Raw genomic sequence first — 56,290 nt, forward strand, 5'->3', positions numbered from 1 at the left:
CGGCATCAGCAGCCAGGGCCTTAGAAACCGCGATCGTCCGGCGGTCGAGATCGGTGAGCAGCGGCTCAGCACTCATAACTGAGGACTCCTTGTGCATGAGGGTGCATATCACTCTCGGCCACGGGCACCGTGCCGGTGCATCTGTGGCCGGGTATCAGTGCTGATCCTTCCCGCTTCCGCAGGGACGGGCAAGTACACGGGTGAACGCGTGTTCATTCTGACTCGCCCCGGGCCTCCCCTCAGACGCCCTCCAGGAGGGAGCGGGCGGTGCTCTCGTCGGTGACGAGGGCCGACAGGTAGTCCCCGCGCAGGGTGGCGCGCAGGGCATCGACCTTGTCCCGGGCCGCGGCCACGCCGATGACCAAGGGGATCTCGCTGAGCCGGGAGGGATCCAGGCACAGGGTGCGGTCGCACAGGGCCGTGCGCACGTGGTTGCCCTCGGCGACTCGCGCCTCCTTGAGCCCGAAGGCCCGCGTCAGGCGCTCCTCGAGGGCCATAAGCCGCTCAACGGGATGGGACACCGTGACCGCGACGATGCCGTGCCGGCGGGCCTCGGAGAGCATACGCGAGACCGTGGGACGCTATTTCTCTCAGTAAAGGGAGAGTGGGTGAGTTGAGTGCTGACACTGATGTTGTGTCAGAGCGGCCTTCCTTCAATAAATCTGTCGTCAGCACTTCCTCTGGGTTCACATATGACGTATTTTGTCTTGATCGAGGAGCGTCTAGTGAAGTGCTCAATTGCGGAGGGTTGCAGTTAAAATCTAGTCGTCATGGCCGACGAGGGCCGCGTCGCCCTCTACTTCCTCGAGCCGGGCGAGTTCCCGCTGCCGGGCAAGGTCACCTACGATCGTGAGTACACGCCCTTCCGCAGCATCCTGCCCGAGGAGTTCACTGGAACGCCCTGCTCGACACCCACCTGGTCTTCCTCACCGGGATCACCGAGGCCCTGACCCCTGAGACCGCCCGGGTGGTGCGCTACTTTGCCGACGCCGCCCGCGATCGGGGCGTCGACGTGTGCCGGGCTCTGCGCGAGGAGATCGGAGCCCCCACGGTCGTGTCCACCGATGGGCGCGTCGGCGATCTCCTGGCTCTCCAAGGCTCGGACATCGTGCGCTGAGGCGCCTCTTTGTGACAAGGAGTGGTTCACTCATGAGCACCCACACACATGATGAGCATGATGTGGCGCCGTTAGGGCGCACCGCTCCCGAACAGATCGACAACCACCGTCTCACCGGCCATCAGAAGTCCCTCATCGGAATGGCCATCGTGGGCAACGTGTCGGAGTTCTTCGACATGTTCCTCATCGGCTTCATCGTCAACCTGCTGATCGAGACCCCGGGTTGGAGCCTCACCGGCTTCCACTCCGGCGTCATCCTGGCCGGAGCGGGTCTGGGCACGGTCGTGGGCTCGATCACTTGGGGGCGGCTGGCCGACGTGTGGGGACGCAAGCATGCCTTCATCTGGTGCATCGTCGTCCTCGTCGTCTTCACCGCGGCTTCGGCCTTCACCCCGGTCAGCGGCTGGATCCTGCTGGCGATCCTGCGCACCGGCGTCGGGTTCGGCGTGGGCGGTCTGAACATCACCTCGGTGCCCTTCGTCCAGGAGTTCGTACCCGCCAAGCAGCGCGGCCTCCTGGCGGGCCTCACCAGTGTCTTCATTCCCGCGGGCATCTTCCTGGGCGGACTGGTTACCAGGTACTTCGGCGACACCCTGGGCTGGCGCGGACTCATCGCCGTCGGCTGCATTCCCATCGTCCTGCTGGCCTGGACCCGCATCGTTCCGGAATCGCCGCGCTTCCTGCAGTCCCGGGGACGTGAGGAGGAGGCTAGGGCCGCCTACGCCTGGGCCATGGAGATCCCTGTCGAGCAGGTCGCCGATCTGCCGCCCATCCCCGACAAGAGCTCCGCCTCCTACTCAGTGGTCTTCACCAAGTACCCCAAGCAGCTGCTCGTCGTGGCCCTCGGTTCCTTCTCCTTCATCCTGGGCTCCTTCACCGTCCAGTCCTGGGGGCAGACGCTGCTGGGGCAGTCCTTCAAGTTCGAGGCCGGCACGGTTGCGACCCTGTTCATGCTCGTATCTTTGGGAGACCTGTTGGGACGCCTGGGCTCGGCCTGGATCTCGGACCGGATCGGACGGCGCTGGACGATGTTCGGATGCGGCGTGATCGGCGCCGTCGGGTCCCTGATAGCGGCTTTCTCCACCCGCATGGTCCACGGGGACGAGATCGGCAGCGCCGGTTACGTGTTCTTCGCGGGCATCTTCATCGTCATGATGTTCGGCGACGGCGCCTTCGGCATCCTCAACGCCTTCGGCGGTGAGCAGTTCCCGACCGAGGCCCGGTCCACCGGCCTGGGGCTGGGGTACGGAATCGGATCCGTTGCCAAGGTCGTCGGCCCCTACTTCGTGGGAGCCCTCATCGGAGGCAGCAAGCTGAGCGCCGAGGTGGTCTTCCTCCCCTTTATCGTCTTCGCGGTACTGCTCTTCGCCGGAGGCATCATTTACCTCTTCGCCCGTGAGACGAAGGGCGCCTCCCTGGAGGACATCTGAGGTTTCCGATCGAGTCGTCGCCGATGAGGGCGAAGGGTCGGATCGGGATGCCTCCGCCGATTTCTTCGCCCATCATCGTCAGGGCGCAGGGAATCGGCTCGCGTCGCGCGGCCCAGGCGGTGGCGTAGGGGGAGTGGGTGTGGACCACGCCACCGACGTCGCCGCGGTCGACGACGACCCGCTCGGAGACGTTGCCCGCGGTCCACACCACCAGCCCCCACCGGGGCAGCTCGGCGTGGAGTTCGGCCACCCGCTGTCTGGTGTCCGTCACCGCCTCCTGCATCTGCTCGTCGAGGTCGGTCAGGATGATCCTCTCGCTCATGCGCGTGCTCCTTTGTTCGTTAGTGATATCCGGTTTCACTGGCGATTCTTCGGAGCCGGCGGGCCCGCGTCACCACGCACCGCGCACGAATGTTCACCGTTCCTGGGATACCGGCGCGTGGCCGAGCGCGGGCGGTTGCGGAGCCGGCCTGCGTGCGATGCGCCGCTGGAACTCGACGGGGCATGTCACGCGGCCGGGNNACCCGGCCGCGTGACATGCCCCAGATCGTCTGCGGGCCGTGTGGGCCTCAGCCCTTCCGGTGCTCGACGACGTCGACCGGGGCCTTGCCCTGGTCTCCATCGGAGGAGCCGGAGTCCGGCAGGTGGCTGCCCACCATGTCGGTCAGGCCCGTGCCCACCAGGCTGCGCAGGATGACGTCGAGCTGCTCGACGTTGTTGGCCACGGCCTTGGGCAGTGCCGAAGCGCCCTCGGTGGAGATGATCGACAGGTCGCGCACGCTGGCCAGCGGCTCGCTCAGGGCCCGCGCGATCTCGGGGGCCTTGTCCAGCAGCATCTGGCGGGTGGCGGCGTCGCCGTACTTGGCCAGGGCGTCGGCCTTGTCGCTCATGGCCTTGGCCTCGGCCTCACCGGCGGCGCGGATCGTGTCGGCCTCGGCCTGACCGCGGGCGGCGATGGCGTCGGCCTCCGCGCGGGCCCTGGCCGCGGTCGCCTTGGCCTCGGCCTCGGCGCGGGCCACGGTGGCCTGGGCCTGGGCCTCGGCGTCCAGGCGGGTGCGCTCGGCCTCGGCCTGTGCGCGCAGCAGCGCCTCGGTCTTGGAGGCCTGGGCCTCCTGCTCGCGCTGGTAGCGGGCCGCATCAGCGGGCTTGCGCACCGTGGAGTCGAGCTCGCGCTCGGTCAGGGAGGCCTTGGCCTCGGCGGCCTCCTGGCCGATGATGGCGATCTCGCGCTCCTTGGCGGCGCGGGCGATCGGTCCGGCGGAGTCGGCGTCGGCCTGGGCCTTGTCCGTCTCGGCCTTGAGCTGGGCCTGACGCAGGGACAGATCGCGCTCGCGCTCGGCGATCTGCTGACGCGAGGTGACCTCGGCGTCGCGGGCCTCGCGCTCGGCGTTGGCCCGGGCGATGCGGGCGTCCTTCTCGACGCGCTGCTGCTCGGGCACGCCCAGGGACTCGATGTAGCCGCCGGCGTCGGTGATCTCGGAGACCTGGAGCATGTCGATCTCCAGACCCATGTTGGCCATGATGCTCTTGGCGTCGTCGAAGACGTTGCGCTGGAGAGCGTCACGGTCGGAGATGAGGTCGGTGACCGTCATGTGCCCGATGATCGAGCGCAGGGAGCCGATGAGCGCCTCCCGGGCGGAGTCAGCGATCGCCTGGTCCGTGTTCTGCTTGCCCAGGAACCGCTTGGCCGCGGCGCGCACCTGCTCGTCGGAGTCACCCACCTTGACGGCGGCGACGGCGGCCACGTTGACGTTGATCTTGTTCTCGTCCTCGGCGGTGACCTTGAAGCCGATCGTGGTCTGGGTGAAGGGCAGGTACTGGATGGACTGGATGACCGGCAGGACGAAGTCGCGCCCACCGGGGTGGATGATCTTGACCGCGCCCCGGTTCGATCCGGAGATCAGACCGGTGAGGTTGGAGGGGACGACGACGATCCGGCTGAACAGGTAGGCCAGAATCAGGAGCCCGATGATAACGATGACGACGATCGCACCGATGAGTGTTGGATCCACGCTGTGTTCCTTTCTTTTCGGGGAGGCGGGGTGGGAGGCCGGGGCCGGGGCGGGCGACCGGCAGGAGGCGGATCGATACCGTCACCGGCGTCCGGTGGACGGTCAGCTCTCGATCTGCCCCCAGGGGGTAATGGTGAGGGTGGAGTCTTCGGCGTCGAGCACCCAGGCGCTCTGGCCCGAGTGCATCGGCTCCTCGGAGCGCGCCGGCAGAGTCAGCTGGTTGCCGCGCGTGATGGCGCGGACCTCGCCGCCGCCGTCCTTCCACCACAGGACGGTGACCCTCTCTCCGACGAGCTCTGCCGCGGTGGGCGGCGCCGTGTCCAGCGGCATGGTCCGCTTGAGGCGGTTCCACAGCCAGCGCGTGGCCGTCCCCGAGGCGAGCGCCAACGCTGTGGGAACGCCCCACAGCACGGCTACCGGCACGGAGGCGGATCCCGACACGGCGGTTATGCCCATGCCGATCGCGCCGAATACGGCCACTGGAAGGGCGAGCACGGGAACCATCCCATCGGGTAGGAACGCGTCGAGCAGCCCATCGAAGAGGATGCCGACCAGGAGCGTGCCGCAGCCGATGATCGCGCACCAGGCGAAGATGCTCACGTCGGCTCCCTTCTGGGGAAGCCCGACCGGCTTCCCGCATCTGGATTCTGCCACGCGGGTCGCGCCAAGATCCCCGAGACGAGATGGGGAGTAGAACCCGGCGGTCCGCTCAGGCGCCGCGCGCCCGAGGGATCTCGGCGGAGTCCTGCAGGGACGGGGGAGCGAAGGACCATGCCGTCGCGTTCGGTGCGGCGGTGGGCACCGGGGTGCGGGGAGCCGTCGGAACAGTGACGGTCTCCTGCGTGTCCGGGTCGGTCGTGGGTACTGGGCTCGTCGGCACGGCTGCGCGTGCTGGGGCGGCCGCCGCCCGGTGGGCTCCGACGGCGCTGGTGGGGACCGCGCCGGCCGCGGCCACGGCGGAGGTCTGCTCGGCCGGCTGGGGCTCGGGGAGGTCGGGCAGGCCTGCCGGGTCGGGTGCAGGAAGGCCTGCCCGTCCCTGTGCTTGAGCGGGCGCCTGAGCTGTACCGGGGGTTGTGATGATCCCGTAGCCGCCCGTCTCGGCAGCACCGGCGGCGCGGGCGGACGCGGTCGGTGCTGCGGAGGCCCCGGACGGCTGAGGGCCTGGTGTCACCGTGACGGTACGGGCGGCCACCGCCACAGCTCTCACCGGTGAAGTGGTCGAGGGCGTGGAGCCCGAACGGGTTCGGGTCGGCCGTGGTTGTGGCTGCGGCCGCGTCGGCTGCTCAGTCGATGCCGCCCGTGAAGCGGGCGTCCTCGACGCGCCCGGCGCGGTCGACCCGCCCGGCTCGGCTGCGTGACTTCTGGCCGGAGCCGTGGGGAGGGTAGGGGCGCGGACGGCTTCGGTCTCCTTGGTGCTGGCCGACGCCGTCGGGATGTCGGAGGTCGGAGCCGTCGACGACGGCTCCCAGGACGCTGCCGAGGCCCTCACTGGTGCAGTGGTCGTCGGAGAGGTCGTCGTCTCGGGCGCTGCGGACGCCGTTCGCGTAGAGGGGACGGGCCGGGACTCCTGAGCGCGACGGCGCCGGGTGATGCGGCTGGGTGTCGGATCCTCGAAGGCACCGCTTCGGGTTTCGAGCGCCCGATGGCTCGTCGGGATCGTATCGGGCGGTTGAGTCGGGGCCGTGCGAGACGTCGTCTCCGCAGACGGCGTTTGCCGGGCCGCTGCCGCCTGCACCCGGGCGTCGGCAGAAGAGGCGGCGGATGGGCCATTGAGCGCGTCGGCCTGTGCCTCCTCAACGCTCGCAGCGGGCGATGGCTCGGTGTCGCTCGGCTGGTCGCCTTGCAGTGGGGCCAGGGGAGCAGGGATGGCTGATGCGGCCGCCGGCTCGTGAGGGGGAGCGAAGGAGGCTGCTGCGGAACTCATCACGTCAGTCGCCGCAGAAGTCCCGGTGTCCGCCGCGTGCGCCCCTCGATGCCCCGGGCTGAGGGGCGTCCACACGACGCCGGACTCGGGCAGTGCGGTGGATGCGGTGGTGGATGCGGTCGTCGCCCCGGTCGCCGCCGCGGCCGTTTCGGTCGCCTTCGCCGAGGCCTCCCGCGCGACCCGGCTCTGGACCCGCCGCGAGCGCCGTCGGTGCCCTCCGGTGCTACTCGCAGCGCCTGCGGAGCTCACGGATCCCGTGGGGGCGGTGGAGTCGGCAAATTCAGCGGGGCCCGGGTAGTCGGCGGGCTTGACGATGTGGTCGAGGTCGTAGTGGGTAGGATCCTGCCCGGCGTTGCGCAGTACGTCCTCCAGGGGGCTGAGCAGCGCCAGGCGGAAGGCGGGGTCGACGCAGCGGGCGTTGACCGCGCCCCAGATCTGGTCAGCGGTCAGGGACTCCTCGGAGGAGCCCAGGTCGTTGCGGATCGCGGTGACCAGGTCGGACTCCAGGCGCGCATAAGCCATGGCGTAGGCGCTGGGCCATGGTGCCTCGGGCCGATGGGTGCGCAGGAGGGCGAAGTTCCGCAGCGCCCGCAGCACCTCGTCCGAGCCGCCCACGAGCGCTCCCACCCGCAGGCGGTCCAGCGACTCGTTCTGCATCGTCCCCGTCCCTTCGGGGCCCAGCAGGTGCTTGGAGTCCTCGACGACCTCCTTCAGAAAGATTCGGTAGGCGGCGACGCTGTCGGGAGTCGTGCGCTCCTTGGTCATGGAGCGCAGCCTCTCGGCGGCATGGCGCGCTGCCAGACGGGCGGAGCTTGCCTCGGACTGCACCTCGTTGATCCGCGAGATGCTGGCCCGGGAGATCCGCGACGCCTCCTTGAGGGCCAGGTCCGCGTGCGCCGTCGAGCGCCGCGCGGCGACGACGGCGGCGATGGCGACCAGGATGGAGACGCCGGCTGCGATGGAGGCCACGGCGGCGACAACGGACAGATCCATGTCCCTATCCTGCCTGGAATCGGCTCGAGAATGCCGCGAAAAAGGACCTCCCCAGATAGTCCCCAGAATGTCTGCGGGACACATTCAGACAAGTTAGTGCCGACTCTCACATTCGGGAGGCTTTCAGTCGGTGAGTGGCGGTACTGGCGCTGGCGCTCCATGCGCCCCCGGCGCTTCGAGGCGCATCCGTTCCCATGAGACCGCTGTGACCTGCACCGATGTGCACGAACTCGAGTCCTTGGGACCTCTGGCGGTATGGGACGGCCGGCAGCACGGTAGCGTCGCCGTTATGAAGAAACTCATCAACTCCGTTGACAACGTGGTCACGGACGCCCTGCGGGGCATGGCCGCCGCCCACCCCCACGAGCTCGACGTCGACCTCGACCAGCACATCGTCTACCGCCGCAGGCGAAAGGAGAAGGGCAAGGTCGCCATCATCTCCGGCGGCGGCAGCGGCCATGAGCCCCTCCACGGCGGCTTCGTGGGCACCGGCATGCTCGACGCCGCCTGCGCCGGCGAGATCTTCACCTCCCCGGTCCCCGACCAGATGGTCGCCGCCACCACCGCCGTCGACCGTGGCGCCGGAGTCCTGCACATCGTCAAGAACTACACCGGCGACGTCATGAACTTTGAGATGGCCGCCGAGATCGTTGACGCCGACTCCGGCATCCAGGTCGCCAGCGTCGTCACCAATGACGACGTCGCCGTTGAGGACTCCCTCTACACCGCCGGACGGCGCGGCGTGGGCGTGACTGTCATGGTGGAGAAGATCGCCGGCGCCGCTGCGGAGGAGGGCCGCCCGCTGGACGAGGTCGCCGGCATCGCCGCGCGCGTCAACGCCGCCGGCCGCTCCATGGGCATGGCACTGACCTCCTGCACCGTCCCGGCCAACGGCAAGCCCTCCTTCGATCTTCCTGCCGACGAGATGGAGATCGGCATCGGCATCCACGGCGAGCCCGGCCGCCACCGCGAGAAGGTCGCCCCCGCCGCCGAGGTCGCCGAGCGCCTCGTCACCCCGATCCTGGCGGAGCTGACATCGCTGGAGCTACCCGACGCCGCCGGCCCCGACGAGGGCGTCATCGCCATGGTCAACGGCATGGGCGCCACCCCGCTGCTCGAGCTCTACCTCATGTACGGCGAGATCGCCCGTCTCCTTCAGGGAGCCGGGATCACAGTGGCCCGCAACCTCGTAGGCAACTACATCACCAGCCTCGACATGGCCGGCTGCTCCCTGACCCTGGTGCGCGCCGACGCCGAGCTGCTGCGCCTGTGGGACGCCCCCGTCAATACCCCCGGCCTGCGCTGGGGCGCGTGAGGACCTGGCACAATCGGTTCGCCCGCGGTTCGTGCGGGCGCCCCGGAGGGAACTGAAGGAGGAGTGAGATGACAGCGGAAGCGGAATCCGCCCGTCAGACGCTGGGAGTAGCCGAGCTGGGAGCGTGGGTGCGCCGCAGCGCCGAGCTCATCGCCGAGCATGCCGAAGAGCTCACCGAGCTGGACGCCGCCATCGGCGACGCCGACCACGGCACCAACATGAAGCGCGGCCTGGCCGCAGCGGCCGACGCGGTGGAGGCCGGCGGCTTCACCAGCGCCGATGCCCTGCTCAAGAAGGTCGGCATGACCCTGGTCTCCACCGTCGGGGGTGCCTCGGGCCCCCTGTACGGAACCTTCTTCCTGCGCACCGGCGGCGCCCTAGCGGGGCGGGGCGGCGACCTGGGGCGTCTTGACGCTCAGGCGCTCGTGGACGGTCTGGAGGCCGGGATCGGCGGCATCGCCGCCCGCGGCCGCGCCACCACAGGGGAGAAGACCATGCTCGACGCCTGGAATCCGGCCCTGGAGGCACTGCGTGCCCACCCTGACGACCTCGGCGCGGGCGTCGCTGCCGCTGCACGGGCCGCCGCCGAGGGCCGCGACGCCACCGAGCCGATGGTGGCCACCAAGGGACGGGCCTCCTACCTGGGGGAGCGCTCGGCCGGCCACATCGACCCCGGCGCCGCCTCCACCGCCCTCCTCCTGGCGGCCCTCGACGACGTCGTGGCCGGAAGGACGGCGTGATGCCCGTGAACCCCGCAAACCCTGCCGGCCCTGCGACGACTTCTGGGACGGCGCAGTCGAGCGGCGCCCCGGTGAGCGTCGGCATCGTCCTGGTCTCCCACTCCCGTTCCCTGGCAGAGTCCGCCCTCGACCTGGCGCGCCGACTCATCGTGGCCGTCGACGTCCCCGTCGAGCTCGCCGCAGGGCTGGCCGACGGCGCGCTGGGCACCGATCCCGGCCTGATCGTCTCCGTCGTCGAGCAGCTCGTCGCCCGGTGCGCCGGTGTCCTGGTCCTGGCGGATCTGGGCAGCGGGATCATGAGCGCGGAGATGGCCCTCGAGATGCTCGACCCGGCCGTGGCAGAACGGGTTCGGCTCTCCGCGGCGCCCTTCGTTGAGGGTCTGCTGGGCGCCTACGGCGCAGCCGGGATCGGCAAGGACCTTGAGGCGGTGGTCGCCGAGGCCGACGGCGCCGCCGAGGCCAAGCGCTCCCAGGTCGCTGCCCTCTGACGCCCTCTGAGAGCCTCTTGGAGCGGCGCTGAGTTACACCGTGCCGCTCATGCGCGGTTGGCGAAGCGCTCCAGGAGGGCGGCGTCTCCGCCGACGACGAGCACGTCCTCGGCCGAGACCAGCGTATCCGGGGTGGCGTACTCGAAGGGCTCGCCCGGGCTCATCAGGCCGAAGACCGTCACCCCGTAGCGCGAGCGCACCTTGGACTGTCCGATGGTGAATCCGTGCAGCTCCATGGGCGGACGCATCTTGACGATGGTGAAGCCGCTCTTCTCCATCTCGATGTAGTCGAGCATGCGGCCCGAGACGAGGTGGGCGGCGCGCTGCCCGGCGTCGAACTCGGGGTAGACGACGTGGTGGGCGCCGATACGCCGCAGGATGCGGCCGTGGGCCCGGGAGATCGCCTTGGCCCAGATCTGGGGGGTCTCCAGATCCACGAGGTTGCCGGTGATGAGGACGGAGGCCTCCAAGGAGGTCGCCACCCCTACGACCGCCGTGCCGAACTCGGTGGCGCCCAGCTGCTCGAGGGCCTCCACGTCCGTGGCATCGGCCTCCACCAACGGGATGCGGCCGGTCCACTGGCGCACGATCGCGGGATTGGCCTCCACGGCCAGGACCTCGCGCCCCAGCCGGTCCAGGGTCGCGGCGACGGCGGAGCCGAAGCGCCCCAGCCCTATGACGAGCGTGGAGTCGGTGCGCGAGGGCGGGGCAGGCATGAAGTCTCCTGAGGTCGGCCGTTGGACGGTGAGCCCTACGCTACCGCGTGCGGCGGCGGCGCAGGCTCAGGCCGATCCCACAGGCGACCAGCAACGCTGCGGCCCCGGCCAGGATCCAGGCCATCATCGTGAAGCCGCCGGCGTAGGCCTCGATCCGGGCCCGGTCGATGAGCTGGGCCTTGAGGGCCTCGATGATCTGTTTGCCCGCGGGCGACTGGGGCAGGGCCCGGGCCCGCATCATCGCCTCCATGGCGGCGGCCCTGACCTCTTCGGTGTGGTCGGCCACGTAGTCCTCGGCGTGCTGGGTGGCGTAGGAGGTCATGAGCGCGACCCCGAAGGATCCTCCGATCTGCTGGGCGGCGCTCAGGATCGCCGAGGCCAGCCCGGTCCGCTTGGCTTCCACCCCGCGGGTGCCGGAGTTGAAGGTGACCGGCATCGTCAGCCCCAGGCCGATGCCGAAGACGATGAGGCCGGGCAGGGCGACCTGGGAGTAGGTCGAATCCGTCGTCATGCGCGAGAAGATGAGGAAGGAGCCGGTCAGGACCGCCAGCCCCAGCGGCAGAGTGCCGCGCGCTCCGAGCCTGGGCACGATGACGCGCCCGGCCGGGATGGCGGTGGCCACCAGGGCGGCGACCATAGGTAGGAAGACCACTCCGCTCTTGAAGGGCGAGTAGCCGAAGTGGTTCTGCATGTAGTAGGTCAGGTAGATGATCGCCCCCATCTGGGCGGCCCCGGCGATGAACTGCGCGGCATAGGAGGCGGCCCGCACCGGCATCGCCATCATCGACAGGGGCAGTACCGGGCGGCTCGCGAAGCGCTCGCGGACCACGAACAGCACCGCAGCGACGCCGCCGAACGCAAGCCAGGTGACGGTCGACGTCGCGGTCCAGGAGGTCTGCTGAGCCCGGTCGAGCCCATAGACGGCGCTGAAGCAGGCCCCGCAGCCTAGGACCAGGCCGGTCAGGTCGTCGTAGATGCGCGAGCCGCGGTCGCGCTGGTCGGCCGGCGGCAGGCTGCGCTGCCCGATGAGCAGGGCCGCAGCGGCCAGGAAGATGTTGATGTAAAGCGCCCAGCGCCAGCTGAGCCAGTCGGTCAGGGCCCCGCCGACGAGTAGCCCGACAGCCGCCCCCAGCCCGCCAGTGGCGCCGAAGATCGCGAAGACCCGCTCGCGCTCGGTGCGCTCGGTGAAGGTGACGTTGAGCAGCGACTGCGAGGTGGGGGCCAGCAGTGCCCCGAAGCAGCCCTGGGCGACCCGGGCGACCAGTAGGACGGGGAAGGACGTCGCCATACCCGCCGCCAGGCTGGCCACGCCGAAACCGACCAAGCCGATCTGGTAGGAGCGGCGAATGCCCGCCACGGCGCAGAGCCTGCCGCCGAAGAGCACCAGGCCGCCGAAGGCCAGGCTGTAGCCGGTGACCGTCCAGGGGCTCTGGGACACGGTCATTCCCAGGTCCTCCTGCATCCGCGGCAGGGCGATCGCGATGATCGTCAGATCCAGGACGATCATCAGCTGGGTGAGGACGGCGCTGACCATGACCGCGCGGCGGTTGGGGCGTCGCTGCTGAGAAGAGGGGGCCGACGACGGTGCTGAGGAGGGCGCCGAGGGCTTCGGTGCCGCCTCCCCCTGTGCCTGCTCGCCGCGCTCCTTGAGGGCGGACTTCAACGTGGATGTCATCGCGAACCTCCATAGCAAAATGATCGTTTTCGTTTGCGCTCGGGAGTCTAGGTTCGCCGCCGTCAGCAGTCAACAACGATCGTTTCGATTTGGAGTGTTCTGAGTCGCTTATCCTGAACTCATGCCACGAGTGACCGCCGCTCATCGGAGACGTCAGAGAGTCCGAATCCTGCAGGCTGCCGAAGAGTGCTTCGCCCGCAGCGGCTTCCAGGCCGCCTCCATGGATGAGGTCATTGCCGCAGCCGGGATGTCGTCGTCGACCGTGTACCGCTACTTCCCCGAGGGCAAGCGCTCTCTCATGCGTGAGGTGTTGACCCGGCGGATGGGCCCGCTCGTCGAGCGGATCAGACAGCTCGCTGAGTCCGAGGCACTGCCCGACTTCAAGCAGGGATTCATCGAGACGCTCGTCCTGCTCAATTTCGAGCACGACGACGTCGAGCAAGATGCCGTCGAGACCGCCTCAGGGCGGGCCTCCGCTCGGCGAGGCGAGGTCCGCCAAGATGCTGACGACGTCGAACTGAGCGCCTGGGCGCCACTGGCCTATCACGCCTGGGGCGAGCTGACTCGTGATCCCGAGATGCGCGTCATGGTCCAGGAGAACTACTACGATATCCGCAGTGGCCTCGTCCACCTGTGCCGCAACGGGCAGAGGGCTGGAACGATCTCCGCTCGCTTGAACCCCGAGCAGCTGGCCTCCCTGATCCAGAGCGTGTCCTTCGGTCTGATCGTCGAGCAGCTCATCACTGGCCGCGCGGATGTGGATAGTGCGGCCGCGACCCTCGGACACCTGCTCGCCCCGGACGGGCCGGAACCCGAGGCGAGCTGATCGTTCCCGCTGGTGTTTGCGGGCCGCTGGGGCGAGCGAGTGCGGAATCGGCCGGCGGCGCTAGCCGATCATCGGGCTGGCCTCGGGCATCCGGATGACGCGGCGCCGCTCGCGCAGTGCCAGGGCGCTGGCTGCCGTCATCGTGCCCACGCGGCCGACGAACATGAGCGCCACGATGACGTACTTGGCGCTTGCGGGAAGAGTCGGAGTGATTCCCGTGGACAGGCCCACGGTTGCGAACGCGCTGATGACTTCGAAGAGGATCCGGTCCAGGGACAGATTGGTCATCTGCAGGAGCAGGAGCGTGGCGAGCCCGATGACACTGGCGCCGATGAAGGCCACCGCCACGCTCAAGCGCACGGTCGAGGGCGTGATGCGCCGACCGAAGGCCTCGATGTCCTGGTCGCCACGAGCCTCGGCGAAGATCGCCAGGAGCAGGACCGCGAAAGTGGAGACCTTGATGCCGCCGGCCGTCGAGGCCGAGCCGCCGCCGACGAACATGAGGGCGTCCTGGAGGAACCAGGTGGCCTCGTGCATGTGCTCGGGCGGAATCGTGGACAGTCCCGAGGAGCGGGCGTTGACGCCGTTGATCAGAGCGGTCATGATCTTGCCGCCCGTGGGCAGTGCCCCGTAGGTAAGGGGGTTGTTCCACTCGAAGACGGCGATGGCGACGGTCGAGGCGATGGTGAGGGCCGCATAGGTCGTCAGGGTCAGCTTCGTGTGCAGGCTCCACGTCCGGGGCCTGCGTCGTCGGCCCATGATGTCCAGGATGACGGGGAAACCGACGGCGCCCATAAAGGTCCCCAGGATGATCGGCAGGCCGATCCACCAGTCGGTGGCGTAGGCGCCCAGGCCCTCGGGCATGATGACGAAACCGGCATTGTTGAAGATCGACAGCCCCATGAAGGCCGCGTACCACAAGGCGTGCCCCACATCGAGGCCGTGACCCAGGAAGCGGGGCAGCAGCATGAGGGTGAGGAGGAGCTCGCAGCCGGTGGCCGTGTAGATGACGGCGCGCAGGAGACGGCCCACCTCGCCCAGGCGCGACTGGTTCTCCGAGGCGGCCAGCATCCGCTGAGTCAGTCCCACGTGGCGCGATACCGCCAGTGACAGCAGCGAGGCCAGGGTCATGACTCCCAGGCCGCCCACGGCAGCGGCCAGGATAATGACGACGTGCCCGAAGGTGGACCAGTAGGCGGCCGTGTCCACAGTGCTCAGACCCGTGACGCACGCCGCTGAGGTGGCGGTGAACAGGGCGTCGAGGAAGTCGGCTTGCTTCCCACTCGCCGTGGCAATCGGAAGGCTGAGCAGAAGCGTGACCACCATGATGATGGCGGCGAAGACGGTAACCGCCAGCCGGGCCGGGTAGAACCTGGCCGCCCGCGCGATCTGGCCGAGCGGCTCCATGTGCCGAAGCAACCGGCGCAACCCGGTGGGCTCCGTGGCTGGCAGCGGGGGCCGAACGGGTGGCTCATCGGCCCTGTCGTCCTCGGCCGGGCGCTTCCTTCGCCCCTTCCACGGATGGCCGATGACGCTCACGAACGGAGCGTGCCAGTGCGCCTGGCGGCGCCCGCCGGCGCGCGAGCCGTCTTCGGATCCGCCCTGGGACCCGCGGCGGGGCTCGGGCTCGTCTGCGGTGTCTGTCTGGGGCACGGTCGCCATTGTGGTCCTGTTGGTGCGGCTTCGTCACGTTCTCGGATGTCGGGTGTGGGCGGCGGGCGTGTCAGGGCTCCGTCGGGCCCGTGGGGAGGTGATGGTCGGCGCGGTCCTCGGCTGGGAAACTGAGGATGTGGCAGCGATAATTGATGCCCCAGTGTGAAATGCGACGCGTGTGGCGATTGGGGTCCAAGAATTCCTGTGCGATGGCTGGTACGGCGTTATATTGGCGGTGTTCCTGCCCCGTCGGGGCCCCTGCGACGAACGGACCTCAAGCTCATGGCACCGGGCCTTCCCACATCCCCCAGCGCCTCCGGCGCCCCCTCGTTCCTCACCGTGGCTGAGGTGGCGGCGATGCTGCGCGTGTCCAAGATGACCGTCTACCGAATGGTGCACTCCGGCGACCTTCCTGCGATGCAGGTCGGGCGCTCCTTCCGCGTCCCCGAGCGCGCCGTTCACGAGTACCTGGCCGCCGGACTGGGTGACTGGGGCCACGATGCGTCGGAGGCATCAGGGTCCTAGGACCCGCTAGACTCGGGCGGTCACCTGCGTGGTCGGCCGCTGAGCCTCACGCGCCGACCAATCGCCCCATGGCATAACCCTCGCCGGCCCGCCTCGGCCCGCAGGGAGGGTCTGCGGGCACTACGAAGCGAACTGCGAGGAGATCTCATGGGATCCGTCATCAAGAAGCGCCGCAAGCGCATGGCCAAGAAGAAGCACCGCAAGCTGCTTCGCAAGACACGCCACCAGCGTCGCAACAAGAAGTGAGGCGAGCGGCCCGTCCGCGCCTCGGGGCTCCGTGCACACCGCTGGTGTGAGCGGGGCCCTGCTTGTCTCTCATGAGAAACTGACCAGGAAGAGCGGAGACCTCCGTTGACCACCGCCCCAGATGACCGCACCCCCATTGATCCGTCGGATGCTGCGCCGTCGAGAGAGCCGCAGCTGGTGGAGGGTGACTGCACCATCCCGCTGAGCGCCGACGTCGACCCCTCGGCCTGGCCCGAGCCCGTCCAGGCCCTGGCGCACGCGCCCGGGTCCGGCGTGCGGCCGACCAGGCTGGCCGAGCTGACCACCCTGCGCGTGGGCGGCCCGGTGGGCAGCTACGTCGAGGCCACCACCCAGAGCGAGTTGACCGAGGCGATCCGCGAAGCGGATGCCGCGGGCACCCCCGTCCTCGTCGTCGGAGGCGGCTCCAACATCATGGCCTCCGACGCCGGCTTCGACGGGCTCGTCATCCGCGACGCCCGCGCCGAGGTCTCGCTCGTCTCGGACTCGATGTGCGGGGGCGTCGAGGTCACGGCCACCGCCGGCACCACCTGGGACGACCTGGTGCGCGAGGCCATCGCGAGCCAGTGGGCCGGATTTGCGCCCCTGTCCGGGATCCCCGGTACGGTCGGGGCCGCTCCGGTGCAGAACATCGGGGCCTACGGCGCCGAGGTCGCCGAGCTCATCGCCAGCGTGCGAGCCTGGGACCGCCTGCGCAACCGGGTGGTCTGGCTTGCCCTCGGCGAGCTGGGACTGGCCTACCGCGACTCCCGTCTCAAGCAGTCCCTCACCGACGCCGAGGCCGGCGGCGGGCGCCTGTGGGGGCCGACCGGGCGCTGGGTGGTCCTGGACGCCACCTTCGCCGTGCGGCAGGGCTCCCTGTCCTCCCGCGTCGCCTACTCCCAGTTGGCCGGTGCCCTCGGCGTCGAACTGGGCGAGCGCGTGCCCGAGCGCGAGCTGCGTGAGGCGGTCCTTGAGCTGCGCCGCTCCAAGGGGATGGTTCTCGACGACGCTGACCACGACACCTGGTCGGCCGGCTCCTTCTTCACTAACCCGATCCTGACTACGGCCGAGGCCGAGCGCTTGCCCGCAGATGCTCCCCGCTTCCCGGTCACCGACCACTCCCAGGTGGTGCTCGGCACCAAAGAAGCCCCCGTCGTCGAGGGTCTGGTCAAGACCAGTGCCGCCTGGCTCATCGACCACGCCGGCTTCACCAAGGGCTTCACCGTGGAGGCCGGGGCTCCGGCCGGGCTGTCCACCAAGCACGTCCTGGCCCTGACCAACCGGGGTGGCGCCACCGGCGCGGACCTGGCACGCCTACGCGATACGGTGGTGGCCGGCGTCCGTGAGCGCTACGGCATCACCCTCGTGCCCGAGCCCGTCCAGGTCGGCTTCTAGACTCCCGGCTCGAGCGGGCTGGAGGCCTCGGCTCAGTCGGTCTCGGGATTCGTGGCCGGGTCGGGAGCCGCCAGCCAGGCGTCCACCTCGGCCAGCCAGGCTCGCTTGGCCGTCGGCGAGGCCAATGAGGCGCGGATCGAGGCGCGGGCCAGCTCGGCCAACTCGACGTCGTCACAGCCCAGGGTCCGGGCGATCTCGTACTGGTCGACGAGTCGGGACTGGAAGAGCAGCGGATCGTCGGCGCTCAGGGCGATCTGCGCGCCGTGACTCATGAGCGTGCGCAGGGGGACGTCGTCGGGGCTGCGGTAGACGCCCAGGCTCACGTTGGAGGCGGGGCAGACCTCGAGGCTGATGCCGGCGGCGACGATCGCGTCCAGCAGCGCGGGATCCTCGCTGGCGCGCACCCCGTGGCCCAGTCGCGTGGGGCCGAGCGCGGAGACGACGTCGCGCAGGTGGTCGGGTCCCAGGAGCTCTCCGCCGTGCGGCATGGAGGCGAGGCCGCCCCTGCGGGCGATGGCGAAAGCCCGCTCCCAGGAGGAGGTCTGTCCGGCGCGCTCGTCGTTGGACAGGCCGAAGCCGACCACCTCTCCCGGCTGATCCCCGGCGTAGCGCACCGCCAGGCGGGCAAGCGTGCGGGCATCCAAGGGGTGGCGCATCCGGGAGGCCGCCACGATGACGGCCACCTCCACGCCGGTCAGGGTGGTGGCCTGTTCGGCGGCGTCGAGGATGACCTCCAGGGCGGGGGTGATCCCGCCGACGAAGGGGGCGTAGCTGGTGGGGTCGACCTGGATCTCCAAACGGCGCGAGCCCTCGGCGGCGTCATCGAGCGCGGCCTCCAGGACGATGCGTCGCATGACCTCCTCGGTGCGAACCAGAGCCCTGGCGGTGTCGTAGGCGCGCTGGAAGCGGAACCAGCCGCGCCGGTCAGCGGGTACGTGCAGAGGGTCTCCGTCCAGGAAGCTGGAGGGCAGGCGCGTGCGCGTGGAGGAGGCCAGCTCAATGAGGGTGTCCAGGCGCATCGAACCCGTGAAGTGCAGGTGCAGGTGCGCTTTGGGTAGGGCGGCGAGGTCGCGCATGGGTGGATTCTTCCACGTTCCTGCCGATCGTCTCGCCCGCGACAGTCTTCAGCAGGGCAGGCGGGCTCTTCCGCTGTTGCCGAACACCAATGGTCGTTTTAGCGGCGAACCATCAGGTGGGTGGGGCACACTAACTGTCATGAACCACTCGTCGGCGTCCCAGGAGCCCGAGGAGGTGGCCCTGTTGACGGGGCCGCGCGCAGCCTCCGTGCTCTCCGCCGCCCTCGCCCCGGCGGGTCAGCGTCTGGCCAGTTGGGAGGTCCACTCGGTCCATCACCGTCCCGGAGCGGGAGTGTCCGTGGGGTACACGGCCGTTGTCGTCGCCCCCAATGGGCGCTCCACCACTGAGTACCTGTGCGCGACGACGGCGCGCCTGTCCAACCCACATGCCCCGGGCCTGACCCGGGTGGCCCCCACCGGTGGGGACGGCCCTGCGGTCCACGTGTGGCGCCACCCGGCCGACCCCGAGCTGCCGGGGCTGGTGGTGGCCTGTACTCCTTCACTGCTCTCGGCACGGATCGGCACTCAGGTCAAGGCGACCATGGTCGCCTACCGGCCCACGCGCCGTGCCGTCGTGCGCGCAACCTTCCCGGATGAGACGACCGCCTACGCCAAGGTCCTGCGTCCGAGTCAGGCACCGTCCTTCGCCCAGCGCCACCGCCTGCTGACGGCCTCCGGAGTGCCGGCGCCCGAAGTCCTGCGAGAGGATCCTGACGGGCTCGTGCTCCTATCCACGGGGCGTGGTGTGGCCCTGTCGGGCCTGCTGTCCCAGGGGATGAGCGTCTCGCGCAGCGAGCGCGTCTTCAACGGCCTCATCTCGCTGCTGGACGCTCTGCCGGCCAGTGCCATGCAGCTGCCCGCACACGCCGCCTGGTCCGAGCGGGCCCGCCACTACGCGCACGCCGCCGCTACGGTCCTGCCCGAGCATGCCGCCCGAGCCCGGGCCGTGGCCGAGGGGGTCGAGCAGCTCATGGCCAGCTCCGACACCGGTCGGCCGATGCCGGTCCACGGAGACTTCTACGAGGCGAACGTCCTCATGGAGGGAGAAGCCGTCACCAGCCTGCTCGATGTCGACTCCCTGGGACCCGGTTACCGGGTCGACGACCTGGCCTGCCTGCTCGGTCACGTCAGCGTCCTGGATCACCTGGCACCCGCCTCCTACCCGAAGCTGCGTCCCATCCTGGAGACCTGGACCCGTATGGCCGAGCAACAGGTCGACCCGGTCTCGCTGCGCGCTCGCTGTGCCGGTGTGGTCCTGTCCCTGGTGGCCGGGGCTCGGCGCGAGGACGGCGGCCCGTGGCGCCCCGACGCCGAGGGTCGCCTGGCCCGCGCCGAAACCTGGCTAGCGCAGGGCCGTGAGATCCAGGCCCGCCGCGGCGCGCACTAAGTCCGCGCCGAGCCGGGCATTTTTCGCGGTGCCCGACATAAATTCTGTTGGTCTCGGCGGAACATGCCCGGCTCGAGGAGATCAGAACTCGACGTGAGACTCCCGGGAGAGGGTGAATCCGCGTCCGGTGATCGTGTTCCAACAGGTCATCCCCTTGGCCTGCGAGGCGCAGGCGTAGTCGGAGAACGTCGTGGTCTGCCCATACTGGAGCGTGTGGAAAGTGTCGCCCGGTTGTCCCAGAAATTTCTCGCCGCATCGGAGCCTGGGGCGGCCGGCGTCCACGGAGATGGAGAACTCCCGTTCAGAACAGTCCTGCATCCCGGAGGAGGCGTAGCTCCGCTCCAGGATCGAGCAGGCGACACCCGCCTCATAGAGTTCGCAGGAGATGTTCTTCGACGGGGTATCCACGTACTGGTAGGAGTACGTCTGAGCCTGCGGGGGAAGTGTCGGGACTCCGGAGAGTGTTGGCGCGTCCTCAGCGGTGAATTCTGCGCTCGGCTCTGCGGCTGGCTCGGTGTTGGGCAGAGCTGCCTTCCCCGCCGAGGTGCCCTCAGTCGTCGTGGGTTCGGTGGTGATGGAAGGGACGGCGTCGGCTTTCGTCTCCAACGACCGCCCGCGGTTGGCCAGCAGCATCCCTGCGAAGGTCCCGGCCGTAGCCACCACGAGTACCAGCATGACGACAAGGGCGGCAATCAGTCCTGTGTGAGACCTGGGGCGGGAGTCGGGACCAGACCGGCGTAGATCGCCGGATGGTGCTGGTGCGGCCATCGCCGCTAGCGCACCCCCTGAAGCCGGTAACGGAGGTATCGCCGCCGGTGGCACCGTTGGGGAGGTGCTCAGCGTCATGGTTGCCGGATCGGTCTGCGACGTCGTTCCCACAGGGGGCGCGGTGTACGGCGAGGCGCTGCAGGCGGCAGTTGAGACCGAGGGCAGTGCCGCGGTCTCCGCCGTCGCGAGCCTTCTCGATTCGGTTGGGGGCGGAGCGCTTACCGGGGATGCGGGCGATACATGAGGCGGGTCGGCCGTGTCCATCTGGAGAATCTGCTCGCGCAGCACTGCGGGGACGGCGGGATTGGCGGCGATGGTGGGCCGCAAGTCGGGAAAGGCCTTGGCAAGGTACTCCAGCACTTCGGGCTCGGTATTGGGATCAGAGGCACGACGTTCATCGTCGAAAGTGTGAGCGGGCACGAGTTGAATGATAAATCTCGCAAGTGCGCGGAAGGCCTGCCCGCAACCACATTGGTATCAAACGCCGAGCCGGGCATATTCCGCGGTGCCCGACAGAAAATCTGTTGGTCTCGGCGGAACATGCCCGGCTCGGGAAAATATGGTGCTTCTGCTACTCGACCTCTGCCAGGAGCGTCTGGATCCGCCCCACGCCCTCGGCCAGATCGTCGTCGCCCAGCGCGTAGGACAGCCGCAGGAAGCCGGAGGGCCCGAAGGCCTCACCGGGAACGACGGCGACCTCGGCGTGCTCCAGGATGAGCGCGGCCAGCGTGGCCGAGCTGTCGATCTCAGTGCCGCGCAGCGTGCGCCCGAGCAGCCCCTCGATGCTGGGGTAGGCGTAGAAGGCGCCGCGTGGTACGGGGACAGTCAACCCTTCGATCTGCGAAAGCATCTTCACCATGGTGCGCCGGCGCCGATCGAAGGCGGCGCGCATCTGCTCGACCGCGGACAGGTCCCCGCTCACGGCCGCCAGCGCCGCGCGCTGCGAGACGTTGGCGACGTTGGAGGTCAGGTGGGACTGGAAGTTGGTGGCGGCCTTGATGACATCGCTCGGAGCGAGCATCCAGCCTACGCGCCATCCGGTCATGGCATAGGTCTTGGCCACACCGTTGAGGACGATCGTCTGCTCGGCCAGCTCGGGAACCAGCTTGACGATGTGCGCGACCTGGGCGCCGTCGTAGAGGAGGTGCTCGTAGATCTCGTCGGTGATGACCCAGATGCCCTGCTCCAGCGCCCATTGGCCGATCGCGGTCAGCTCCTCGGGCGTGTAGACCGAGCCGGTCGGGTTCGACGGCGAGCACAGCAGCAGCACCTTGGTGCGCTCCGTACGGGCGGCCTCGAGCTGGTCGACGCCGACCTTGTAGTCCTGGTCGGCGCCGGCGAAGACCTCCACGGTGGTGCCCCCGGCCAAAGCGATGGCCTCGGGATAGGTGGTCCAGTAGGGCGCGGGCAGCAGAACCTCGTCACCGGGGTCGACGAGCGCTGCGAAGGCCTGGAAGACGGCCTGCTTGCCGCCGTTGGTCACCAGGATGTCGTCGGGGGAGACCTCGTAGCCGGAGTCGCGCAGCGTCTTGGTGGCGATGGCTTCGCGCAGGACCGGCAGACCCTTGGCGGGGGAGTACTTGTGGTTGGCCGGGTCCTTCGCGGCGGCGACGGCAGCCTCGACGATGTAGTCGGGGGTGGGGAAGTCGGGCTCGCCGGCGCCGAAGCCGATGACTGGGCGGCCGGCGGCCTTGAGGGCCTTGGCCTTGGCGTCGACGGCCAGGGTGGCGGAGGGGGCGATAGCGGACAGGCGGGCGGAAACGCGGTGTGCGGGTGCAGGTGTCACGCGACCAATGGTCCCACGAGCCGTGAAACCTGCACGTCGAAAACGCGTCCGCCCGGCGATTCGCACTCACGTGGACTCTCGTGATGCGGCCGGAGGCGGCGTGGCGCACCCCACGGCCTGTGGTTACCGCAAATGTCTGCTCGTGTGGCAGACTAGAGCACCGCTGAAGGGCAGTGGCGCAATTGGTAGCGCACCGGTCTCCAAAACCGGCGGTTGTGGGTTCGAGTCCCGCCTGCCCTGCTGAGAACGGCGGATCTGTCGGGAGATCCCGTCGGTTTCGTCTTCTCCCCGCTGTGCGGGAACTGACCTGACCGTCGACCCTGAGGACCCAGATTCATGAGCGAGAGCGCACGCGCCGCGGCAGGCAAGCCGGACAGGAAGCGCGGCTTCTTCGGGCGCATCGCCCTGTTCATCCGCCAGGTCATTGACGAGCTGCGCAAGGTGGTCTGGCCCACCATGAACGAGCTGTGGACCTACTTCACGGTGGTTGTCGTCTTCATCGTCGCCATCATGGCCTTCACCGGGGTGCTGGACTTCGCCTTCAACCGGGCCATCATGTGGCTCTTCGCCTGATTTCGCGGTTTCGGCGACCGCGCCCTCGTCGGGAGTGGCCGGTTCCGTCCCTGGCCGCTTCTCTCACCTCCGCTGCCGTCCGTGCAGCCCGTCGTAACCGCTCGTCTCACGCCACTGGAAAGCAGGTACACCATGTCTGAGGACGTCTCCTCGCAGACCACCCCCGACGACGCCGAGGGCCTCACTGCGCTCGCCGCCGTTGACGAGCCGGCTGAGACTGACGAGGTAGTCGAGGCAGTCGAAGCCGACGCCGCCGCTGAGACGGCTGCCGCAATGACCGATGACGCCGTTGAGGCTGACGAGGCCGTTGAGCCCACCGAGCCGGCAGAACCGGCCGAGCCCGCCGAGCCTGCCCAGGAGGCGCCCGTCGTCGACCCGCTGGCCGAGTTCCGCCGCCAGATGTCCGTGCTTCCGGGGCAGTGGTACGTGCTGCACACCTACTCCGGCTACGAGCGCCGCGTGGCCACCGACATCATGGCCCGCGCTGAGAACTTCGAGGTTGAGGACTACATCTTCGATGCCACCGTCCCCATGGAGACGGTCATCGAGATCAAGAACGGCAACAAGAAGAAGGAAGTCTCCCGGGTGCGCATCCCCGGCTACGTGTTCGTGCGCATGGACCTGGATGACCCGGAGACCTCCGACAAGGTGTGGCGCACCATCAAGGACACTCCGGCCGTCACCGGCTTCGTGGGAGACCGCTACAACCCGGTGCCGCTGACCTTCGAGGAGGCTGTCGCCCAGCTCGGCCCCACGCCCGAGGAGATCGCCGCCAAGGAGACCGCGGCCGTCGAGACCGCCGCTCCCGAGTCTGGCGCCGGCACCCAGATCGCCACGGGGGGTCAGGTCTTCGAGGTCGCCTTCGAGGTCGGCGAGTCCGTCATCGTCACCGACGGCCCCTTCGAGTCCCTGCCGGCCACGATCTCCGAGATCCACCCCGAGACCCAGAAGCTCCAGGTGCTCATCTCCCTGTTCGGCCGCGACACCCCGGCCGAGCTCTCCTTCACCCAGGTCGCCAAGATCTGAGACCGACCTCGAGATTCCCGTCATCCGCCGTGGCCCGACGATGCGCACTCTGCGTCGTCGGGCCACTGGTCGCCTGGGCCGACCGCCCGGGCGGTCGACGGGAGCCACGTATCACAGGCCGTTGTCATGTGATAACGCGCACCGGGGGCCCTGGGCCGCTCCGCGGAGGGCTACGATGAGCGCTTGTGCGTGTGTACGCACCCAACCGCTGCACGGCAGGCGTGCAGCACATCCGGACAAGTAAGAAGGACCCATTCCTATGGCCCCTAAGAAGAAGGTCGCCGGGCTGATCAAGCTCCAGATCCAGGCCGGCCAGGCCAACCCCGCACCGCCGATCGGCCCCGCCCTGGGTGCCCACGGCGTCAACATCATGGAGTTCTGCAAGGCGTACAACGCGGCGACCGAGTCGCAGCGCGGCAACGTCATCCCCGTGGAGATCACCGTCTACGAGGATCGCTCCTTCACCTTCATCACCAAGACCCCGCCGGCCGCCGAGCTCATCAAGAAGGCCGCGGGCGTCCCCAAGGGATCCGCCACCCCCCACACCGTGAAGGTGGCCTCCCTGACCCAGGCTCAGGTGCGTGAGATCGCCGAGTCCAAGATGCCCGACCTCAACGCCAACGACGTCGAGGCCGCCGCCAAGATCATCGCCGGCACCGCCCGCTCCATGGGCATCACCGTCGAGGCCTGAGGCACTCGCCGGCCTACCGGCTCTCTCAACTCAACCCCATACGAAACCGTGGAAGGGCCTCGCGCGGCCCGAACACCACGACTGCAAGGAGAAGCAGATGACCAAGCGCTCCAAGGCCTACCGCGCCGCGGCCGAGAAGATCCAGTCCGGAGTCCTCTACACCCCGGCCGAGGCCATTCACCTGGCCAAGTCCACCTCCATTACCAAGTTCGACGCCACCGTGGATGTCGTCTTCCGCCTGGGCGTCGACCCCCGCAAGGCGGACCAGATGGTCCGTGGCACCGTGTCCCTGCCGCACGGTACCGGTAAGACCGCCCGCGTCGTCGTCTTCGCCCAGGGCGAGCGGGCCGAGCAGGCCCTCGCCGCCGGCGCGGACGAGGTCGGTGGCGACGAGCTCATCGAGAAGGTCGCCAAGGGCTACACGGACTTCGACGCCGCCGTGGCCACCCCCGACCTCATGGGTAAGGTCGGCCGCCTGGGTCGCGTCCTGGGCCCCCGCGGCCTCATGCCCAACCCTCGCACCGGCACCGTGACGATGGACGTGGCCAAGGCCGTTTCCGACATCAAGGGCGGCCGCATCGAGTTCCGCGTGGACCGCGCCTCCAACCTCCACTTCATCATCGGCAAGGTTTCCTTCTCCGAGGAGCAGCTGGAGACGAACTTCCAGGCCGCCCTGGAGGAGGTCCTGCGCCTCAAGCCTTCGACCTCGAAGGGCCGCTACATCCTCAAGGCCACCATGACTACCACCATGGGTCCCGGCATCCCGCTGGACGTCACCAAGGCCTGAGGCTCTTCATCCTTCATGACGGTGTCGGCCGCCTCCCACATGGGAGGCGGCCGACACCGTCGCTTGCGTTTCAGCTGCTGACGGGGATGTCGGTGAGGCGGTAGGCGTAGCTGCTGTCGCTACTCTTGCCCTGATGGTCCACTGTCACAGTGTCGCCGCCGGGATCGGGCCAGACGACGCAGACGGTGGTGACGGCTCCGCCCTTGAGCACGTCGCCGGTGTGCAGCTCGGTGAGGGGGATGTGGGCGTTGATGTCGGTCTGCTGGTAGTCGGCGGGGAAGACTCGTTCGGTGCCGGTGATAAGGGTCAGCCCGTCGGCAGCGCCGAAGGTGGCGATGACACCGTGATTCTCATCGCGCTGGTTGCCAAAAACGGTCTGCGGATCGCTGAGTAACGGTGTGAGTGGGGCGCCGGTGGAACCGGATTTGACGGTGCAGGTCAGGGTTCCCAGGAGGAAGCCGCCGGTGCGGGTGACCTGGTCGATGCTGATGGTGACCTCGCCACTGGTGCCGGTCCCTTTGGACGTCAGGGTGACGCCCTCACTGCCCTTGGCGACGGCGCCTTGTGGGGTGGGTAGGGAGCCGCTTCCGCTGCCGGCAGTGGTAGTAGGAGACGCGCTTGAGCCGTCCTTCTTACTGGTGGTGCCGCCGGTGGGGGTGAGGGTGATCTCGACTCTTCGGTTGGCGGCCCTGGCCTCGTCGGTGGTGTCGTTGACTCGGGGCTCGCTCTCGCCCTTGCCGGTGGCGGTGGGGTTCCACTTGTCGAGTGAGGTGAGTTGTTCGAGCCTGCTTTTGACGGCGTTGGCGCGCTGTTCTGAGAGAGTTTGGTTGTAGGCGTCGTCCTGGATGTCATCGGTGTGGCCCACGATGGTGAGCGTTCCGCCGTTGGGGTACTGCTTCAACTGCCCGGCCACGATCTGCAACTGGGCCTCGGCCGCCGGAGCCAATTCGGCCGAGTCCGAGGCGAAGGTGACATCGCTGGCCAGGGTGACGGTGACGTCCTCATCGCCGGTATGGGTACTCGTGGAACCGTCCAGGGTCCTCGTGTAGCGCTCGATCGCCGCGGGCTCAACGAGTTTCGGTTCGGGGGCGGGACGCTTGTCCAGCTCGGTCTGAGCGCTGGCGAGGTCGATATCGGCCTTCTGAGCGGAGTCCTTGTCCAGCACGGAAACAGTGGTGAAGCCGGTCTGGGGAACGAGGACGGTGACGGTGTCGGCGTCGACCTTGCCGAAGGACAGATAGGAGGTCGCCTTTTCTCCCGGGGCCACCTTCAGGGAGGACCCGCTGCCATCGGTCGCGTTCCAGACCCGCCCCTGATCAAGATCCAGCAGGCGCACCCCTGCGGCGCCGGCACTGACCCACCATATCGATGTCGGGCCCAGGTAGTTGCTGAGGCTGAGATTGTTGTCCCCCGTGTTGAAAACGCTGACGGATGTGTCTGCCACGGAGGCGTCGTCCTCGGCTCGGGTCAGCTCCAGGGCCATGATCGAGGTGGACTCGTCCTTGCGGATGACGGGGGAGACCCGCACCGTGACGTGGTGTCCGGAGATATGGGCGTCGAGCTCCTGCCAGTCAGTGCCGCTACCCTTAGCGTCGCCGCTGCCGGAGGACGCACCTGCTGACGGAGAGACGGCGGCATCCTCATCGCACGCGGCAAGAACGGGAAGGCCCGCAGCGGCCAAGACTGAGAGTGCGAGGAAGGATCGGCGAGGAGGAATCACCGGCGAGCAGCTGAGTAGGCGCGAGGATCGATGGGACATTGGGAGCTCCTAGGCGAGATCATCGGGAGAGTCCCTAAGACTTTAACCATGCGCAGCCCGTTGCGATAGTGATCCGACTACCTGTGGACTACTACCCATCTCCTTCCGAGTGAGCATGTCGATGACGCTCCGGTTGTCGGAAGGCTCCGAAGGATCCAACCGGACCGTACGACCTTGGCCCTTGATGAGGATGTCGGTGAGGCTGTAGGTGCTGGTGTTGATGTCGTCGACGGAAGGCATCATCTTTGGCGCGGGTCAGTTTCAGTGCCATGATCGAGGTGGTTTCGTCCTTGCGGAACGTCATTGTCCTAGTAAGAGGTGCTCCCCATGCACTCCCCATCGTTCCCCGGGGAGTCCCCATGCATTCCCCGCTCCCCATGGGTACCCCGGGTGTATCCGTATACTACACGGTATTTCCCCGTGGGAGGCTCCCCATTTTTCGGATGAAGATTTCTGCATAAGGTGTTGGCATTCCTCGGGCCGCTGTGGTCTGAGACCCAACAATGGAGGTCCCATCATGATGACTATTTCTACGAGAGTCCTGGCCGTTGTGAGTGCCATTGGTCTGGCGGCGACTCTGGCGTCCTGCCAGGACGAAAGGTCGGACTCGACAGGATCGGAAACTTCAACAGGATCAGGTGCTCCAACGTCAGCATCGGCTCCGAAATCCGCCTCCGGTACGAACGGTAGTGGAAATAATGGGACGGTCATTGAGTCACATTCCACGAGTGTTGACGGCAAGCCTGGAACTGTCTCTCTGAACTCCGTATCCGGGACGGGGACAACGGTGACTGTCATGTTCTCCGTGACGAATGATGACAAGAAGAATGACATGTGGGTCAGTGACACATTCTCCGATGGAGACGACTCGATTCCTCAGGCCGGCGGGAGCGCGAGCCCGGGCGGGAGCAAGAGCAACGCCGACGGACTGACACTTATCGAGTCGTCCTCCTCAAACGTCTACCGTGTCTCCTATGACTCCCAAGGGGGCTGCCTGTGCTCCAGCGAGCTCGCCGAGTTCGTCAAACCCGGCGAGACACTCGCGCTCCAGGCGACCTTCACCGGTGTTCCGGCGGATGCGAAGAGTGTCACCGTCACCATTCCAAATGGTGGATCCTTCAGCAATGTGGCGGTGTCTCGATGAGGTGGCAGACGCTTTGTGGAGCGCGGACGATGGGTGTGGAGCATCGCCGTCGGGCTGGGGCACGTGCTGCTGCTGTCGTCGCTGCGAGTGTCGCATCGTGGTTGGTTGCCGTTGGAGCTGCCGCCTCACCTGCAGCACCGCAGGCGGGCCGTCCGGTGGCGGCATCAGCCAACAGTGCCACAGCCGATCCGACGACGATCGTCAAACAGCCGGGAAGCGCCGGGCCCGGTAACCCCCGGGTGGTTCAGGCAGTGGATCGCCTCGTCGTCCCGGTGTCGCGATCGAGCAGCTCGGACAGTGCCGTCACCTACTCCTCGGACGGGAAGACGACCGTGGCCTCGTTATCCGGTGACGTCACCTTTGACGTCGACTCGGCCACCTTGACCGACCGCGCCAAGCAGGTACTCGACGAGATCGTCGCCCGCTGGAACGGCAAGCCGCCGGCAACGGTCACTGTGGTGGGGCACACCGACTCCGTGGCCGACGACGCCCACAACCAGACGCTCTCCGAGCAGCGGGCCAAGGCCGTGGCGGACTACCTGACCTCCAAGCTGCCGTCCCTGAACGTGCAGTCCTCCGGCAAGGGCGAGAGTGAGCCCGTGGCCTCCGAGACCAATGAGGACGGCAGCGTCAACGAGGCCGGCAAGGCTGCCAATCGTCACGTGGACGTGCGCTGGGGGTGATGCGGAACGTATCTCGGTCGGGCAGTCAGCGCAACTCGATCCACTGACCCACGGTGGCAATCTGCTTGTCGGTGATCTTCGCGCCTGCGAAGTCCACGAGGCAGATCTGTGAATCCCGGCTAATGGCCCAGAGAGACCCCTTCTTCTGGTAGGGCCAGGTGATCTGGTACTGCTGCTGTGCCAGGATAATGGTTCCGTTGGTAATGGCCGTTCGCGAGCCAATGGGCTCGTACCCGCGGGTGACAGCTCGGGCGCCATTCATTGCGAGGTTAAGAGCCTGGTAGGCGTCTTTTGCCTCGACAGACTGAGCTGTCATGAGGACGCCTGACTTGTCGGATGGATCAGTCCACTTGGTACCCCAGATACTTGACTGAGCCACCGACCGATCCCAGCCCTTGGGTACCGCGAGGAGCAGATCACCGTCGTCAAGACGGTCCCAGTCCCCGTCTGGGCCTGGATACTGACTCGACGAGCAGCCGGCAAGAATCGTAGCGGCTCCAGCAGTCGAAGCCGTGAGAAGTGCGCGTCGTCGTCCGATGGTCATTGTTGCTGCCTCGTCAAAGTTAGAGAGTTCTCAATGCCGTTGCGAAGACCATCGTCCAGAGTGGTACTCAGGAGGGTGACAACGCCTACCCCCACATCCGAGGCAAGCAGCCAAGTCCACCCCAGCCAGGATGCTGCAGGGCCCCAGTAGAAGGCGACTCTCTCGGTGGCGGGCTTGCCCCCGCTGGCCTCCCAGGAGACCCGGCCAATCTCCGAGTAGTTCTCAAAGAGGTAGGAGCTCGTGAGATTGACGGTTTGCCTGATGCCGTCGGCGGTGGTGCTCGCGTCGATGCCGGAGAGCAGGACCCGCTGCTCGAAGCTGGTATCGCTGGTCTGCAGGTCGTAGGAGACGGCATACGGGGGCCACCCGCTGCGCCGAGTGGGCCCCTTGAGGGAGGACAGCAGACTGAGAGAGATACCGGAGAAGTTAATACTGACCCAGTCCTGGGGAGCATCTTGTGGACTCTTGGACGGGGCTTGCGGCTGCTTCACGTCATCGACCGAGGTCATTCCTGACACGGGTGTTTTCTCTGGTGATCTGCTGCACGACGCGACCGCGCTCAATGAGGCGATACCGCCGGCGGCTATGAGGAAACGGCGCTTCATGAGACAATCACCGTCACAGACGAGAGGACGGAAGATATGCGGTTAAGGCTCTCCTGATTCTTCGGATCGGCGAAGACATAGATGCCGTAGCTCTCCCCACTGGGGCCGTCAACGATGATTCCCGCGCACGTGATGGGAACCTCGGCGGTCTTACGGTCCTGCAGCCACGGCGGAATGGCCGTGGTCTGCCAGTCCAGACGGTTCCCGCCGGTTCCTCCTGGAACCTCTATGGGAGTCACCGTGGGCTGAATGGACTGCGCGGTTAGTGCCTGCTGTTCTGCGGCCAGGACACTTGCTGCTGGTTTGGTTCCGGTGGTGTAGTACTCAACGGCAACTGTGAGGGGGATGCCACCCCTGCTGTCGTAGTAGGTCTGTTGCATGCCGTCGTCGTACGTGGTGGTGGCCCCGGTGATGGCGTCCCCAGGTACCTGGATCATGAGGTTACCGGTAGGAAGAATCGTCATCATACCGTCCGACGACGTGACGGTCGAACCGCTCGACGCCGATGGCTGAGATGCGGGTGCGGCGGCCGAGGTGGTGCTGGAGTCTGAGGCTCCTCTCTGGCCGCAGGCACACAAGGCGAGTACGGCCATCGTTGCCGCCGCAGCTATTACAGGAGTCTTCATGCGCTGTCCTTGCGTTGTCGTCAGGCGTCCAAAGAGGAACCGGCTAGTGGGTTTGACTTGCCAGCTGCTTCCGGTCCTTCGTGAGCTTGTCAGTGCTCCAGCTGTCGGAGAGGGCATCGAAGCCGCCGTTATCAGTAATCGCCGTGCCGTTGACAATGAGCTGCGTGGTGCGCGCCTTGGCAGCAAGGACTGCGGCGAATGTGCCACTGGCAGAGGAACCCGGCGGATCACCTACGGACAAAGAGGCCGTGGGGACGTTGATGGTACCCGACGAGATCAGGACAGTTGTGGCGTAGTCGTTGGCGAGATCACGATCGGATCCGCTGAGTGCTGAGACGTCAAGTGTTGTGGTGACCACCGTGGTGACTGCCGTGCCCGCAGAGACTTCAGAGATGCCACCGTTAGCAGATCCCTCAGTGACATGGGTGAAGGTCATCTTGTCGAGGTCGCCGCCGGTGTCGTAGGAGAGAACAACGTTGCCCAGGCAGACACGCTGACCCGCTGGGGGAGAGGTGATACCGAAGCTGTTCCATGCCGAGTCGACTTCCTGACTGTGCTCTGGAACCGGGACGTCGGCCTTGTAGGAGAGCGTGTGGCTGACGGCGCCGGTTCCATCGGGCTCAGCGGAGGTTGCTCTCCGGTACGTGATGTTGCCGCCGATTATCAGAAACGGGTACGTGGCCGAGGGTTGGGACGCTGCTGCGCTGTCAGAGGCGTTGCCCGACGCCGTCGTGCCAACTGTCAGCCGGCTAGGTGACCACTCGACCGTGGAATCGGGCGGAGCTGCCGCAGAAGGGTGAGAGTGCTTGACCCGACCGGCCCCCGTGTTCTCCGCCTGCTTGGTGACCTCCGAGGATGAGGGGGATGGGCAGGAGCGCTGGTGGGAGCACTGAGATGTCGCTCGTTTGGCCCGTGCGCCGGTGACCTGCGCGGTCACCGGGTTGGCTCCGGAACCTTCCGCGCTGTATCCGCTGGACAGTGACCGTGTGGTGTTGATGCTTTGGCGCGTTTCTGGGCCGGGGGCTGCCGCAACCGGGTGGGCGGTGCTCACCGCTGTACTGACGAACAGCGCGAGGACGGCTGCCCACACCGGATGGGAAATGTGAAAACGGCGGCGCACGGAGTGCGTCCTTTCGGTGAGGCGACAGGTGTGGAGCGGTGTTGTCGGGGTCGATACCGTTATCTGTCCGAGACTCTACGGGCAGATGCGTGCCGGTGCCAATACGGGATCGTTCGTTCGGTGGTGGCGGAGGAGATGATGCGAAGTGAGGACCACTGCCATAGGGCTGAATGAGGTACTCGTTGGAACTGCGTGAAAGGGCTACGATGGCGGGCGTTGGAGACGCGGCTGATCCGGTATGTTTAGGATACCATCCGTCGGTGCGCCGAGGAGCTGGGCCCCGCTGCGAGGATTCTGCACCCCTGGGTGGAGTAGGTCGAAGCATCCAGAGCGTCCTGTCTGGCATCACCATGAACAGAGAGGCTTATTCATAGGGTGTAGGTGAATATGATTCCGAGGACTGCTGTGATGGTTGTCTTGAAGGTTTCTAGTGGTCTTTTGTAGCCGGTGTGCAGGACTCTCCAGGTCTTGATGTTGGCGATGACTCTTTCGATCTTGTAGCGGACCTGGTTGACGGTGATGTTGTAGGCCTTGTCATCAGGGTGGAGCGGTAGGTTCGCGGGTTTTTTCTTTGGGGTGATCATGCCCAACCCGATGTAGCCCTTGTCGCCGATATGCCGCGGTGGTGATGCCCCTTCCGGGAGGTCGGCGGGTGGCACGTCAAGCAGTCCGCAGCGGCGTAAGGCCTCGGTGTCATGGACCCTTCCGTCGTGGGGGTCGGACACCCAGGCCAGGTGGCCCGTGAGGGTGCAGGCGACCTGGACGTTCAGTGCGGTGGTCCTGTGCTTGCCGGAGTACAGCTCAGGGTGTTCGGCCCAGGACCAGCACTGAAGGAGGGTGCCATCGACGATCAGCTGCACGGTGGGATCCAGATCCTCCACAGTCGGCACACTGATTTCCAAAGCCCGGGCAATCAGGGGTGTGTAGGCGGTGATGACTCGGGAGGCGGTGGCCTGCGAGACGCCGTAGAGCTCGGCGAGTTGCTCCTGGGGTAGGTTGTGCCTCAGGTATGTCAGTGTCAGACGCACGCACAGGTACAGCCCCAGCACCCGGGCCCCGAACGCCGGCAGGTCGGGGTTCTCGGCGAAAATGGTCTCGCACAGGTCCATAACCTCGCTGCGAGTGATCCTCGTGCTACTATTCATGGCGGCGGTTTGTTCTTGGTTGAGTTGGCTTAGACACCAAAACTCTCTCAAGAACAAGCCGCCACCTTACTCAGCGACACACCCCCTTTAAACACCCCTATGAATAAGCCTCAGGGTGTCGATGCCTAGGGGCAGGAAAGACAAGCTTTATAGCAGGTGGCTAATGAGGAGACGGGGTCGAGGCTGTCTAACTAATTAGCGTATTTGTGTTTGCTTGACCGTGTTGAGGTTACTTCTAAATCACGGGTCAGGTGCTGACTAGACGAGTGGAGACTCTGGCCTTCCTGCTCATTCCGGCGGGCACGTTGAAGGGTGTCGGCGTGGCGCTCGCACTGGGGGCGGACTTGGCGTCCTTCTTCTGAACAGGGGCCTTTGCCTGGGAGCGTTTTGTCACACACGTTCCATTGATCTCGAAACCGACTTGGCCGTCGCTGAGGCAGGCTCCATCCTCAGGCACGATCTTGGCGGTTGAGGTTGCAGTGAGTCGCTGGTCTGTGCCGGTCACGGCCGACTTGGTACGGACCGACACGGTGACAGTTCCCTGGGTCGTGTCCACGGAGTATGCTGTGAGTGTTGCCCCGTCCAGTGAGGCGTAGCGTTCCGCCGCTCGCTTAGCTCCCGGACCGGCGAAGGTGCCGAGTCCCCTGCCGGCATTACTCCAGAGACCGTCCTCGCTGGTGGCGTCCACGGCGTTTCCGTAGGTCGACTCGATGGAGCCAGCCCAGGCCCGTGCGGCGGCCAAGGCAGCCGCATCTGCCGCGTTGCTTGCATCGCGACGGTGGAGGATCGCATCCCCCAAGCCGGTCATGAGGCCCAGCGCCACAAATGCCACAAGTGCAGCGGCTACGCTGACGTAGGGGAGGATACTGCCACGTTCGTTAGACACCGTTTGAGAAAGCCGGATGTGTTTGCGTGGTGTTTGAGACATAGTGGTTCCTCAGCTGTTCTTGATGGGGATGTCGGTGAGGCGGTAGGCGGTGTCTTTGAGGGAGTACTTGCCTTCGAGGTGGTCGAGGATGATGGTGTCGCCGCCGGGGTCGGGCCAGGTGACGCAGATGGTGGTGGTGCCGGCTTTGAGGTGGTCGAGGAGGCGTAGTTCGGTCAGGGGGAGGTGCTGCTCGGCGTAGGCGTCGAGGTAGTCGGCAGGGAAGATGCGTTCGCCTCCGGCGATGAGGGTCAGGCCGTCGCTGGCGAGGAAGGTTGGTAGGGCTCCGCCGTCCTCGGATCGTTGGTTGGCCAGGAATGTCTGGGAGTCCTGGAGGAGGGGGTGCAATGGTGCGCCGGTGGAGCCGTCTTTGACGGTGCAGATGACGGTACCCAGGAGGTAACCGCCGGTTCGCGTGACGTAGTCGAGGCTGATGGTGACCTCTCCGCTGGTGCTGCTGCTCTTGGAAGTGAGGGTGACGCCCTCGGAGCCCTTGGCGACGGGGCCCTGTGGGTCCGGCAGCTTGCCGCTGCCATTGCTGGGGGTGGTGGTGGTATTGCTGTCTTTGGGGGTGGCGCCGCCGATGGGGGTGAGGGTGATCTCGACGCGGCGGTTGGTGGCTCGGGCCTGGTCGGTGGTGTCTTTGACCTTGGGCTGGCTCTCGCCCTTGCCGGACACACTGGTCTTCCACTTGTCGAGGCTGGTGAGCTGCTGGAGCCGGTCCTTGACGGCGTTGGCGCGTTTGTCGGAGAGGGTCTGGTTGTAGGCGTCGTCCTGGATGTCGTCGGTGTGGCCCACGATGGTGAGTGTCCCGCCGTCGGGGTGCTGCTTGAGCTGTCCGGCCACGGTCTGGAGCTGGGTGTCGGCGGCGGGGGTGAGGTCGGCAGAGTCGGGGGTGAAGGTGACATCGCTGGCTAGGGTGACGGTGATGTCCTTGCCGCCGGCCTGGGTGCTGGTGGAGTCGTCCAGGGTGCGGGTGTAGCGCTCGATGGCGACGGGGGCGGCGAGCTCGGTGGCGGCGCGTGGGTATTGGTCGATCACGGTTTGGGCGGTGCTCAGGTCGATGCCGGTCTTTTTGGCGGCGTCGGCTTCCAGGACCGAGACGGTGGTGAAGCCGGCCATGGGGACCAGGACGGTGACGGTATCGGTGTCGACCTTGCCGAAAGACAGATAGGAGGTGGTCTTCTCGCCGGGGGTGACCTCCAGGAATCCGTCGTTGTCGGCGCCGCTGCCGTCGGTGGCGCTCCACACGCGCCCGGAGCCCAGGTCGAGGAGCTTGACTCCGGAGGCCCCGGTGCCGGGGCGGAAGATGGACGGGACTCCCAGGTAACTCGAGATATTGAGCTTGTTGCTGTTTCCGCTGTGGGAGTTGGCGTTGACGTCGTCGATGGAGGCGTCGTCCTTGGCGCGGGTCAGCTTCAGCGCGATGATCGAGGTCTTCTCGTCCTTGCGGATGACGGGGGAGACCTCCACGGTCACGTTGTGGCCCATGATGTGGGCGTCGAGCTTCTGCCAGTCGGTGTTGCCGGCCTTGGCCGTGCCCTTGGCTGAGGCTGACCCGCTTGCCGGGGCCGAGCCCTTGCCTCTCGACGCGCCCGGCAGGTCGCAGCCCGCCAGCACCGACAGCCCGAGTCCCGCCAGGACCGAGAAGACCACAAAGGACCGACGAGGCAGCGCCCTCGAAGGGACACTGAGCGAACGGAAGAACACAGAGGACACAAGAACTCCTAGGCGAGAATATGCAGAACTTCCTCATCAGAGACGATCATCTCCGATGAGGAAACTCTGTTGCATACAAACAAGCGGTGGTAGGCAAATGATGGAATTACTTCAAATTCTCGATAGCATCCTTGATCTTTTTGATGACGGCGTCTCCGATACCAGACCCGTTTGCGGCGGCGATAACAAGGCCAATAATCGCTGCCGCGACGAGGGCAATGCCGGCGTACTCGACCATTGTCTGACCGCGCTCTCCATTGCGAAGGTTGATCCAGGCCTGCTGGAGACGAACCTGAAGGCGGAGAAGTGCGTTGTTGTTCATGGGTAACCTCCGTGAGTGATCGGCGCCGTGCTTGGCGCCCGGTGTTGTTGACAACTCTTAAGGTAGGGGGATGATCGCCCCGCTCGATAGGGGCATACGCCCTGTCCTGCGGCCTACTGAGCAGAGGGCGGCGACAACCAGACGGCGACCGCCTCAGCGCGGCTGTGGACGTGCAGTTTAGGGTAGGAACTGTTGAGGTAATTTTTAACTGTACGCTCTGACAGAAAAAGTTGCTGGGCGATCCTGTGGTTAGACATGCCGGTCGCAGCCAGGTCGAGGATCTCAGCCTCCCTTTCCGAGACCCGCGCACGCAAAGGGTTACTAGAAACGTTATGAGCCGACGGATTGAGCACGACATCGGCGGCTTCCTTACCGAGCACCAGGCCTCCGTTGCGGCAGGTCTCAATGGCGCTGGTCACCTCATTGATACCCAACTGACCATGAACCAAATAGCCGCGTGCGCCGGTGTCAAGCGCCTGGCGGATAGTGCCGGGGTCTCGATTTGAAGTGAGCATAATGACCGAGGCGTCGGTACTCAGTTCTGGGAGGATGTCAAGTCCGCTGCGCCCTGGAGGCATGGAAACGTCAAGTAGGATGATGTCGGGGTAGTGTATGTGGTGTGCCTCGAGTGCGGAGAACGCATCCTCCGCCTCGATGACCTCATTCACAGCATCAATATGGTCGAGTACCGAGCGGAGTCCGATGCGGACAATAGCGTTGTCGTCAACGACCATCACTTTCATATTATCTTCTCCTTGTTAGTAGTGGTGTGAAGCGATGCGATAGGGACGCGAAGTCGAACACGGGTCCCCGCAGTCAGTTCGGAGAGCGAATCGATACTGAAGGCGCCGTTCAGTGTTAAAGAACGTTCCTTTAAACCTGCCAGTCCGTAATGCCCCTCTCGGTAGAGGTCTTTGACATCCTTTCCGAGACCGATGCCGTTATCGCGGACGTCGAGGCGGAAGCAGCTGTCGTCGTGGAGTATTGAGAGGTCAACTGACGTGGCATGGGCGTGTTTCTCAATATTGGCAAGGATCTCGCCCAGGATGCGCTGAAGCTGCCACATCGCCTCGGTCGAGCAGGGGAGAGGTGCGTTCGAGTCGGTGTGATTGATGGAGATCGATATGCCTGTGCGCGCTCCCCATCTGGTGGCTTCCTCGACAAGAGCGCCAACAATATCCTCGCCGCCCCCGGAACGCAGCCCGTCAAGGACGAGCCGGGCTTCCCTGCTCGCTTCGTCCGCGGACTCGAGAAGCGTGTGACTGAGTGGGGTTTCTGGGTGGTTCTCAGCGCTGAGAGAGCTTTCCAGGGATTCGGCGAGCATGCGAATACCGTGGACGCTCTTAGCGAGCGAGTCGTGCAAATCTCTGGCAATCGTGAGTCTCTCGGCGGTGGCGCGTTCTTCTGCTCGGGCGAATGCAGCTTCGGCGGAGAGGCAACTGATTTCCATGAACTGGCTGTTCAGTCGGTTCCCGAGCAGAACACTAAAGAAGATTCCGGCAACCATGGTGGCGGCCACAACTGTGGAAATTGAGGCGTCATGTAACTTAAGGAGTGCGAGTGATAGGGTGGCGCCGACGCTCCACAATGATGCCCAGAAGGCTTGGCTTACAAGGCCGATGAGTACCGATGATGCGATAAGATAGGCAAGAGAAAGAGCAAGGCCTCCCGGGAATGTTGCAGGAAGAGTGCTGGTGATGACGCAAGTAATGACAAGGTCAGTGCATATGTAAATCCAGTTGTCGACAATGAGGTCTGGGTGTTTATTGAACACTCTCAAAGTTGCCCAGTTGATGCTTAGTCCCAGGAGGGGAACCGCAACAGCTCCTCTGTCGGCGCTTGATGCAATGATTCCGAGTTCGCAAGCCAGGATGAGTCCAAGCCGTATGTCGCAGATCAGAGCCACTGCGGTAAAAAGGGCGTGGTGGTGAATGAATCTTGATGGGGGTTGAGAGTCTTGTGAATTAGTTTCCTGCATTTCATCCGCCAAATAGTTTCGCGATAGTGTCCTGATTGGCGAACACCATTCCTCCGAGCATGAGGATCATGGCGCCTGGAACCATGGTGGTCGTGGCGATGAGTGCTACCTTGGGCTGTGCCTTAGCCGCAGCGCGGCGGACCTGCTGGGCGCGTTCGCGACGAATCTCCTTGACGATCGACGTAAGGGCGTCGCCGATAGGGGTTCCTAATTCTTCGGACTGGAGGAGTGTGGTGACGAAGTTGTCGATATTGTTGGAACGGCAGCGTTTCTTGAGAGACGTGAAGGCGTCGCGTCGAGAAACTCCGAGTCGCATCTCATGAAGTGTTTTGCGCATTTCCTCGGCAATGGGGCCATCGAAATGGTTGCAAACTCGTTCTAGTGAACTACGAAATGGCATTCCTGAACGTACTGTAATGGCAAGAATGTCCAGGAAGTCGGGTAGGTCTCGGTCGATCGCTGTCTGTCGCTTCTGAATAGTTTGAAAAAGCCAGAGGTACATCCATCCTGAGAATACCGTCCCAAATGTTAATCCGTAGATGGGGTGGCCTAACAGAGTGAACACTGCTACAAGAAGGACGCTGAGGGAAATGAATCCCGCCTCCCTCTGGATGAATAGGTCGAGGGTGAGGCCTTCTGGGTTACCTGCATTTTTCAGGTGTCGATCGAGTGTTTTTCGGTGGAGTGGCCCATAGAGGCGGCGGAGAGTCTGCTGTGTTCTGATGCCAAGTGCGTCAACCAGTAGGACAAATCCGCTTTTTCGTTCGACCTTCATGTCGTCGTTGGCGGCGATTCCAAGCTGGCTAGTGCCGTCATCCTTGATGAGGTGGATTCCGTAGGCGGCAAGGAGTACCACGAATGCCGCTGTGGCGGAATATACTATTGCGGGCATGCTACACCTCCACCCGGGAGACGATCTTCATGAGCAGGGCTCCGATTCCAAAACAGATGAGTGACACGGCAAGGATGATTCGACCGATGGATGACGATGCCATTTCGTCTAAGACTCCCGGTTTCATCATGTTCATGAGGATGATGGCCACGAGGCCGATGATTGGGACCAGGTAGGCGCTGAAGGCTGAACCGATGATGGCGGTCCGGACTTCGCGGTGCAACTGCTTGCGGTCCTCAAGGGCGAGGGCGATGTCATGCAGTGCGCCGGCCAATGCTCCTCCCGCTGTGGACTGGATGATGATCGTACGTACAAGGACATTCAGTTCGCGTGAGGGCATCCGTTGAGCGAGGTCGGAGAGCGTCCCGTCCAAGGACCATCCAAGCGCGAGCTGTGATGTGGCCCGGCTGAGTTCGGCTCGTGCCGGATCCGACATCTCTTGCGCAGCCAGAGCGAGGGATCGTTCTATGGACACTCCCGCGGATGTGCCGTTAGATAATATGCGGGAGACCTCCGGGAGCTGGGCGATGAATCGTTCCACTCGTTGAGCCGTGCGGCGACGCAACCATCGGAAGAACACCAAGGGAATGAGTGCCGCCAGGATGCTGCCGGCTATCTGTCCGATTAACGGGCGCGCCAGGAAGAACGTTGCGATGATTGCCGTGATGAGAACCAGTTCGGTGATGGCTATATCCCAGCTCAGCCCGGCGCCGGACATCTTGCGCTTCAGTGGTTTACTGAAGGGCAGATGGCGAATCAAGACGAGAATACTGCTCCCCGCCCCCACTCCCTGGGCGATATCTGTGGCTCCGAGGCCTTGCGCGAGCTCGGTGGTGCGCCCCGCGTTGGCGGACATGGTGATGACTGCGGCGCTTCCGATAATGATGGTGACCGCGCCACACAGATAGATCGTGAAAGCGCTGTTCATTGTACCACCTCTTTGATGAGAAGATTTCTGGGGAGTGTTAGTCCGTGCTGGTGAATCCGATCCGCCATGGTCTGAGATATGCCATGGAACTCGAAGCGTCCCTGATCTCGCTGGACGGTGTGGACGTATCGCATCATGAGTGAGGTCGTATAGTTCTCATGGTGTCGCGAGGTCACTGCCTCGATCGTGTTGACCCGCCTTATGCCGGCGGAGTCGCGTTCCAGCTGGATAATGACATCGATGGCGCCGTTGATCTGATCTCTGACGGTCTCGACCGGCAGCGTGACATCAGACATGGAGGACAGCGTCTCCAGACGGCTTAGCGCATCGGTTGCGGAGTTGGCGTGCACGGTGGTCAGTGAGCCCTCGTGACCGGTGTTCATCGCCTGGAGCATGTCGAGTGTCTCTCCGCCGCGGACCTCGCCAACGATGATGCGATCGGGGCGCATACGCAGTGAGTTTCTCACCAGATCCCGAATCGTCACCTGCCCTGTGCCCTCGGTATTGGCCGGACGCGCCTCCAAACGGACCACGTGGGGCTGCTGCAGGGATAGCTCGGCGGCGTCCTCAATAGTGATGATCCGCTCTCGATCCGAGATCATCCCGGACAGTGCATTGAGGAAGGTGGTTTTTCCGGATCCGGTCCCGCCGGAGACGAGAATGTTGAACCGAGCGGCTACCAGCGCGCCCAGGAGATTAGCGGCTTCCTGGGGCAAGCTGTTTCGAGCGACGAGATCGGAGAGACGGAAGGGCTGAGGGAACCGTCGGATGGTAATGGTCGGTCCGTCGAGCGCCAGCGGCGGAATGATGACATTGACACGTTCTCCGCCGGGGAGACGTGCGTCCACCATGGGGCTGGACTCGTCCACGCGGCGGTTGACCGAGGAGACGATGCGGTCAATGAGCTGATACAGCTCGGCCTCGGATGTGAAGCGAGTGGGGACTCTTTCGATCCGTCCGGATCGCTCAATGAAGACGTCCTCCACACCGTTGACCATGATCTCGGTGACGGAATGATCTGCGATGAGGGGTTCGAGCACCCCTAGCCCAACGGCGTCGTCGATCACTCGTTTGACGAGCCAGGCCCGCTCGCGGGGCGACATGACAGGGCCCTCGAGGGACAAAAGTCGTGAGAGCACCCGTTCCAGACGGGCTCGCTGCTGGGCGAGCTCTAGCCCGGCGACCTCTTCAAGGTCGATCTCATCCAGCAGCCGGGTTCGGTAGAGGGCCACTAGGTCCTCTCGGCTGCCAGTTGACTGCCGTTTTCCTCCTTGGGGCTGGGCGACCCGATCTCGTAGTGCCATCTCAGCGCTCAGGGAAGTAGGCCGTGCGTGTCACGGTGATGTGCTTACTGGTAATCGATGGGATGCCGATCGGAACCCGAGCGGTGACCTGAACACAGTGACCGGAACCGCAATCGTCCGACACGGACTCCAGCCGTACCCAGGCAGGTAGGGCTTTGTGTGCTGCCTGCTCGGGTGAACGCCCCAGCATTGCCGCGCGAGCGCCGTCTCGGGCGGCTGCGCTGACGGAGGTGACCGTGGAGACGGCGAGGAAGCCCTGAACGAGGAACATGGTGACCAGGACCAGAATCGGCACGAACCCAATGAGTTCAATATCAAGGACGCCTTGCTCATCGTGACGTAGGCGGTTGATCAGGCGCTTCGGGGACGAGGTGAGACAGGTAGAGCGGGCGGCTGTGGTTGTGGTCGTAGTACTCATCACTTCTCCCAGACGATTCCGGCACTTGCAGACGTATCCATATCGACAACGGAGAGGACCGGTAACGTGACGGTCACCCTGTCCGCGCCGGAGCGTGTCACCTTGGTGCGTGCGGCATAGCTGTTGGGCAGGCGACTGGTGACCTCCTGCTGCACCTGACCCGGGCTCTTCCCGATGCCGTAGGCGTGAGCCGCCTCGTTGGCGGCATGTGTGGCGTACATGTAAGAGACTCCGATGCTGAGTGCTTGGATGCACATCAGAATCACGACGGTGGCCAAGGCGAAGACCACAGGGAACTCCACCGTGATCTGGCCCCGCTCCGAGCGGCGACGCTTGCGACCTCGTCGCGAGACCTTGGTCGAGCTGTCCGCCATGCTCCGATCGGGAGCACTGCCAGGGCTTGGCGCCGTTCCAGCCACGATGGCGCCGGCAATGGACCGGGTGGCTTTAGCCATGGCGGGAACCTTCGATGTCAGCAAGGTATTGGAGTTGACGGCCATCTCGATCTGAGTCGTCAGATCGGGAATGCTGGCCGTCAGCGCCACTCCCGTCATTTTCGCGGCGGTGGCCGGCTGGATCTCACGTTGCCGGCTGGTCAGGTTGACCACCAGTCCGAAGGGGCGTCCACGGGCGATATCGAGACGGTCGAGCGCGTCGCTCAGTCTGCGTACCGAGCGCAGAGCGGGCGCATCGGGGGTTGCGACGATGAGGGCTCGATCGGCGGAGTCGAGTGCCATGGCCAGGATGTCGTCAAGCCGGTTGCCGCAGTCCAGGACCACGTGGTCGAACTGGTATCGCAACATGGTGAGGATCTGCCGCGTGGCCGACTCCGTCAGCATCTCACCGGCCTCTCCCTGCTCCGGGGCGGGCAGGAGCGCGATCCCACCGGGGAGGGGATACATGACCTCGGAGATCTCTCTGGCGCTGACTTCCGCCGCGATGTCGGCCAGGTCGGCGATGGACCGGCGCACCGAGATCCCGGTCATGGCGGCGAGATCACCACCGCGGACGTCGAGATCTACCAGGCAGGTGCGAGCTTCCTGAGCGAGCTGAGCGGCAGCCATGAGCGCGACCGTCGAGGTGCCCACGCCGCCCTTGGCACCGACGACGGCAGTAATCGTGCCTTGGCGACGAGCGGTGACCTCTTCCCGGCTCGAGGCTTCGCTGCGAACCGCCCGCGACCACGCCAGGACCGGGAGCAGGCGGTTCGTGATCTCCTCAAGCGACAAAGGTAGCCCCAGCACGGTCCGTGCCCCGGCGTCCATCGCCGCCACAACGCTTTCGGAGGTGCGAGTCCGGCTTAGCAGAACAATGGGAATGAGTGGGTAGGTGCGGGAGAGTTCTTGAACAGTGGGCAGGGCGATGCGCCCCTCCAACGCCTCGTCGACCAGAATGCACGATGCGACGTCCGGCTCCAGAAACCCTCTCAGCTTCTCAGGCGATGCGACAGTACGGACTTCGCCAAGTTCCTCAGCCTCGGCCATAGCCGCCAGCACCTGTTGGCGGGTCTCCTCATGATCGGTCATCAGGTACTGCATCAGTTTGCTCCTTGGGCGGGAGTTCCGGGGTTGGCGGAGTACTCGGGGATTTGGGCGCTGCCCTGGTCGCCGTCCCGGCGCAGAAGGAGACGGACCTTCGTAGAGAAGCTCTCGGCGTAGGCGAGCTTGAGCGACTGCTCGGGTGTCAGCGAGAAGGTCACCGGGACGCTGTCCTTCTCCTCGGAGAAGTTCCCATTCTCGTCCTTGTCCTGGACCTTCGTGGTCACACCGACCTCGGTGATGAGCGCGTTCTGGATGATGATCTCGGCCTTCTGCCCCTTGGTGTTGGGGTCCTCCACCGTTGAGACGATGTCGACTCGGGAACCCGGAGTGACCTTGCCGGCGACGCCGGTTTCGGCGTCGATCATGATCGACACCTCGCGATATCCCTCCGCCAGCTGTGGAGGGTCCTGCAGCATGCTGGTCTGCAGCACCGCTCCCTTGTTGTAGGTGGACGCTGCCACCTTGCCCTTGAGGTCATTGACGTCATGGATGGCATCGTCGGGAACCCACCGCTTGGGAACCTGTTCGGTTACCACGTCGGCCGCAGTGACCTCCTTGAGCTCGTTCACCTGCTGCGACAGTTTGAGGACGGTCGTCATCGGGCCGACTTGCGATGAGATCGACTGGACGTAGCTGAACATGGCCACGAAGGTGACCACTGCTCCGAGGGCTGTGACGAGGATGAGTAGGACGCCTCGCCGTTGACGCGGATTCATTGGGACTCCTTGATTGGGTGGGGGGCGGAAGCGCGGGGCGCCCGTGTGGATACGTTGGGCCATGTGCCGCACAGGAGACATCCCTGTGGGACGGCCAGTTGACCGCAGTAGGGGCAGAAGGTCCGGGTGAGGGGCGCAAGCGCCTGCGACACAAGAGGACCGGGGTCGGTGATGAGCATGGTCATTTCCGCCCAAGACTTGGCCGGCCAGGTGCGAGACATGGGGAGCAGGGGTTCTCGGTGGAGCCCCAGAGAGGGCAGGCTGCCTGTGACTCGGTTCTGCTCGTCGTCCGCGGCCCAGATCGCCAGGCCTCCCTGAGGCGGCTTGTTCCAGACCACGTCTTTGACCTTGGTGACACTGCTTTGCGCCTCACCCAGGTCGAGGGTGAAACAAGAACCCGGCATCATCGACTGCAGGTGCTGCCCGATGGTGGGTGAAGGGCTGGTGAGCCTGCTGACCGAGCTGAGAGCGACCCTTGTGCGTAATGCGGGCTGCAACGCGTTGACCACTGTCTGCGCTTGACCGTAGGCCCGGGGGTGAAGCTGCAGCAGGCAGTAGGCCAGCGCGCGAAAACGCGTCTCTGGTTCATTCAGAGCCAGGATGCCGAGGTCCTTGCGTTTGAGGATCCCCCGAACCATGCGAGCGGCGTGCTCCTCCTCCCCGGTGCGGCACAGCAGTAGGGCTGGTCCCTGACCGGACCGCTGGAGGATGGTGACGGCTTGCCCCATGTCCCAGTCCTTAGTGGCGTCCGGGCGGGGCCGGGAGTCGGCGAGTACAAGCATGAGAGGCCTTACGGTGTCGTGACTCTGCAAGGGGAGGAGTCGATGGGATCGGGTGGGTGGAAGGGGAGGCGGCATGGTTCTGAGCGGTGGTCGTCGCTGGGCCAGAAAGTTACGAAACGGCAACGATTAGGTGGTGTGACATGAAGTATTATGAAGTATTACTTATGATTCTGTGTAGTTCTTCCCATGAGATGTGGTGTCGTTCTTTGTGTCAGACGATTGTCAGCGGCCAGGTGAGCAGGGTGCCGGCGATGAGGTAGGGGCCGTAGGCCATGGGGTCTTTGCGTGACGCCCGGTGGGTGATGAGCAGGAACAATGCGCCGATCCCACCCAGGAAGACTCCGGTACACAGTCCGAAGACGAGCAGCCAGGGGTTGAGCCACCCCAGCCAGAGGCCGATCACTGCGCCGAGCTTGACGTCTCCTAGCCCTAGGCCGGTGTGGGCGAACGCCAGGGCCAGGCTGATGCCGCCCACTGCCAGTGCGCAGAGCGCTGCGGTGAGGGCGGTGTGAGTCCTGTCGGGATCTAGGACGACGGCGACCACACCGCATATGGCCAGCCAGGCGGCGGTGGCGCCCAGCAGGCGGTTGGGGAGGAGGTGTGCCACGGCGTCGACGCTTCCGGCGCATCCGAGCAGTGCGTACACGGGGATGGCGGTGAGTGTTGTGGTGGTGGCGCCTATCCGTCCCCCCCACCAGGCGCAGATGAGGCATAGGGTCAGGGCCAGCAGTCCTTGGGGTACTGCGTTGAGGAGGCCGGGATGTTTCAGTGTCGGACACTTGGGTGAAGCGGGAGGGGCGGAGGAGGTCCGTGAAGGCGTCCGGGTGTCCTCTCGTGCGTCGGTCGTGACGTCGTTCGCGGCGTCTTGCGGGGCGTCCGCCGCGGAGCGGACGCCGGTATCAGTCGTGTTCTCGTTGTTGAAGGGCTCTCGCACGTAGCGCCTTGTCCACGCGGAGACCGGACCGGCGATGAGTGCGACGGAGCCGAGTGCCGCAGCGCCGAGTAACCAGGGTTGGAGAGACATGGAGGAGCCTTTTAGTGAACCGAGTGGAGAATGTTGTTTTGGCGTCCCTCTGAGTCGGGGGCGGACGGCGGGGGCGGTTCAGTAGGGGGTGCCGTCAGGACACTCCCCTTGCGGATTCCCAGGCGAGAGGCATCTCCCTGTCGCATCTCGACGACAGCCGTCGCGAGCAATCGGGGCATTCCCATCCGGTTCGGCGGCATTGTTGTCACCGCGACGACCTTCCCTCTGCGTCCCACGTAGACAATGTCGATCGTGTGGCGCATGCGGAAGGAGTGCACCCAGTTGCAGTGAGTGATCCACAGGGCTCCGTCAATCGAGTCGGTGCCGAGCAGGCCGATGTTGCGTTCGCGCCGAGTGTGCGCGATCCACAACGCCAGCCCGGTGTCTTGCCCGTCCACGGTGAGGTGGGGGAGGCCGTCTGCCGAAACGGTGGACCAGGTGGGTGTCGTCGTGCTCATGTTTAGTGATGGTAGAAGAGATGATTTGAGTTTTGTCAGGGGGTGTTCGCCCCATCGTCATGGGATAAGGCGGGCAGTACGGTTCATTTTTGGCGTGTCCAGCACCACGCCCTCGCTTCGCCGTCCGCCCTGGCGCAATCCCGCGGCACACGGGTACCCTGGCCGGCGGTGCCCGCTGAAGGGTTACCGCATCTCCATTCCGTTCCCAGCGACGTCGGCTCCGGCCCAGGCCCCCAGGGCCTGCTCGGCTCAAGCACGATATCGTGACGCGGGTCTGCCGCGGCGGGAACCGACGGGCCCCTGACTGCGGGGCTCCGGACGTCGCATCGGGCGTGCCCCGATCCTGGCGGGCCGGCCCTCTCCGCGGTGGTGTGCGCCGTCGAGCCACCGGTGGGGGAGCGGCCCGGCATGCAGGCAGCAGCCAGAAACAGACTCACGTCCTGATGGAGAATCAGTAGTGCCCACTATTCAGCAGCTGGTCCGTAAGGGCCGCTCGACGAAGCGCTCCGCGTCCAAGACGCCGGCGCTCAAGGCCAGCCCGCAGCGCCGTGGCGTGTGCACCCGTGTGTACACCACGACCCCCAAGAAGCCGAACTCCGCCCTCCGTAAGGTCGCCCGTGTGCGCCTGTCCACCGGTATCGAGGTCACGGCCTACATCCCCGGTGAGGGCCACAACCTCCAGGAGCACTCCATCGTGCTGGTGCGCGGTGGTCGTGTGAAGGACCTTCCCGGTGTCCGCTACCACATCGTGCGCGGCGCCCTCGACACCCAGGGTGTCAAGGGCCGCCAGCAGGCGCGTTCCAAGTACGGCGCCAAGAAGGAGAAGAAGTAATGCCTCGTAAGGGTCCCGCACCCAAGCGCCCGCTCGTCGTCGACCCCGTCTACGGCTCGCCGGTCGTCACCCAGCTCGTCAACCGCGTCCTGCTGGACGGCAAGAAGTCCACCGCCGAGCGCATCGTCTACGGCGCCCTGGAGGGTGTGCGCTCCAAGACGGACCAGGACCCGGTCTCCGTCCTCAAGCGCGCGCTGGACAACATCCGCCCCGCACTGGAGGTCCGCTCCCGTCGCGTCGGCGGCGCCACCTACCAGGTGCCCGTCGAGGTTCGCCCCAGCCGCGCCACCACCCTGGCGCTGCGCTGGCTCGTGGACTTCTCCCGCCAGCGCCGCGAGAACACCATGACCGAGCGTCTCATGAACGAGATCCTCGACGCTTCCAACGGCCTGGGCGCCGCGGTCAAGCGTCGCGAGGACATGCACCGCATGGCCGAGTCCAACAGGGCCTTCGCCCACTACCGCTGGTAATACCGGTAGCAACTCCGCACCCCACACGAACGAAGGACACCACCAGTGGCACTTGACGTGCTGACAGACCTCACCAAGGTCCGCAACATCGGCATCATGGCTCACATCGATGCCGGTAAGACCACCGTGACAGAGCGCATCCTGTTCTACACGGGCATCAACTACAAGATCGGCGAGACGCACGACGGCGCCTCGACGATGGACTGGATGGAGCAGGAGCAGGAGCGCGGTATCACCATCACCTCCGCGGCCACCACCTGCTTCTGGAAGAAAAACCAGATCAACATCATCGACACCCCCGGCCACGTGGACTTCACGGTCGAGGTCGAGCGCTCCCTGCGCGTGCTCGACGGCGCCGTCGCGGTCTTCGACGGCAAGGAGGGCGTGGAGCCGCAGTCCGAGACGGTGTGGCGCCAGGCGGACAAGTACAACGTCCCCCGCATCTGCTACATCAACAAGATGGACAAGCTGGGCGCCGACTTCGACTTCTCCGTCCAGACCATCCGGGACCGCCTCCACGCCACCCCGATTGTCCTCAACTTCCCGATCGGCGCCGAGAGCGAGTTCTCCGGCCTCGTCGACGTCCTGGAGATGCGGGCCATCCGCTTCCCCGAGAAGGACGCCGATGGCAAGGACACCCGCGGCTCCGTCGTCGAGTACGAGGAGATCCCCTCCGAGCTCGTGGCCAGGGCCGAGGAGCTGCGCGGCCAGCTGGTCGAGACGGTCGCCGAGGCCGATGACACCCTCATGGAGAAGTACCTCGAGGGCGAGGAGCTCAGCGTCGCCGAGCTCAAGGCCGGCATCCGCAAGCTCACCGTGGCCGGCGAGGCCTTCCCGGTCCTGGCCGGGTCCGCCTTCAAGAACAAGGGCATCCAGCCCGTGCTCGACGCCGTCCTGGACTACCTGCCCTCCCCGCTCGACGTCCCCGACGTCGAGGGCCACGCCGTTGGCAACGAGGAGGAGGTGCTCACCCGCCCGGCCGACGAGAAGGCCGCCTTCTCCGCGCTGGCCTTCAAGGTGGCCACCCACCCCTTCTACGGCAAGCTCGTCTACGTGCGCGTCTACTCCGGCAAGGTGGCCCAGGGCGAGATGGTCCTCAACGCCACCAAGGGCAAGAAGGAGCGCATCGGAAAGCTCTTCCAGATGCACTCCAACAAGGAGAACCCGGTGGAGGAGGCCCACGCCGGCCACATCTACGCCTTCATCGGTCTCAAGGACGTCACCACCGGTGACACCCTGTGTGCTCAGGGCTCCCCGATCGTCCTGGAGTCCATGACCTTCCCGGACCCGGTCATCCACGTGGCTATCGAGCCCAAGACCAAGGGTGACCAGGAGAAGCTGGGTGTGGCCATCCAGAAGCTCTCCGAGGAGGATCCCACCTTCACCGTCTCCCTCGACGAGGAGACCGGCCAGACCGTCATCGGCGGTATGGGCGAGCTCCACCTGGACGTGTTCGTGGACCGCATGCGCCGCGAGTTCAAGGTCGAGGCCAACGTGGGCGCCCCGCAGGTCGCCTACCGCGAGACCATCCGCAAGAAGGTGGACAAGGTCGAGTACACCCACAAGAAGCAGACGGGTGGCTCCGGCCAGTTCGCCAAGGTGCAGATGAGCTTCGAGCCCCTTCTGCCCGACGAGGCCGCAGAGACCGCCGACGGCGAGAAGGCGCACTACGAGTTCGCCAACGCCGTCACCGGTGGTCGTGTGCCCCGCGAGTACATCCCCAGCGTGGACGCCGGGGTCCAGGACGCCATGCTCACCGGTGTCCTGGCCGGCTACCCGATGGTGGACATCAAGGCCACCCTCATCGACGGCGCCTACCACGAGGTCGACTCCTCCGAGATGGCCTTCAAGATCGCCGGTTCCATGGCGTTCAAGGAGGGTGCCAAGAAGGCCTCGCCGGTCCTCCTCGAGCCCGTTATGGCCGTCGAGGTCCGTACTCCCGAGGAGTACATGGGCGACGTCATCGGTGACCTCAACTCCCGTCGCGGCATGATCGCCTCGATGGAGGACGCCGTCGGCGTCAAGGTCATCCGCGCCAATGTCCCCCTGTCCGAGATGTTCGGCTACGTCGGCGACCTGCGCTCCAAGACGCAGGGACGTGCCGTCTACTCCATGGCCTTCGACTCCTACGCTGAGGTTCCCAAGAACGTCGCCGACGAGATCATCGCCAAGGTCAGGGGCGCCTGACGTCCGTGCACCGGGGGCCCGCACCGGTTGCACGAACCGCGGCGGACCCCCGGCCCGGCGGCGCCCTGCGCGCAGGCCGGGACCCAGTTCAGTAAGATTTCCAACATCCACCAGTAGAGACTCTCGACGCCCGGACGGCTAGCATGTGTGCTAGTCGAATCCCGACGAAGAGAACTACCCGAGTCCCAGGAGGACACCAGTGGCCAAGGCCAAGTTCGAGCGGACCAAGCCGCACGTCAACATCGGAACGATCGGTCACGTCGACCACGGCAAGACGACGCTGACCGCTGCGATCTCCAAGGTTCTGCACGACGAGTACCCCGAGCTGAACCCCTTCACCCCCTTCGACGAGATCGACAAGGCTCCCGAGGAGCGTCAGCGCGGTATCACCATCAACATCGCGCACGTCGAGTACGAGACCGACAAGCGCCACTACGCGCACGTCGACGCCCCCGGTCACGCCGACTACATCAAGAACATGATCACCGGTGCCGCCCAGATGGACGGCGCGATCCTCGTGGTCGCCGCCACCGACGGCCCGATGGCCCAGACCCGCGAGCACGTCCTGCTCGCCCGCCAGGTGGGCGTCCCCGCCCTCCTCGTGGCCCTCAACAAGTCCGACATGGTGGACGATGAGGAGCTCCTCGACCTGGTCGAGATGGAGGTGCGCGAGCTCCTCTCCTCCCAGGACTACGACGGCGACGAGGCTCCCGTCATCCGCGTCTCCGCTCTTAAGGCCCTCGAGGGCGACGCCGAGTGGGCCGGCAAGATCAAGGAGCTCATGGATGCGGTGGATGAGTACATCCCCACCCCCGAGCGCGACATGGACAAGCCCTTCCTCATGCCCATCGAGGACGTCTTCACCATCACCGGTCGCGGCACCGTCGTCACCGGCCGTGTGGAGCGCGGCAAGCTCCCGATCAACTCCGAGGTCGAGATCCTGGGTATCCGTGAGGCCCAGAAGACCACGGTCACTGGTATCGAGATGTTCCACAAGCAGATGGACGAGGCCTGGGCCGGCGAGAACTGTGGTCTGCTCCTGCGCGGCACCCGTCGTGAGGACGTCGAGCGTGGCCAGGTCATCTGCAAGCCCGGCTCCATCACCCCGCACACCGAGTTCGAGGGCCACGTCTACATCCTCACCAAGGACGAGGGCGGCCGCCACAACCCCTTCTACTCGAACTACCGTCCGCAGTTCTACTTCCGCACCACGGACGTCACCGGTGTCATCACCCTGCCCGAGGGCACCGAGATGGTCATGCCCGGTGACACCACCGAGATGACCGTCGAGCTCATCCAGCCCATCGCCATGGAGGAGGGCCTCGGCTTCGCCATCCGCGAGGGTGGCCGCACCGTCGGCTCCGGCCGCGTCACCAAGGTCATCAAGTGACCTACTGACGCCCCGCGCCTCCGCGTAGCACCAGACCTCCCCGGTCGGAACAGCCGTTCCGACCGGGGAGGTCTTTTTCGGGCTCCATCGAACCCGACGGAACTGTTGACCGAAAATGCGAATAGTCACGCGAACGACACCATTTCTGCGAATCCGTGACGTCTGCGTAACGAATGGCGTCGCAATGCAGTAACGGACGATTTCAGATCCATTACTGATCCTGATTTTGCTCGCTCTTCCGACTAGTTTATCGACTGTATCCGGGCGCGTGGACGCCGACGCATATTAGCGAGTGATTCCAGCGCCGTTCCGTTTCGTGATATGGAGCCTTAATCTTGCTGCGTCGTCGTACCGTCGTCTCGCGCCTGCGCAAACTCGTCGCCAGCGCCGCGGTGCTCACCTGTGCGGCAGCCGCTTTCGCGGGCATCGAGAGGCCTTCGGCCGCCGCAGCCCCTCCTGGCCTGCCCTCCGACGCCCTGCCGGCGGTCTTCGCCCAGGGCGGTACCAGCCGCTACCGGGACACGATCCAGTGGCTCCAGTGGGCGGACTACGGAAGCAACTTCGCCGGCAAGACCAAGCCGAATGTTCCCGTACTCGACTACGGGCAGCGCAAGACGTTCACCAACTATCGAGATATGGGAGAAGCAGGATATCTGGTCACCACCTGCAATCTGTCCAATCTCAAGCACATCGGTCACCAACGGGGATTTCCTGACGATCTTGCTCGCGGCCCGCTGGTGGCGACTATTCCGGGGACCTGGGCTGGCGACATTCTCGACAACCTCTATAACATCGGAGGAGCCGGGGGCTGGAGCGACGGCGGCTCGGAGTGGCATGCCGGCCTGAGTTACCCGGCCAACTATGTCAACAACAACCAGATGGTCATCGGCCTGGCCAACGGCTACGCCTACAACGGGGACAAGACTTGGGACGGCAAGGACAAGAACGACCGCCGCGCCGACCGCACCCCGACCGGCGGCTACTCGCGGATCAGCTTCGATGTCTCCTGTTCGGCTGCCCTTCAGGCCCCCGACGGCAGTTCCACGCCAGTGGCCCTCAATGGTCTGGTCTTCGCCGATGCCGAGGCCTCCAACCCCAGTGGTAGTGGCGACCCCTTCGACGGCGAGTGGATCCAGGCCCAAGTTCCCCGCGACCAGCGAGTCACCTGGCGCCTCCTCGACGGCGGACGCTCCACGAACTGCCTCGACACCCGTGGAGGCAGCTGGGAGCCCGTCACCACCCGCGCAACTCTGTCGAACGGGAACCGCACTCTGCGGCTGGACAACACGGCGCAGGAGTGCGTCTATCAGAATGGCGGAGGCTACTCCAAGCCCAACGGTATCGGAGGGCCGGCGGTCTCCATGTTCATGGAGGGGGCTACCAGCGCCACCATCACCATGCAGGGATCCGGTTACTCCGCCGTCGCCCTGGGCCTGGTCCTGGCCACCGACTTCGGTGACGCGCCGGCGTCCTACGGCAGTGCCTCCGCTCTCCTGCAGCCCACCTGGCAGGGTGGCGAGGTGACCGCGCACAACGGCAACGACTTGTTCGGAGGTCGCCTCATCAACTCCACCCGCATGTACGCCTCCGGACCGTACCTGGGCTCCTCGATCGACGCCGAGTCCCAGCAGCGTTTCAGCGACGGCGCCGACGGCGATGACAACGATGGCTGGTACGGCAACGACGAGGACGGTGTCTCCATCTCGTCCGCGGGCATCTCGACCGCGCCCGGGCAGAACGTCACCATGAACGTCCGCTGCGGCGGTGGGGGAGCGGTCGCCGGCTGGATCGACTGGAACCACAACGGCGTCTTCGACTCTGCAGAGAAGAGCAGCCAGGCCGTCTGCGACAGCCGAGCGAACGCGAGGCTGAAATGGACTGTGCCCGAGGATGTCGTGCGCAGCATCGACGGAGAGGCCGGCTCCTATCCCCACACCTACTTGCGTGTGCGGACAGCCAAGGCAGACGAGGACCTCAAACCGACCGGAAGCACTGTGGGGGGTGAGGTGGAGGACTACCGGCTCGCGGTGCGCGTCCCCACCATCCAGCTCGTTAAAGAGGTGCAGGCGCCCTACGCGGGGCAGGTCGGGGCTCTAAAGGCCGATCAGTGGACGCTCAAGGCCCAGCAGGGCAATGGCGCTTCCTCCTCCCAGCTGGTGACCGGCACCGTCGACACCGGGATCAAGACGGCGCGTCAAGGTCAGTACCTCCTGTCCGAGTCCTCCGACAACCCCCAGGCCACTGGATACGAGGCCGGCGGGTGGCAGTGCTACCAGACTCCTGGAACCGCTGGAAACTGGAACAACTCGACTTATGGATCCCAGACCGTCATGTTCAAAGGGCCTGACCGCATCACCTGCGCCATCACCAACACGACCAAGCCCGGTGCGCTGACCTGGACCAAGACCGACCAGGATGGGAAGACGCCCCTGGGCGGAACGTCCTGGGAGCTCAGCGGTCCCGATGTTCCAGCCGGCACCGTCATCGAGGACTGTCAGGCGGCCGGCTGCCCAGCTGGCGCCTATCAAGACACCAACCCGGCTCCGGGTGCCTTCGATGTCGGCGGGCTGCCGTGGGGCAGCTACTCCATCACCGAGCAGACCGCTCCGAGTGGCTACCAGCGCCTCGGGACGACACTGGTCTTCGACGATGTCTCCGGAGCGAACCTCACGGCCCGGCTCAAAGACACCACCGGCGTCACCAAGGGGGCTGTGACGAACCAACGCCTCACCGGATCGGTGTCCTGGAAGAAGCAGGACACCACCGGCAACGCGCTCAAGGATTCCGAGTGGACGCTCAGCGGCCCGGGGGTCCCGGCCAAGACCACCATCGTTGACTGCGTCGTCACCGGAGCCAAGGGGCAGTGCCCGAGCGGTCCCTATGCGGACACCGACCCAGCGGTCGGCTCCTTCACGGTCAGCGGGCTGCCCTGGGACTCCCGCTCCTACTCCCTCGTGGAGAAGCGAGCCCCTGCCGGGTACCGGCTTGACACGACGAGCCGCTCCTTCGTCATCAAGCCCGATGCCCTCCAGTACTCCTTCTCGAAGGCCTTCACCAACGAGAAGGCGCCCACCCCCCGCCTGCCGCTGACGGGCGGACGCGGTGCGCACATCTTCCTGATTGCGGGAGCGGTCGTCTCCGGCCTCGCAATCCTCACCGGACTCCTAAGGAGGCGCCGTCACCGCAACCTCGACTGAGCCGCCCGTCGGCATCCGCAAGGAGCACCGGAGACGCCAGTAATGCCGTCGGATACGACGGAGCCGTCCACCGGAGAACACACTCCCTATCCATGCCTCTGCCATGCGTCCGCATCTCCCCGCGGCGCACAGTGAAAGGAAATCCCAACCCATGAAGTACAACGCCAGCACGCTGGGGCGTCGGGCTGCTGCCGCAGCCGGCGTCCTCACCCTGGCCTTCCTCGGCCTGGCCCCCATGGCCCAGGCTGAGGATGCCAACTACGGAAACATCAAAGAGGATGCGAAGGGTTCCCTGATCATCCACAAGCACCTCAACGGGGACGGCAACCCCATCGGTGCCGCCGACGGTACTGAGGTGCCGAACGCCAACAAGGGCGAGCCCGTTCAGGGTGTCGTGTTCACCGCCTACCCGATCACCGACATCAATCTGACGAAGTCGGAGGACTGGACCAAGATCAGCGCACTGTCCGCGCCCGGAGCGATTCCGGACAGCGCTTGCGCCAACCCCACCGCTCCCACACTGGCAGGGCACACGCTGGGCAGCGGCATGCCCTCCTCCGAGACCGACGGCCAGGGCTCCGCCACGATCATGCAAATGCCCGTCAAGGCCTACCTCGTCTGCGAGACGAAAGCTCCCAGTGACATCGTCCAGAAGGCCAAGCCCTTCGTCGTGACGATTCCTCACCCGAACACCGCTGCCGAAGACGCTAACGGCAAATGGCTCTACGACGTCAACGTCTACCCCAAGAACGAAGCCATTGACCTTGAGAAGACCATTGAGGAGCAGAAGACCAACGGCTACGGCATCGGCTCCCTGGTGAAATTCCCGGTGAGCTCCGAGCTGCCAACCCTCGACGCCAAGTCCTACTACAAGTACTACCAGCTCAAGGACACTCTGGACTCTCGGCTCTCGGAGGTGACTGCCACTAACGTGACTGTCGATGGAAACGCGCTCGACCCCGCCGACTACGTTGTCGCAACCAACAACCAGACGGTGACCGTTACCTTCACCGCCTCTGGCTTGGCCAAGCTCAAGGCCGCCCCGAACAAGAAGGTGTCGGCCACCTTCCAGGGCAAGGTGACTTCGATCACTGACGGCGACATCAAGAACACCGCCCAGCTCATCTCCGACACTGTCTACGCTGAGCAGCCCCCGACTCCCGAGACCCCGCCGACCGACCCCGTCGATCCTCCGAAGAGTAACGAGGTAATCAGCCACTGGGGCGACCTGACGATCAAGAAGGTCGATGCCAAGGACAAGGCTCAGAACAAGGCCGGCCTCAAGGGTGCCGAGTTCCAGCTCTTCAAGGCCAAGAACGCCTATGCGGGTACCTGCACCAAGGAGCCGGAAGGCAATGCGATCTCCGTTGACGGCAAGACCACTCTTACCACCGACGGCGACGGCGCCATCAATATCAAGGGCCTGTTCGTCTCCGACTCCATCGACGGGGTGAACCGCGACAACCAGGTCAATGCCACCGAGCGCTGCTACGTCCTGGTCGAAACCAAGGCGCCCACCGGATTCGTCCTGCCCTCGGGCCAAGACGCCATGACTGCTGTCAAGGTCCAGGCCGGTGCCGTGACCACTGACAACGTCACCATCGAGAACAGCAAGCAGGCGGTTCCGGGTCTGCCTCTGACCGGTGCTAACGGCATGCTCATCCTGACCGCCTCCGGCGCGGCTCTGCTGATGATCGCCGTCGGCTCCGTCCTCGTGGCCCGCTACCGCGAGCGCAAGCAGACCGCGAACCTCGCCGTCTGAGGATGACCGGCGGGGGCCGGGCCCCGTGGAGTCCGGCCCCCGCCGGAACGATCCCGCCGGAACGGTCTCGCCTCAGTGCCGTGGTGACTATGAGGCCGTGACCTGAGCGGCAACGTGCAGGCGCTCGACGAACCTCGATCCGTCGAGCGCCTGCACCTTCATGTGCGAACCTGCACCATCTCCACCCCGGACACCGACCCTGGAAGCGCACGAGGCCCCATGATCTCCCGCACCGCACGCAAACCCCGCACCTCCCGGACCCCGCGCACACGCGCCTCGAGCACCCAGAAGCACCGCCGTCCCCGCGTCTGGCGCCTGTCGATCTCCGCCCTGGTCACCTCCATCATGGCGATCGCCGGCATGGGGCTCCTGGCCTATCCGACGGCGGCATCCTGGATCTCCCAGTACAACCAGTCGAAGGTGACTGCCGACTACTCCGCCCAGGTCGACGACGCCCGGCCCGATGCCAAGACCCAGATCGCCCAGGCCCACGCCTACAACGAGGCGCTCTCCGCCGGCGCGGTCCTCGAGGCCAACAACCATGTCCCCACCGGAGCCGGCTCCAGCTCCGACAGTTCCCTGAGCTACGCCTCGATCCTCAAGGCCAACGAAGAGGGCCTCATGGCCCGTCTCAAGATTCCCTCCATCTCCCTGGACCTGCCCGTCTATC

Annotated in this window: 54 protein-coding genes, 1 tRNA gene and 1 pseudogene (1 of these 56 cut by a window edge); 25 read left to right on the forward strand and 31 right to left on the reverse strand. The window is 65.6% G+C overall.

What is annotated here, in order from left to right; translation table 11 throughout:
- Positions 1–239: 239 nt before the first annotated feature.
- Positions 240–563 (reverse strand): sugar-binding domain-containing protein, encoded by a 324-nt coding sequence (locus tag FK256_RS10730; RefSeq protein WP_244936371.1) that lies wholly within the window; start codon positions 561–563, stop codon positions 240–242.
- A 207-nt stretch (positions 564–770) separates the two neighbouring features.
- Between FK256_RS10730 and FK256_RS14675 the strand changes: the two genes are divergently transcribed.
- Genes FK256_RS14675 through FK256_RS10740 form a run of 3 tightly spaced genes read left to right on the forward strand, consistent with a single transcriptional unit; the run spans position 771 to position 2,547 of the window.
- A complete protein-coding gene (locus FK256_RS14675; protein WP_244936373.1) occupies positions 771–950 on the forward strand; it encodes a hypothetical protein in 180 nt (59 codons plus the stop codon).
- Positions 951–967: 17 nt separating this feature from the next.
- Positions 968–1,117 carry a hypothetical protein gene (locus FK256_RS14680; protein WP_244936374.1) on the forward strand — a complete coding sequence of 50 codons (150 nt, stop codon included), beginning with the start codon at positions 968–970 and terminating at the stop codon, positions 1,115–1,117.
- 32 nt (positions 1,118–1,149) lie between these two features.
- Positions 1,150–2,547, forward strand: coding sequence for an MFS transporter (locus FK256_RS10740; RefSeq protein WP_141424765.1), 1,398 nt, complete (start codon positions 1,150–1,152; stop codon positions 2,545–2,547).
- Between the two features lie 4 nt (positions 2,548–2,551).
- Here FK256_RS10740 and FK256_RS10745 read toward each other — a convergent pair.
- From FK256_RS10745 to FK256_RS10760, 4 genes and pseudogenes are all read right to left on the reverse strand, one after another.
- A pseudogene (locus FK256_RS10745) lies at positions 2,552–2,869 on the reverse strand (class II aldolase/adducin family protein); the annotation flags it as partial.
- Positions 2,870–3,116: 247 nt separating this feature from the next.
- Positions 3,117–4,559 (reverse strand): SPFH domain-containing protein, encoded by a 1,443-nt coding sequence (locus FK256_RS10750; protein ID WP_141424767.1) that lies wholly within the window; start codon positions 4,557–4,559, stop codon positions 3,117–3,119.
- A 102-nt stretch (positions 4,560–4,661) separates the two neighbouring features.
- Positions 4,662–5,159, reverse strand: a complete 498-nt coding sequence (locus FK256_RS10755; RefSeq protein WP_021606326.1) for a hypothetical protein — start codon at positions 5,157–5,159, stop codon at positions 4,662–4,664.
- Between the two features lie 109 nt (positions 5,160–5,268).
- A complete protein-coding gene (locus tag FK256_RS10760) occupies positions 5,269–7,476 on the reverse strand; it encodes a hypothetical protein (RefSeq protein ID WP_244936376.1) in 2,208 nt (735 codons plus the stop codon).
- Between the two features lie 289 nt (positions 7,477–7,765).
- Here FK256_RS10760 and dhaK point away from each other — a divergent pair, with 289 nt between their 5' ends.
- The 3 genes from dhaK to dhaM all read left to right on the forward strand — a co-directional run bounded on the left by dhaK (position 7,766) and on the right by dhaM (position 10,019).
- On the forward strand, positions 7,766–8,791 hold the full coding sequence (gene dhaK, locus FK256_RS10765; protein ID WP_049939581.1) for a dihydroxyacetone kinase subunit DhaK: 1,026 nt from the start codon (positions 7,766–7,768) through the stop codon (positions 8,789–8,791).
- 68 nt (positions 8,792–8,859) lie between these two features.
- Complete coding sequence (gene dhaL, locus FK256_RS10770) at positions 8,860–9,531, forward strand: dihydroxyacetone kinase subunit DhaL (protein WP_021606870.1); 672 nt, start codon at positions 8,860–8,862, stop codon at positions 9,529–9,531.
- A gap of 71 nt (positions 9,532–9,602) precedes the next feature.
- Complete coding sequence (dhaM, locus tag FK256_RS10775; RefSeq protein WP_170197960.1) at positions 9,603–10,019, forward strand: dihydroxyacetone kinase phosphoryl donor subunit DhaM; 417 nt, start codon at positions 9,603–9,605, stop codon at positions 10,017–10,019.
- A gap of 47 nt (positions 10,020–10,066) precedes the next feature.
- Here the strand turns inward: dhaM and FK256_RS10780 are convergent, their stop codons facing one another.
- Complete coding sequence (locus FK256_RS10780) at positions 10,067–10,735, reverse strand: potassium channel family protein (protein ID WP_009233235.1); 669 nt, start codon at positions 10,733–10,735, stop codon at positions 10,067–10,069.
- A gap of 40 nt (positions 10,736–10,775) precedes the next feature.
- Positions 10,776–12,410, reverse strand: a complete 1,635-nt coding sequence (locus FK256_RS10785) for an MFS transporter (RefSeq protein ID WP_141424769.1) — start codon at positions 12,408–12,410, stop codon at positions 10,776–10,778.
- A 121-nt stretch (positions 12,411–12,531) separates the two neighbouring features.
- Here FK256_RS10785 and FK256_RS10790 point away from each other — a divergent pair, with 121 nt between their 5' ends.
- On the forward strand, positions 12,532–13,236 hold the full coding sequence (locus FK256_RS10790; RefSeq protein WP_141424770.1) for a TetR/AcrR family transcriptional regulator: 705 nt from the start codon (positions 12,532–12,534) through the stop codon (positions 13,234–13,236).
- 60 nt (positions 13,237–13,296) lie between these two features.
- Here the strand turns inward: FK256_RS10790 and FK256_RS10795 are convergent, their stop codons facing one another.
- Positions 13,297–14,898 (reverse strand): TrkH family potassium uptake protein, encoded by a 1,602-nt coding sequence (locus FK256_RS10795; protein WP_021606866.1) that lies wholly within the window; start codon positions 14,896–14,898, stop codon positions 13,297–13,299.
- A 273-nt stretch (positions 14,899–15,171) separates the two neighbouring features.
- Here FK256_RS10795 and FK256_RS10800 point away from each other — a divergent pair, with 273 nt between their 5' ends.
- The 3 genes from FK256_RS10800 to FK256_RS10810 all read left to right on the forward strand — a co-directional run bounded on the left by FK256_RS10800 (position 15,172) and on the right by FK256_RS10810 (position 17,055).
- The gene (locus tag FK256_RS10800; protein ID WP_003784138.1) at positions 15,172–15,414 is read left to right on the forward strand and encodes a helix-turn-helix domain-containing protein; all 243 of its coding nucleotides are present in this window, start codon (positions 15,172–15,174) and stop codon (positions 15,412–15,414) included.
- Between the two features lie 147 nt (positions 15,415–15,561).
- The gene (locus tag FK256_RS10805) at positions 15,562–15,660 is read left to right on the forward strand and encodes a 30S ribosomal protein bS22 (RefSeq protein WP_003792170.1); all 99 of its coding nucleotides are present in this window, start codon (positions 15,562–15,564) and stop codon (positions 15,658–15,660) included.
- A gap of 105 nt (positions 15,661–15,765) precedes the next feature.
- Positions 15,766–17,055, forward strand: coding sequence for a UDP-N-acetylmuramate dehydrogenase (locus tag FK256_RS10810; protein ID WP_141424771.1), 1,290 nt, complete (start codon positions 15,766–15,768; stop codon positions 17,053–17,055).
- A 32-nt stretch (positions 17,056–17,087) separates the two neighbouring features.
- Here the strand turns inward: FK256_RS10810 and FK256_RS10815 are convergent, their stop codons facing one another.
- Positions 17,088–18,131 (reverse strand): adenosine deaminase, encoded by a 1,044-nt coding sequence (locus FK256_RS10815; RefSeq protein ID WP_021606863.1) that lies wholly within the window; start codon positions 18,129–18,131, stop codon positions 17,088–17,090.
- 139 nt (positions 18,132–18,270) lie between these two features.
- Between FK256_RS10815 and FK256_RS10820 the strand changes: the two genes are divergently transcribed.
- Positions 18,271–19,518: a phosphotransferase gene (locus FK256_RS10820; RefSeq protein WP_141424772.1), complete on the forward strand. Its 1,248-nt coding sequence runs from the start codon at positions 18,271–18,273 to the stop codon at positions 19,516–19,518.
- An 81-nt stretch (positions 19,519–19,599) separates the two neighbouring features.
- Here the strand turns inward: FK256_RS10820 and FK256_RS14685 are convergent, their stop codons facing one another.
- Positions 19,600–20,706 (reverse strand): variant leucine-rich repeat-containing protein, encoded by a 1,107-nt coding sequence (locus FK256_RS14685; protein WP_244936377.1) that lies wholly within the window; start codon positions 20,704–20,706, stop codon positions 19,600–19,602.
- Positions 20,707–20,857: 151 nt separating this feature from the next.
- A complete protein-coding gene (locus FK256_RS10830) occupies positions 20,858–22,072 on the reverse strand; it encodes a pyridoxal phosphate-dependent aminotransferase (protein ID WP_141424773.1) in 1,215 nt (404 codons plus the stop codon).
- A 167-nt stretch (positions 22,073–22,239) separates the two neighbouring features.
- Here FK256_RS10830 and FK256_RS10835 point away from each other — a divergent pair.
- From FK256_RS10835 to rplA, 5 genes are all read left to right on the forward strand, one after another.
- Positions 22,240–22,312 (forward strand) — tRNA-Trp (locus FK256_RS10835).
- Positions 22,313–22,408: 96 nt separating this feature from the next.
- Positions 22,409–22,645 carry a preprotein translocase subunit SecE gene (gene secE / locus FK256_RS10840; RefSeq protein WP_009233244.1) on the forward strand — a complete coding sequence of 79 codons (237 nt, stop codon included), beginning with the start codon at positions 22,409–22,411 and terminating at the stop codon, positions 22,643–22,645.
- 132 nt (positions 22,646–22,777) lie between these two features.
- Positions 22,778–23,671 (forward strand): transcription termination/antitermination protein NusG, encoded by an 894-nt coding sequence (gene nusG, locus FK256_RS10845; protein WP_141424774.1) that lies wholly within the window; start codon positions 22,778–22,780, stop codon positions 23,669–23,671.
- Between the two features lie 259 nt (positions 23,672–23,930).
- Complete coding sequence (rplK, locus tag FK256_RS10850) at positions 23,931–24,362, forward strand: 50S ribosomal protein L11 (RefSeq protein WP_009233246.1); 432 nt, start codon at positions 23,931–23,933, stop codon at positions 24,360–24,362.
- 97 nt (positions 24,363–24,459) lie between these two features.
- Positions 24,460–25,149 carry a 50S ribosomal protein L1 gene (gene rplA, locus FK256_RS10855; RefSeq protein ID WP_009233247.1) on the forward strand — a complete coding sequence of 230 codons (690 nt, stop codon included), beginning with the start codon at positions 24,460–24,462 and terminating at the stop codon, positions 25,147–25,149.
- Between the two features lie 70 nt (positions 25,150–25,219).
- Here rplA and FK256_RS10860 read toward each other — a convergent pair whose 3' ends face one another.
- On the reverse strand, positions 25,220–26,908 hold the full coding sequence (locus FK256_RS10860) for an OmpA family protein (RefSeq protein WP_141424775.1): 1,689 nt from the start codon (positions 26,906–26,908) through the stop codon (positions 25,220–25,222).
- A 796-nt stretch (positions 26,909–27,704) separates the two neighbouring features.
- On the opposite strand from FK256_RS10860, the gene FK256_RS14310 reads away from it, so the two are divergent.
- Together FK256_RS14310 and FK256_RS10870 are read left to right on the forward strand one after the other, a co-directional pair.
- On the forward strand, positions 27,705–28,052 hold the full coding sequence (locus tag FK256_RS14310) for a hypothetical protein (protein WP_170197954.1): 348 nt from the start codon (positions 27,705–27,707) through the stop codon (positions 28,050–28,052).
- A 155-nt stretch (positions 28,053–28,207) separates the two neighbouring features.
- Positions 28,208–28,735 (forward strand): OmpA family protein, encoded by a 528-nt coding sequence (locus FK256_RS10870; RefSeq protein ID WP_244936379.1) that lies wholly within the window; start codon positions 28,208–28,210, stop codon positions 28,733–28,735.
- A 25-nt stretch (positions 28,736–28,760) separates the two neighbouring features.
- Here FK256_RS10870 and FK256_RS14690 read toward each other — a convergent pair whose 3' ends face one another.
- The 19 genes from FK256_RS14690 to FK256_RS10965 all read right to left on the reverse strand — a co-directional run bounded on the left by FK256_RS14690 (position 28,761) and on the right by FK256_RS10965 (position 45,782).
- Positions 28,761–29,051 (reverse strand): hypothetical protein, encoded by a 291-nt coding sequence (locus FK256_RS14690; protein WP_244936380.1) that lies wholly within the window; start codon positions 29,049–29,051, stop codon positions 28,761–28,763.
- Positions 29,052–29,275: 224 nt separating this feature from the next.
- Positions 29,276–29,788, reverse strand: a complete 513-nt coding sequence (locus FK256_RS10880) for a hypothetical protein (RefSeq protein WP_211343573.1) — start codon at positions 29,786–29,788, stop codon at positions 29,276–29,278.
- A gap of 92 nt (positions 29,789–29,880) precedes the next feature.
- Positions 29,881–30,510, reverse strand: a complete 630-nt coding sequence (locus FK256_RS10885; protein WP_244936382.1) for a hypothetical protein — start codon at positions 30,508–30,510, stop codon at positions 29,881–29,883.
- 43 nt (positions 30,511–30,553) lie between these two features.
- Positions 30,554–31,630, reverse strand: a complete 1,077-nt coding sequence (locus FK256_RS10890; RefSeq protein WP_141424779.1) for a hypothetical protein — start codon at positions 31,628–31,630, stop codon at positions 30,554–30,556.
- 368 nt (positions 31,631–31,998) lie between these two features.
- The gene (locus FK256_RS10895) at positions 31,999–32,775 is read right to left on the reverse strand and encodes a transposase family protein (protein ID WP_244936383.1); all 777 of its coding nucleotides are present in this window, start codon (positions 32,773–32,775) and stop codon (positions 31,999–32,001) included.
- 247 nt (positions 32,776–33,022) lie between these two features.
- Positions 33,023–33,703: a pilus assembly protein TadG-related protein gene (locus FK256_RS10900; protein WP_141424780.1), complete on the reverse strand. Its 681-nt coding sequence runs from the start codon at positions 33,701–33,703 to the stop codon at positions 33,023–33,025.
- Between the two features lie 9 nt (positions 33,704–33,712).
- A complete protein-coding gene (locus tag FK256_RS10905; protein ID WP_425321592.1) occupies positions 33,713–35,191 on the reverse strand; it encodes an OmpA family protein in 1,479 nt (492 codons plus the stop codon).
- 334 nt (positions 35,192–35,525) lie between these two features.
- Positions 35,526–35,741 carry a Flp family type IVb pilin gene (locus tag FK256_RS10910; protein ID WP_141424781.1) on the reverse strand — a complete coding sequence of 72 codons (216 nt, stop codon included), beginning with the start codon at positions 35,739–35,741 and terminating at the stop codon, positions 35,526–35,528.
- Positions 35,742–35,854: 113 nt separating this feature from the next.
- On the reverse strand, positions 35,855–36,484 hold the full coding sequence (locus FK256_RS10915; protein ID WP_141424782.1) for a response regulator transcription factor: 630 nt from the start codon (positions 36,482–36,484) through the stop codon (positions 35,855–35,857).
- Positions 36,481–37,731 carry a sensor histidine kinase gene (locus FK256_RS10920; protein WP_211343568.1) on the reverse strand — a complete coding sequence of 417 codons (1,251 nt, stop codon included), beginning with the start codon at positions 37,729–37,731 and terminating at the stop codon, positions 36,481–36,483. Before FK256_RS10920 ends, FK256_RS10915 begins: the two co-directional genes overlap by 4 nt.
- Positions 37,721–38,611 carry a type II secretion system F family protein gene (locus FK256_RS10925; protein ID WP_141424784.1) on the reverse strand — a complete coding sequence of 297 codons (891 nt, stop codon included), beginning with the start codon at positions 38,609–38,611 and terminating at the stop codon, positions 37,721–37,723. The genes FK256_RS10920 and FK256_RS10925 overlap by 11 nt, the downstream gene beginning before the upstream one ends.
- Before the next feature lies 1 nt (position 38,612).
- Positions 38,613–39,467, reverse strand: coding sequence for a type II secretion system F family protein (locus FK256_RS10930; protein WP_244936385.1), 855 nt, complete (start codon positions 39,465–39,467; stop codon positions 38,613–38,615).
- Positions 39,468–39,535: 68 nt separating this feature from the next.
- Positions 39,536–40,771, reverse strand: a complete 1,236-nt coding sequence (locus tag FK256_RS10935; RefSeq protein WP_244936386.1) for a TadA family conjugal transfer-associated ATPase — start codon at positions 40,769–40,771, stop codon at positions 39,536–39,538.
- Positions 40,772–40,844: 73 nt separating this feature from the next.
- Positions 40,845–41,261: a TadE/TadG family type IV pilus assembly protein gene (locus tag FK256_RS10940; RefSeq protein ID WP_141424787.1), complete on the reverse strand. Its 417-nt coding sequence runs from the start codon at positions 41,259–41,261 to the stop codon at positions 40,845–40,847.
- Positions 41,261–42,799 carry a CpaE/TadZ family protein gene (locus FK256_RS10945; protein ID WP_141424788.1) on the reverse strand — a complete coding sequence of 513 codons (1,539 nt, stop codon included), beginning with the start codon at positions 42,797–42,799 and terminating at the stop codon, positions 41,261–41,263. The genes FK256_RS10940 and FK256_RS10945 overlap by 1 nt, the downstream gene beginning before the upstream one ends.
- Entirely contained in the window at positions 42,799–43,518 is a 720-nt protein-coding gene (gene cpaB / locus FK256_RS10950; RefSeq protein ID WP_141424789.1) for a Flp pilus assembly protein CpaB, read from the reverse strand. The genes FK256_RS10945 and cpaB overlap by 1 nt, the downstream gene beginning before the upstream one ends.
- On the reverse strand, positions 43,515–44,300 hold the full coding sequence (locus FK256_RS10955; RefSeq protein WP_141424790.1) for a hypothetical protein: 786 nt from the start codon (positions 44,298–44,300) through the stop codon (positions 43,515–43,517). The genes cpaB and FK256_RS10955 overlap by 4 nt, the downstream gene beginning before the upstream one ends.
- A gap of 211 nt (positions 44,301–44,511) precedes the next feature.
- Positions 44,512–45,324 (reverse strand): prepilin peptidase, encoded by an 813-nt coding sequence (locus FK256_RS10960; protein ID WP_141424791.1) that lies wholly within the window; start codon positions 45,322–45,324, stop codon positions 44,512–44,514.
- Positions 45,325–45,335: 11 nt separating this feature from the next.
- Positions 45,336–45,782: a DUF192 domain-containing protein gene (locus FK256_RS10965; protein ID WP_141424792.1), complete on the reverse strand. Its 447-nt coding sequence runs from the start codon at positions 45,780–45,782 to the stop codon at positions 45,336–45,338.
- Between the two features lie 457 nt (positions 45,783–46,239).
- On the opposite strand from FK256_RS10965, the gene rpsL reads away from it, so the two are divergent.
- The 7 genes from rpsL to FK256_RS11000 form a co-directional block, all read left to right on the forward strand.
- Complete coding sequence (gene rpsL, locus FK256_RS10970; RefSeq protein WP_003786082.1) at positions 46,240–46,614, forward strand: 30S ribosomal protein S12; 375 nt, start codon at positions 46,240–46,242, stop codon at positions 46,612–46,614.
- Positions 46,614–47,084, forward strand: coding sequence for a 30S ribosomal protein S7 (rpsG, locus tag FK256_RS10975; protein WP_009233252.1), 471 nt, complete (start codon positions 46,614–46,616; stop codon positions 47,082–47,084). The genes rpsL and rpsG overlap by 1 nt, the downstream gene beginning before the upstream one ends.
- 45 nt (positions 47,085–47,129) lie before the next feature.
- A complete protein-coding gene (gene fusA / locus FK256_RS10980; RefSeq protein ID WP_021607701.1) occupies positions 47,130–49,271 on the forward strand; it encodes an elongation factor G in 2,142 nt (713 codons plus the stop codon).
- 199 nt (positions 49,272–49,470) lie between these two features.
- Positions 49,471–50,661 (forward strand): elongation factor Tu, encoded by a 1,191-nt coding sequence (tuf, locus tag FK256_RS10985; RefSeq protein ID WP_021607700.1) that lies wholly within the window; start codon positions 49,471–49,473, stop codon positions 50,659–50,661.
- Between the two features lie 335 nt (positions 50,662–50,996).
- Positions 50,997–53,858, forward strand: a complete 2,862-nt coding sequence (locus tag FK256_RS10990; RefSeq protein ID WP_141424793.1) for a CshA/CshB family fibrillar adhesin-related protein — start codon at positions 50,997–50,999, stop codon at positions 53,856–53,858.
- Positions 53,859–54,009: 151 nt separating this feature from the next.
- On the forward strand, positions 54,010–55,620 hold the full coding sequence (locus tag FK256_RS10995; protein WP_141424794.1) for a SpaH/EbpB family LPXTG-anchored major pilin: 1,611 nt from the start codon (positions 54,010–54,012) through the stop codon (positions 55,618–55,620).
- Between the two features lie 219 nt (positions 55,621–55,839).
- Positions 55,840–56,290: the start of a class C sortase gene (locus FK256_RS11000; protein WP_141424795.1), read on the forward strand. 797 nt of this gene lie beyond the right edge of the window; the window shows 451 of its 1,248 coding nt (coding positions 1–451); it begins with the start codon at positions 55,840–55,842; its stop codon lies off the right edge, out of view.

The sequence above is a fragment of the Actinomyces johnsonii genome, assembly GCF_006546835.1.
Classification (GTDB): domain Bacteria; phylum Actinomycetota; class Actinomycetes; order Actinomycetales; family Actinomycetaceae; genus Actinomyces; species Actinomyces johnsonii.

Excerpts from the sequence above, each read along its gene's own strand:
- FK256_RS10730 (WP_244936371.1), bottom strand. The coding sequence starts at position 563 with ATGCTCTCCGAGGCCCGCCGGCACGGCATCGTCGCGGTCACGGTGTCC.
- FK256_RS14675 (WP_244936373.1), top strand. The coding sequence starts at position 771 with ATGGCCGACGAGGGCCGCGTCGCCCTCTACTTCCTCGAGCCGGGCGAG.
- FK256_RS10740 (WP_141424765.1), top strand. The coding sequence starts at position 1,150 with ATGAGCACCCACACACATGATGAGCATGATGTGGCGCCGTTAGGGCGC.
- FK256_RS10760 (WP_244936376.1), bottom strand. The coding sequence starts at position 7,476 with ATGGATCTGTCCGTTGTCGCCGCCGTGGCCTCCATCGCAGCCGGCGTC.
- dhaK (WP_049939581.1), top strand. The coding sequence starts at position 7,766 with ATGAAGAAACTCATCAACTCCGTTGACAACGTGGTCACGGACGCCCTG.
- dhaL (WP_021606870.1), top strand. The coding sequence starts at position 8,860 with ATGACAGCGGAAGCGGAATCCGCCCGTCAGACGCTGGGAGTAGCCGAG.
- FK256_RS10780 (WP_009233235.1), bottom strand. The coding sequence starts at position 10,735 with ATGCCTGCCCCGCCCTCGCGCACCGACTCCACGCTCGTCATAGGGCTG.
- FK256_RS10785 (WP_141424769.1), bottom strand. The coding sequence starts at position 12,410 with ATGACATCCACGTTGAAGTCCGCCCTCAAGGAGCGCGGCGAGCAGGCA.
- FK256_RS10790 (WP_141424770.1), top strand. The coding sequence starts at position 12,532 with ATGCCACGAGTGACCGCCGCTCATCGGAGACGTCAGAGAGTCCGAATC.
- FK256_RS10795 (WP_021606866.1), bottom strand. The coding sequence starts at position 14,898 with ATGGCGACCGTGCCCCAGACAGACACCGCAGACGAGCCCGAGCCCCGC.
- FK256_RS10800 (WP_003784138.1), top strand. The coding sequence starts at position 15,172 with ATGGCACCGGGCCTTCCCACATCCCCCAGCGCCTCCGGCGCCCCCTCG.
- FK256_RS10805 (WP_003792170.1), top strand. The coding sequence starts at position 15,562 with ATGGGATCCGTCATCAAGAAGCGCCGCAAGCGCATGGCCAAGAAGAAG.
- FK256_RS10815 (WP_021606863.1), bottom strand. The coding sequence starts at position 18,131 with ATGCGCGACCTCGCCGCCCTACCCAAAGCGCACCTGCACCTGCACTTC.
- FK256_RS10820 (WP_141424772.1), top strand. The coding sequence starts at position 18,271 with ATGAACCACTCGTCGGCGTCCCAGGAGCCCGAGGAGGTGGCCCTGTTG.
- secE (WP_009233244.1), top strand. The coding sequence starts at position 22,409 with ATGAGCGAGAGCGCACGCGCCGCGGCAGGCAAGCCGGACAGGAAGCGC.
- nusG (WP_141424774.1), top strand. The coding sequence starts at position 22,778 with ATGTCTGAGGACGTCTCCTCGCAGACCACCCCCGACGACGCCGAGGGC.
- rplK (WP_009233246.1), top strand. The coding sequence starts at position 23,931 with ATGGCCCCTAAGAAGAAGGTCGCCGGGCTGATCAAGCTCCAGATCCAG.
- rplA (WP_009233247.1), top strand. The coding sequence starts at position 24,460 with ATGACCAAGCGCTCCAAGGCCTACCGCGCCGCGGCCGAGAAGATCCAG.
- FK256_RS10860 (WP_141424775.1), bottom strand. The coding sequence starts at position 26,908 with ATGTCCCATCGATCCTCGCGCCTACTCAGCTGCTCGCCGGTGATTCCT.
- FK256_RS14310 (WP_170197954.1), top strand. The coding sequence starts at position 27,705 with ATGTTCTCCGTGACGAATGATGACAAGAAGAATGACATGTGGGTCAGT.
- FK256_RS14690 (WP_244936380.1), bottom strand. The coding sequence starts at position 29,051 with ATGACAGCTCAGTCTGTCGAGGCAAAAGACGCCTACCAGGCTCTTAAC.
- FK256_RS10880 (WP_211343573.1), bottom strand. The coding sequence starts at position 29,788 with ATGACCTCGGTCGATGACGTGAAGCAGCCGCAAGCCCCGTCCAAGAGT.
- FK256_RS10885 (WP_244936382.1), bottom strand. The coding sequence starts at position 30,510 with ATGAAGACTCCTGTAATAGCTGCGGCGGCAACGATGGCCGTACTCGCC.
- FK256_RS10895 (WP_244936383.1), bottom strand. The coding sequence starts at position 32,775 with ATGAATAGTAGCACGAGGATCACTCGCAGCGAGGTTATGGACCTGTGC.
- FK256_RS10900 (WP_141424780.1), bottom strand. The coding sequence starts at position 33,703 with ATGTCTCAAACACCACGCAAACACATCCGGCTTTCTCAAACGGTGTCT.
- FK256_RS10905 (WP_425321592.1), bottom strand. The coding sequence starts at position 35,191 with ATGGGCCACAACGTGACCGTGGAGGTCTCCCCCGTCATCCGCAAGGAC.
- FK256_RS10910 (WP_141424781.1), bottom strand. The coding sequence starts at position 35,741 with ATGAACAACAACGCACTTCTCCGCCTTCAGGTTCGTCTCCAGCAGGCC.
- FK256_RS10915 (WP_141424782.1), bottom strand. The coding sequence starts at position 36,484 with ATGAAAGTGATGGTCGTTGACGACAACGCTATTGTCCGCATCGGACTC.
- FK256_RS10925 (WP_141424784.1), bottom strand. The coding sequence starts at position 38,611 with ATGCCCGCAATAGTATATTCCGCCACAGCGGCATTCGTGGTACTCCTT.
- FK256_RS10930 (WP_244936385.1), bottom strand. The coding sequence starts at position 39,467 with ATGTCCGCCAACGCGGGGCGCACCACCGAGCTCGCGCAAGGCCTCGGA.
- FK256_RS10940 (WP_141424787.1), bottom strand. The coding sequence starts at position 41,261 with ATGAGTACTACGACCACAACCACAGCCGCCCGCTCTACCTGTCTCACC.
- FK256_RS10945 (WP_141424788.1), bottom strand. The coding sequence starts at position 42,799 with ATGCAGTACCTGATGACCGATCATGAGGAGACCCGCCAACAGGTGCTG.
- cpaB (WP_141424789.1), bottom strand. The coding sequence starts at position 43,518 with ATGAATCCGCGTCAACGGCGAGGCGTCCTACTCATCCTCGTCACAGCC.
- FK256_RS10955 (WP_141424790.1), bottom strand. The coding sequence starts at position 44,300 with ATGCTTGTACTCGCCGACTCCCGGCCCCGCCCGGACGCCACTAAGGAC.
- FK256_RS10960 (WP_141424791.1), bottom strand. The coding sequence starts at position 45,324 with ATGTCTCTCCAACCCTGGTTACTCGGCGCTGCGGCACTCGGCTCCGTC.
- FK256_RS10965 (WP_141424792.1), bottom strand. The coding sequence starts at position 45,782 with ATGAGCACGACGACACCCACCTGGTCCACCGTTTCGGCAGACGGCCTC.
- rpsG (WP_009233252.1), top strand. The coding sequence starts at position 46,614 with ATGCCTCGTAAGGGTCCCGCACCCAAGCGCCCGCTCGTCGTCGACCCC.
- FK256_RS10995 (WP_141424794.1), top strand. The coding sequence starts at position 54,010 with ATGAAGTACAACGCCAGCACGCTGGGGCGTCGGGCTGCTGCCGCAGCC.